The organism is Streptomyces sp. NPDC051963 (genome assembly GCF_044593495.1).
Lineage (GTDB): Bacteria > Actinomycetota > Actinomycetes > Streptomycetales > Streptomycetaceae > Streptomyces.
This window is the reverse complement of sequence record NZ_JBIUCC010000014.1, coordinates 1-56,935: the sequence shown is the minus strand read 5'-3', so window position 1 is coordinate 56,935 and position 56,935 is coordinate 1. Positions and strand designations below refer to the sequence as shown.

Here is a 56,935-nt window from a genome sequence, read left to right as displayed (position 1 = left end):
CGGCATGCCGTGGACCGCGCCCGCGAGCTGGGCGTTCCCTCCGTCGTCGTCACCTTCGACCCGCACCCCAGTGAGGTCGTCCGCCCCGGCAGCCACCCCCCGCTGCTCGCCCCGCACCACCGCCGCGCCGAGCTGATGGGCGAGCTGGGCGTGGACGCGGTGCTGATCCTCCCCTTCACCACGGAGTTCTCGAAGCTGTCGCCCGCCGACTTCGTCGTCAAGGTCCTGGTCGACAAGCTGCACGCCAAGGCGGTCGTCGAGGGCCCCAACTTCCGCTTCGGCCACAAGGCCGCGGGCAACGTGGACTTCCTCGCCCAGCAGGGCAAGGTCTACGACTTCGAGGTCGAGGTCGTGGACCTCTACGTCTCCGGCGAGGCGGGCGGCGGCCAGCCCTTCTCCTCCACCCTCACCCGCCGCCTGGTCGCCGAGGGCGACGTCGAGGGCGCCGCCGAGATCCTCGGCCGCCCGCACCGCGTCGAGGGCGTCGTCGTCCGCGGCGCCCAACGCGGCCGCGAACTCGGCTTCCCCACGGCCAACGTCGAGACCCTGCCCCACACCGCGATCCCGGCCGACGGCGTGTACGCGGGCTGGCTGCACGCACAGGACGAGGCCATGCCCGCCGCGATCTCCGTCGGCACGAACCCGCAGTTCGACGGGACGGAGCGGACGGTCGAGGCGTATGCGATCGACCGGGTCGGACTTGATCTGTACGGGCTGCATGTGGCGGTGGACTTTCTCGCCTATGTGCGCGGGCAGCAGAAGTTCGACTCGCTGGAGGCGCTGCTCGAGGCCATGGCGGGGGATGTGAAGCGCTGCCGTGAACTGATCGGGGCGGCGGAAGGCCCCACCGCCTGATTTCCGGGCCCCACCACCTGATTTCAGGGGGACATGCACGGACGCCGGAGGGCCGGCACCTTCACGGTGCCGGCCCTCCGGCGTTGTCGGTCTCTGCCCCTGCCCCTACTGCTGCGTCCAGCCGGGCGGTACGACGCCCTGCTGCGGCGGAGCCTGGGGCGGCGGCGCCGGATGTTGTTGCTGCTGCTGGCCCTGGTCCGGTCCGGGCTGCTGCGGAGGCTGCTGCCACTCCTGCCCCGGCTGGGGGGCGCCGCCGGGCGGCGCATAGTGCTGCGGGGGCTGCTGCTGGGGCGCGTACCCCTGCAGGGGCTGCTGATACTGCATGTTCGGGTTGCCGAACCCCTGTTGCGTACGCGAGAAGTCCTCGGCGATGAGCGCGGCGAGATCGAAATAGGCCTCGCGGGTCTTGGGCCGCATCATGTCGAGGTCCACCTCGGCGCCTGCCGAGAGATGCTCGTCGAAGGGGATCACGACGACACCGCGGCAACGGGTCTCGAAGTGGGCGACGATGTCGTCCACCTTGATCATCTTGCCCGTCTCGCGCACACCGGAGATCACGGTGACCGACCGCTGGACGAGATCGGCGAACCCGTTCGCCGACAGCCAGTCGAGCGTGGTCGAGGCGCTGCTCGCACCGTCCACCGAGGGGGTCGAGATGATGATCAACTGGTCGGCGAGATCCAGGACTCCGCGCATCGCGCTGTAGAGCAGACCCGTACCGGAGTCCGTGAGGATGATCGGGTACTGCCTGCCCAGGACGTCGAGCGCACTGCGGTAGTCCTGGTCGTTGAACGTGGTGGAGACCGCCGGGTCCACGTCGTTGGCGATGATCTCGAGACCCGAGGGCGCCTGCGAGGTGAAGCGGCGGATGTCCATGTAGCTGTGCAGCTGCGGGATCGCCTGCACCAGGTCGCGGATGGTGGCGCCGGTCTCGCGCCGGACCCGTCGGCCGAGGGTGCCGGCGTCCGGGTTGGCGTCGATCGCCAGGATCTTGTCCTGGCGCTCCGTGGCGAGCGTGGCACCGAGCGACATGGTCGTCGTCGTCTTGCCGACGCCGCCCTTGAGGCTGATCACCGCGATCCGGTAGCAGGACATCACCGGCGTACGGATCAGCCCCAGCTTCCGCTGCCGCTCGGCCTCCTCCTTCTTGGCGCCGAGCTTGAAGCGGGACGGACCCTGGTTGTTCTTGCGGGCCTTGGGCTGGTTGCGCAGCAGCCGGTCGGAGGACAGTTCGACGGCTGCGTTGTAGCCGAGCGGGGTGCCGGGTGCGGCTTGCTGCTGCTGGGGGGCACCGGGACCGGCCTGCGGGCCGGGCGGGGCGGTCCAGCCCTGGTTGCCGTACGCGGCCGGCGGAGCGGGAGGCTGCTGCTGGGGCGCCTGCTGCTGGGCCGGGGGCTGTTGGTACGGCGCGGGCTGTTGCGGCTGCGCGGGCTGTTGGTACGGCGACGGCTGCTGCGGCGGCTGGGCGGGCTGCGGGTAGCCGTAGCCGGGCTGCGGCTGCGGCTGCGGTGGCGGGGTGGGCGTCTGGGGGTAGCCGTATCCGTCCGGCTGGGGCTGCCCGGGCTGCGGTGGTTGCTGGGGGTAACCGTATGCGGCGGGCTGCGGGTGTCCGGGCTGCGGCTGCGGGGGCTGAGGTGCCTGCCGGGGGTCGACCGGGGCCGGCTGTCCGCCCTGCGCCGGGTAGCCGGGATGCGCCGGGTACCCGGGCTGCTGCTGTGGCGGGGCCGGCGGCTGGACCGGGCCGAACGCGCCCTGCGGCGGGGCCTGGTGCGCGGGCTGCTGCGGTTGGGCGGGCGGCTGGGGGTAGCCGTATCCGGCGGCGGCAGCCTGTGCTGCGGCGGCTGCGGCCGCGGGGTCCTGGGCCGGTTGACCTGCCTGCTGCGGTACTCCCCCCTGGGTGGGGTGCGCGGGGGTGTAGCCCGGTGGCAGCGGGGGAATCGCCTGGCCGGCCTGGGGCATGGGGGCCTGGGCGGGGGGTTGTCCCTGAGGCTGAGGCTGCGCCTGCGGTGCCGGCGGGCTCTCGGGAGCGGAGGGCTCCGGTTCGGCCTCCGGCCCGGCTTCTGCCGTCTCGGGATCGGGCTGCGAGGGGGCGCTCGCGTCGGAGTGGACGTCTCCCGATCCGTCACCCTCCGGAGCGTCCGAGTCGGCCGTACCGTCAGCGTCGGACGCCGACTCGGCGGAGCCGTCCGGCTCCGCCTCGTCGCTCCGCTCTGCTTCCGGCTCGTCGTCGGCACCGCCGAACAGCCTCGCCGCCTCGGCGGCGGCCGCGGCATGGTTGAGCTCGGGCATCGACTGCGCGGGGGCAGGCTCTTCGGGGACGTTCGCCGCAGGGGCCGCGGCCGGGGGCGGGTTGCCCTGGTCCTCGGCCACCGGCCGCAGCACGGGGAAGCCGGGCGCGGCCGCCGGCTGCGGCGCCGCCGGCGGCTGAGACGGCCCCTGACCACCCTGGGTGTCCTGGCTCGGCTGAGGCACGCCGGTGCCCGTCTGCTGGGGGTAGCCGTACCCGCCGGGCGTTGCCGCGCCTGAAGGTGAAGGCGCAGGCCCAGGGGGCGTAACCGGCTGCTGCGGGGCCTGAGGCGCCTGCGGGACCTGTGGGGCCTGTGGGGCCTGCGGCGGCTGGGCCTGGGACGGCTGCGGAAATCCGTAGCCGTCCGTGCCGGTGCCACCCGTGCCCTGCGTGGGCTGCGCAGGCTGCTGAGGCGCGCGATGGGGGTACTGCTGTGCCGGTGGGGGAGCGCTCGGTGGGGGAGCCTGCTGTGCGGGGATACCGGGTGGTCCGGCCGAGGGCACGCCGGGTGATCCGACGGGCGCTCCGCTCGGCGGCGGTGGTGCGGAGGCCTGCCCGGCGTTCCGCTGTTCGTCGGCCGCGGAACCGGCCTGCGTGCTTGGGGCGTACCAGGCGGGAGGCGTGTAGACGATTTCGAACTCGCCGGTGAGTTCCGTCTCGTGCTCGTCCCCGTCAGAGGACGGGCCGTCGCCGTTGTACGGATCCCTGTTCACTGCTTGCCTCCTGGTCAGCCACTGCTGCTGAGTTGGTCGTCGTCGCGGCCGGGCGGACCGAGTGGCGAACCCCACGCGGCTGCGATCGTCACCGCATCACCAGAAGCCTAATCACTTGCATCGCGGTACGGAAAAGCGCCCATGGCCATGGCCGGTTCGCACCGCTTCCCCGGAAACGGCGACGCGTTCCCGGGGGAGGGGGACGCGTCAGTCCAGACGGCGGGCCGTGCCGAGCAGACCCGTCTCCGCGTCGGTGGGTTCGGTCATGACGAAGGTGCGGTGCTTGCGAGTGCACCACATGGCGACGCTGTCGTGAAGGTTCGGAAGGTACCCGAGTGGCTCGTCCGGAATGCCCAGGGTGTCCTGTACGACCTCGGTCTCCTGGGGCGAGATGCGCTGGATGCCGACCAGTTGGGCCTGGGCCAGCCAGCGCGGAGCGTGCTCGCTGACAAAGGGCAGCACGGTCACCACGGCCTGCCACGGCAGAGAGGTCACCCGCCCGCGGGGCGGGCGGATGCCGCAGTCCCGGAACAGGACGACCGGACTCGAGACGGAGGGGCCCTGGGCGGGCACCCGGCCCACCGGGTAGACGGTCACGCACTGCTGACCGCCGCCGGCGGTCTGGGCCAGCTGCTGCCAGGCCTGCGGCCGGCCGGTCTCCACGCCCACGCGCGCCCCCGTGGCGGCGGCACGCAACGCCAGTACCTGGGCGAGCCAGAGGCCGCCCACGAGTACGACGTCGAAGGGGGTCGGGCGGGACAGGCCGAGCACGGCCGGCTGCGATGCCCGGTCGGTGCCGATGATCACGCCGTCGTCACCGATCGGCATGCTGATCGCCGGGAGTTCGTCGACGGTGACGACATGGCGGTTCCGGCGCGGCCCGCGCAGTCCGAACCCGGGGCTGAAGACGCGCCGTTGCTGCCGCTGCGCCTGCGGCTGCCGGATGATCGGGATCATGCCGGTGTCGGAGGGCGAGGCCACATGGGCGGGTGTGCGTGCGGGGGTGGCCCGGCCCGGCTGGCCCGGGGGCATGGTCGATGCGGGCTGGGACATCAGTACGTACCTCCGAGCGGCAGAGTGGCGAGGGCTCCGGGGACCTGCTCCCGGTCGAGGCGGACCAGTCCGACCTTCGCGGCACTCGCGGTCCGCTCCAAATCACGTCCCACCTGGGCGAGTTCGCTGTCACCACGGGCGGTGACGCGGATGTGCCCGGCGAGGGAGACGCCCCGGTTGCCGGCCTTGCTCAGAGTCACGCTGAACGTCGTGGCGAGCACCGGGAGAGAGGTGAACCGCGTGATCAGCTCGGGCAGCGCCACACCGCCGACCCCCAACTGCGGCCAGCGGGAGACCCAGTACGTGGTGTGCCACCGGTCGTCGACCCGCCAGGTCCGCACCGCCTCGACCGTACGCCGCTGGGGTGCCCGCCCGTCCTGGGCCTGCTGGGTGCTGACCCGCGGGTTCAGACAACTGGACGTCGCCAGCGCCTGCACCAGTTCGTTCTCGTCCAGGATGGTCGCCTTGAATCCGGCCCCGTCCAGTCGGCTGGCCAGTTGGTCCGCCACGCGCAGCAGCGCGCGTTGCGCCCCGGGAACGCCGTCCCCGCGCGCCTGAACCGCCTCCGGGCACAGTTCCGGGTCGAGTTTGAGGGCGACCCAGGTGAGCCGGAGCGCGGGCGAACCGGCCTGTGCCTGGAGCGGTCCGTACGATCGCGCGGCCATCGACTGCTGGGGCAGGTGCGGCGCGGGAGCCGGCTGGGTGTGCTGGACGACCTGTGCGGAGGCGAGGCGGATCCCGTCGACCTCCAGCGCGTCCTGGATCAGCCGGAGCGGCAGCTGACGTCCGGCGGACTCGGGACGCAACGGCTGGTCCGCGGGCTGCACGAAGAGCACCGCGGTCAGGAAGGTCCCGTCGCCGATCAGGCCGATCGAGCGGTCGTCACGGGAGACGAAGGCGTACGTCCGCAGGGCGGGGTCGCTCTCCACGACCGGGGCCAGCATCGGGTCCGTCCCGGGCGGCACGGGCAACTTTGCCTCGCGCTGACGGCGCCTCAGCGCGCGCGCCGTCTCGTACCACTCGGGCATCGGACGACGGCCGCGGCGCAGAACCGCGAACAGCAGCATCAGGGCCGCCACGGCACCGGCCGGGGCCAGCAGCCAGGACACATCGGTGACCCAGGCGGCCAGCATGACGCCCGCCGCGAGCTCGACCAGGATCAGCTGCTGGAGCCGTACCGGGCCCATACCGCCGGGGTTGGGCAGGGTGCGCGGCGACGCGGCGGCGGGGGCCGGAGTCGGTACGCGTCCGCGGCCCGAACCGTCCGGTTCCTGTTGTGCGCGGCGTCCGCGCCGAGTGCTCGTAGCGCTGGTCATCCCCCGGGACATCCCTTTCGCGAAGTCGTGGCCGTTCGTCGGGCGTCCATCGGCCCGCATCGTCCGTACGAGTGGCTCACGGTACCCGCTGCCGAGCAAAGGCGGCACAGCGGTGCAGGGGACACCGAACCCCGGTCGGCCAGCCTCGCACGGACCGGGCGCGCATGGTGGAGGGCTGTGGTGAAGCTCTGTGAAGATGATCTGTGAAGATGCGGGAACGGCCGTACCCTGATGGACCGCCGTCCCGCGGCGCAGGGCATAGTAGGTGCCTGCTCGGCCGAAGCGGCGGCCTGTCGTCGAGCGCGATCGACCACCACAGCGCGGTATTCAAGACCAGCGCGGTAGGACGCGGTAGGACATCGCCTCACGATTCGGGTCAGACACGATCAGGCATGTTCCGCCGCGGTCGGGCACCATCGGGGACCAGATTTCGGGAGACACGGGGACCATGGCAAAGCAGCGTCGGGATGAGCTCGCCGCCTACACGTTCGCTCGCAAGCGCACCGTCGCGGCGTTTCTGGCGCCGTCCCCGGGGGGCTCCGAAGAAGGCGCACCGCGTCCCATTCGTACGGTGATGCCGAGCCTGGCCGTGGGCCTGGTGCTGGTGATCGGCTTCATCGCCTGGGGCGTGATCAAGCCCTCGGCACCCAAGGGCTGGGACACCCCGGGCGAGTACATCATCGTCGACAGCGACTCCACGACGCGGTACGTGGTCCTCGACCCGGACCCGAAGGACAGCAAGGTGGAGAAGGTCCTCCACCCGGTCCTCAACTACGCCTCCGCGAAGCTTCTGCTCGACAAGGGCAAGGGCAGCGTCCTCGAGGTCCCCGGCAAGGAGATCGACAAGAGCGGTATCCGGCACGGCGCGACGATCGGCATCCCGTACGCCCCCGACCGCTTGCCCTCCAAGGAGGACGCGGAGGAGGCGAAGACCTGGGCGGTGTGCGAACGCCCGGCCCCGGGATCGGAAGGCGCCATCGACCGTGCCGTCTTCGTCTTCGACGCCGCCGACGCCAAGTCGCTCGAGACCGCGGGGAAGGTCGATTCCCGCGAGGCGCTGTACGTCGTAGACACCAAGACCAAGCTGGAATACCTGGTCGACGGCAAGGGCAACCGCTTCCTCATGGGCGGCAAGTCGGGCCTCGAGCCCACCGCCATGGAGCAGATGCGTTCCGCCGTCATCGGCAGCAGCGCCACGGTCGATCCGCAGCCGGTGAGCCAGGAGTGGTTGAGCACCCTCAACGAGGGCACGGACATCACCTTCCCGACGGTGCCGTCCGCCGGTGAGTCGACCTCGGTCCAGGGGCTGCCGGCCGAGGCGGGCACGGTGGGTCAGGTGCTCAGGGCGCGGGACGCTCAGGGCGAGCAGTTCTACGTCGTCCTCAAGAACGAGGTCGCCGCCATCACGCCCTTCGTCGCCAACCTGCTGGCTGCGAGCGACGGGACCGGTGCCATCCAGGTCAACACCCGGGACGTCATCGAGGCCAACGGCGGCTCGGCGGGCAGCTTCTACAAGGACAAGGGCTGGCCCGAGACCGTTCCGCGGCAGGCCAACGCCGCGGCCACGGCGTCCAGCGAGGCGCGTACCACGTCGTGCAGCGTCTACAAGGGCAGCATGGGCGAGGACGGGAAGCCGCAGCTCGCCGCCTGGGCCGGAACGAACTACCCCAAGACGGTCATCACCGATTCACTGAGCGCCTATGTCTCCTCCGGCTCGGGCCTCCTCTTCCAGGAGGTCGCCGGTACGACGGAGGGCGGCGGTGCGACGTACCTGCTGACGGACACGGGCCTGCGGTACTCGTTGCCGCAGAACAACGACAGTGAGGCAGCGGGAGCAGAGGGAAGCGACAGCGGTTCGTCCTCGTCGGAGGGCGGCGCGAGCGAGACGGCCAAGGCGCGAACGCGGCTCGGTTACGAGGATCTCGCCAACCCTGTGTTCGTGCCGCAGACGTGGGCGACATTCATCCCGAAGGGCCCCACCTTGGACACCGGCAGCGCGGCGCAGCCGCAGAGCCAGTGACACTCCAACGAAGTTGTGGGCGTGGGGACTTGACAGCGACCGATCACTTGCGCGACGCGCGGGTGTGTGAATGCTGTAACTGAAAGACCTTGCCTGTGGGTAAGTGACAGGCGGAGGATAGAGTGCTTCCAGCGTTCACGAACGGAACGCAACTCCGGGGGGCCGGTAGAGGTTTCCCGGATCAACAACGACATGGGGGAAGGTTCACATGGCCGGCCAGTTCCGGGTAACAGAGGACGAGCTGACCAAGCTCTCCGGCGACATCAGCACGGCGAACGGTCAGCTTCAGGGCGAGATCCGCCGCCTCAACGGCGTGATCGACCAGATCGCGGGCGGGTGGCAGGGCGGGGCGGCCCAGTCGTACCGCCAGTTGCAGGAGCGCTGGAACGCGGATGCGAAGAAGATGAGCGACATCCTCAACGACATCAAGGAAGCCGTGGACTCCACGCGGAGCAACTACTCCGCGTCGGAAGAGCAGCAGAACTCCGAGATCAGCAAGATCATGTCGGACTTCGGCTGATCAAGCCGTAGGGCTGTCGGCTCTCGACAGTTCTCCCGTCTTTCCACCGGTTCATACCGGTTGCCGGTTCTTTCGGTTTCCGCCGACTTCCTTCGACTCTTCCTGAAAGGGAACGCCGATGTCGATTCTCGTCAATTACGCAACCATCACCAACGCGTCCACGGACGTGAAGACCACCGCTGGTCGCATCAAGCAGCAGCTCGACGACCTCGAGGCCGCGGTCAAGCGCGTCGCCAACTCCTGGGAAGGTGAAGCTCAGGAGGGCTACCAGCGCAAGCAGCGCGAGTGGGACCAGACCGCCGCCGACCTGCACGCGACCCTGCTGAAGATCTCCACTGCGCTGCAGAGCGCGGCCGACAACTACCAGGCCACTGAGAAGAGCAACGCCAACACCTGGGGCTGAGCCCGCCGGTGCCCGAGGGGCGTGTATGCGGAGGATCGGCCCAGCAGGCGCCATGGCGTCGGCTGGGCCGCCCCTTTCTCCGGGGCTGCACACAAGACCCCCGCAAATCTTCACAGTCACCGAAGCATCGTTAACACACCTGAGCCGGCTTGAAGTCACCGAAGCAGGCGAAGTGGACGTAGTGATCGAAGCAAGCATGGAAGCCCTGGGAGCCTGAAGATGAGGGGCCTGGACGTGGAGGGCACGACAGCCCGTTCGCGCAGCCGCAAGAGTGGAACCCGCGCACTGCAGCGGGCCTTTGGCGTGCTCGCAGCCACGGGAATCTGCCTGTCATCGGCTCCACCGGCACTGGCCGACTCCGCCGGCGCCGACAAGCCCGACTTCGGCCTGTTGGCCAGCTCGGAGTGCGTCTTCGGCGGCGACGTCATCAAGTCCACGCCCTGGTCACTCCAGCGAATCCTCCTGGACCAGCTGCGCGAGCAGGCCACGGGCAAGGGCGTCACGGTCGCGGTGATCGACACGGGCGTCGACGACTCCAACCCCCAGCTCCGCGGCGCCGTGGCCTCGGGCGGCAAGACCTTCGTCGACGGCCCCGCCACCGCCGACATCGAGGGCCACGGAACCCGGGTCGCGGGCATCATCGCCGCCCGCCCGATCGCCGGCACGGGGTTCGAGGGCATCGCGCCGGACGCCAAGATCCTCTCTTTCCGTTATACGGGTGGAGAGGAGAAGCAGGGCAACTCGCGGACGATGTCCCAGGCCATCAGCGCCGCGGTCGCCGCGGGCGCCAAGATCATCAACATCTCGTCGGACACCGCGAACAAGGAAGACAACGAGGAACTGAGTGGCGCCGTAGCGGCGGCCGTGAACTCAGGCGCCCTCATCATCGCGGCCGCCGGCAACGACGGCGCCGACGGCAAGTCCGCGGACACCTACCCGGCCTCGTACCCCGGCGTCCTGGCGGTGGCAGCCTCCGACCGCAACGACGAACGCGCCTTCTTCTCACAGTCCGGCGACTTCGTCGACATTGCGGCACCGGGCGTCGGCATGGTCTCCACCGTCCCCAAGGGCGGCCAGTGCACCGCCGACGGCACGAGCTTCGCCGCGCCGTACGTCGCGGGCGTCGCGGCTCTCCTGAAGGAGAAGCACCCGACCTGGAGCGCGGCCCAGATCTCGACCCGCCTCGAAGAATCGGCCCAACGGCCGGGCCGGGGTCCCAACCGGTTCATCGGGTGGGGTGTCGTCGATCCGATCGCCGCTCTTTCGGATGAGTCCACGCCGGGGAGCGCACCGGAGCCGGATCCGTTGGTGGCGGCCGGTGGGGGTGGCGTTGTCCCCATGGCGGTGACCATGGGCGAGAGCGAGGCTGAGCGGGAGCGCCGGGTGGCCATGTACGTGTTGGGCATCGGCGTGGCTCTGGCGCTCGTGGTTGCGGGGAGCGGGGTGGCTGTGCGGGACTGGCGTAGTCGGCGGGGTGGGCAGGCGGGGCGGTCGGGTAGCCGATCTGTGTGATGGCTGGGCAACTTGGGCACCGAGCCGGTGCTGACAACTTGAAGAACAGGGGAGAGGACAACGGGGTATGAGTAACGGTATGCGGGTTGATCTGAGCGCGATGGATGAGGTCATCCGGAAGCTCTGGACGTTGCTGGACGACATGGACAAAGCCGGCCAGACGTCGCGGTACAACACGGAGATCCCGATGGATGCGTTCGGGAACACGTGCCTCTTCTTGGAGGCTGGCGATCTGCACGCGGCCCACAAGACCATGAAGACCGACCTTGAGACCGCGATTAAGAGCCTTCACGGACTGATCGACAAGTTCGGCTCGAGTACCTCCAAGGTCAAGGACAAGTACACCGAGCAGGAGTACGCGAACAAGAACCAAATGGGTGGTGACACGGGGAGCTCGGACGGCTCATTTGCAAAGTAGTCGGATCGGGAATCACCTGTTAGAGGGAGGAGTTCAAAATGGCCGGTGACAAAGACCTGCCCAAGCCAGAGATTGTGAATGACACCTGCGTCGCGGACCCGGGGCGGCCCCAGACCAAGACTCAATTCATCGATTACTCGCTCAAAGAGCTCAAGCAGATGCTTGACCTCACCAACCCGGGGGCGATCGAGGAGGTCGGCCGCCACTGGAGCACAGTCAACGAGCTTCTGTCCGGTGGTGAAGGGGGCGGCATCGCCGGCCTGCTCGACAAGGCCGTCGATAACGTCCTGGAGCACTGGGAGGGGGATGCAGCCGAGAGCTTTGAGAAGAAGGCCCGAGAAATCTCTCAGAGCATCAGGAATGCCGCCTGGCATGCCGATCTCAACAGCTCCCAGATGGCTGACGCTGGTTCGCAGCTACGCAGGTTCAAAGCGCAGCTGGACCAGATCGAAGAGCCCAGTGGCTGGGCCAAGGTCGGTGACGCTCTCAGCGACTGGCAATGGGACAACGGCGAAGCAGTAGCCAGTGATCTCCAGGACCGTAAGTTGACGGCTGCGGAAGTCGCGTCAATCAACGAGGGCAAGATCGGTGCGAGCCGAGAAGCCCAACTCAACGGTGTTTCCGTCATGGAGAACCTTGCGGCCCAGTACATCCGGGTTAAGGGAAATCTGGATAGGAACCGAGTCCTTATCGATGACAAGGGCAACATCAAGGAACCCAACCGTGACGTGGAGTACCCGCCACCTGTGACTCCGGGTGACGTTGGGGCGTCCCGGCCGGGTGTCTCGGGATCAGGTAACAAACCCTGGAGCGCTGGTCCGACCACCAGCGTTAAGCCCGCGCCCGCGGTGCCCCGCGATCAGGGCATCACGGGAGGCACACAACTCCCGACAGCCAAGACGAAGGTGGACAGCATCTCGCCTGGTCTGACGGGCACCGGTCCCAGCACTGGCACCGGGGGCCCCAGCATCGGCGGGGGCGGCACCGGGACCGGCGGGGCTCAAGGCCCGGGTATCTTGGCTCCTGGAGGAGGGGCCGGCGTCGGACGTGGTGCGGCCGGACGCGGCGGCATCGGTGTTCCGGGCGGTGGTCGTGCGGCCGGTACTGGTGCGGCAGCAGGCCGTGGTGCAGGAGGCCGAGCCGGTATGGGCGGCATGGGCGGCGGGGGAGCCGGCGCAGCCGGCCGAGGCGGTGCTGGCGCTGCCGGACGCGGAGCCCTCGCCAAGTCCCGTGGCGGCGTTGTCGGGGCTGCCAAGGGGATCACAGGCAAGGGCGCCGGTGGCGGTGCGGGTCTGCACGGTAGCCGCGGTGGAACTGCTGGCGGTATGGGTGGTCGCAAGGGACGACGGCCCAACGACGAGAATAGCCAGAGCGACCGTCCCGACTACCTGGTCGAGGACGAAGAGACCTGGATCTCGGAAGAGGACCGCAACCGGAACGTACCGCGGACCATCGAGTAGGCACGCGAACGAGCCGCACGTAGAGGACGTGCGGCTCGTTCGCATGAAGACTGGCGGAACCAGTCGTGGTTGAGTGAGGAGCAAAGAAGTGAGTTTCAAGCGAGTCTGGTCTACGGCGGGAGTCGTGACGCTGACAGGAGCTTTGCTCCTCACTACGGCCCCAACCGCATCGGCGGACTACGTCAGAGATCAACAATGGGCCTTGAACGCATTCGCAGTAGAAGACGTATGGGCTGAATCCCAAGGGCAGGGCGTCACCGTTGCGGTGGTCGACTCCGGAGTTGACGCCAGTCACCCTGATCTAACGGGTCAGGTCCTCAAAGGGAAAGACTTCACTGGCGGAGATAACGCGCAGGAGGACCGACTCGGACACGGGACGAGCATGGCCAGCCTTATTGCTGGACACGGCCATGGCGCGGGAAATTCATCCGGCATGATCGGCCTCGCGCCGAAGGCGAAGATCCTGCCACTGCGTACCCTCCAGACGGAGGAGGACGCCAATCATGACGAAACTTGGGCTGCAGCGGTTCGATATGCAGTGGACCAGGGCGCGAAGGTTATCAATCTGTCTATCGGTAACGATGGTGGCAAGACGCTGAGTGACGGTCGTGCAGCAATCGCGTATGCGCAAGATCACGATGTAGTTGTTGTTGCGAGTGCAGGCAATGAGGGCTCTATTGCTGTCGAGGAGCCAGCAGCACTGCCTGGCGTTGTTGCCGTTGGTGCCATAGATGAGAAGGCCAATCGCTGGGAGGGGTCAAACACCGGAAAGGGGCTTGCCTTGATGGCTCCCGGTGTTCAGGTTCTCGCCGCAGACCCAACGAGCTCGCAACAATATAGCTTGACAACCGGTACATCGGATGCCACGGCCTACGTATCCGCTGCTGCGGCCTTGGTCCGCTCAAAGTTCCCCGACCTCTCCGCAGGCCAAGTCATCAACCGCCTGATCAAGTCAGCCACCTTCGCGCACCACAAGGGTCTGAAAGCACCCGACGAGGAATACGGCTACGGGATCGTCCGGCCCTATTCAGCGCTCACGATGGACATCCCGGCCGGCGCCACGACCAACCCCCTCGGCCAGCTCCAGTCGTCCAACTCCATGTCTGGCGAAGCATCCAAGGGAACCGACACCTCGACCGAGGCCGGGAAGAAGAACTCCTCCTCCAGCAACACCCTCGTCCTCGCTGGCGGTATCGCAGCCGTCGTGATCGTCGGCGCGATCGCCTTCGCGGTAATCCGCAGCCGCCGCAACGGAGGTAACGGCGGCCCTGGCTCAGGTGGCGGAACCGCCGCCCATGGCACGGGCTACCCGCCCCAGCCCCCGACGGGCTACCAGCAGTACCCCAACACGCCCCCCAACCAGGGCTATGCCACGCCTCCAGGGCAGTCTCCGCAGCACCCCAACCCCTATGCTCAACAGCCCCCGCACCAAGGGCAGTAGGCAGGCAGTTCTCATCCCCGTCCGTGGCAGCCCAGGACACATCCTGCGCGCTTACGGATGTCCCTGCCTTAGAGCCCCGGCGACAACGGGCTCTGAAAAGCGCCATGGTCACGTTCTCTAGGTACCGAACTGGGCGTGGTGAACGTCGGACCATCAACCCAAGGTGTAGCCGAAGACTTGGCGGAGTTGGCATGACATTTAAGGTCGAACCGAACGAGATGGCCTCGTTCTCCAGGCAAATTGGCCGAGCGGCCGATGACGTGACTGCAGCTAAAGAGTACTTGGGGCGAGAATGCTCAATCGGCACGTTCAGTGCGGGTCCGATTTCGGCACTAGCCAGTATGTTCGGCGGCGGCCATGATGGCGTTATGGAAAACGTCCGATCCGCTTTGGAGCAGATGCACCGCATCTTGGACGCGTCGAAGAACGAGATGTCACGCAGTGCTGACTTCTACAAGCGGACAGACGAAGGCGAAGCGTCCAGGTTGGATTCTCAGTACCCAGAATCTAAGCGCTGAGCACGGGTTCATCTAGGAGACGATGTGGCGTTTGAGGATGTGGCGGATCCGGCAGAGCGCTTGAAGACGCCTGAAGTAGACGGCGACAAAGAAGAACCCAGCACGCCTTACAGGGACCTCACTTCGTACGGCGACGTATTCAGTCCGTCAGCACTCGCCAGTTGGGTATTCGAAAAGTTCCTCGGGGTCAATCCGATGGACGAGGCGAAGAATGCACTGGGAGGCAACTGGGAGGAGTACGCCCAGTGCGCCAAGGCGTGGCACTCACTCGGGTTGTTCTGCGATGACCTTGCGAGGAACCTCGAGTCGGGCAACAAGTCCCTGGACGTCTCTTGGTCAGGGAACGCCGCCGACGCTGCGTACGTCTACATGGGAACTCTCGCCAAAGACATTGCGGCTTTGCAGGGTTCCTTTGAGCAACTCAAGGAGCAGTACGAGACCGTAACTGACGGTGTATGGAATGCCGCGGAAGCATGCGGGGATCTACTCAGCGGAATGCTCGACCTTGCCATCGTCATAGGCCTCACTATGGCTGCAGGTGCAAGCACAAGTTGGACGCTTCTTGGCCCTGTTGTCGCAGCCGGTGCGGTCGCGGGCGAGGTTGTGGCGATGATTAACCTTTGGAGTCGGCTGACCACCGTTATCACAGAAGTTGGAATCGTCGTCAGTGCCGCCACCGCATCGGTCGAACAGATAGGCCACTTGCATCAGGCCAACATGATCAAGTTCCCCCTCCCCGGCAGCGGATACGACCACCCTGGCGTGTGAGCAGGCTCATAGGTAGGCCCGCCAAAGCTAGAGAGTGAAGGAAGAGGATGACTGGACGCGATAGCACTCGGGATGACGAGCCTCGCGTTGATGACGAGGAGTTCATCAGCATCGCGCGTGATCCTGCTACGGCTCGACTGCTCCGCAAGCAGTTGGAGTCTCTCACTGACGGGAGAGCGGGGGCTGTTCTCGCCGAAATGGCCAAAGAGGTTCTCTCCGGACGGATTGGTCTCCGGGACGCTGTACGGGTCGGTGCCTACGAACAGGAACTTCTAGCCGGTGCCGAGAAGTTCGAGCGCAAGTGGGACGAGATGTCAGAAAAGGAGAAGTCGCAGGCGGAAGCAGAAGGCGTGAGGCTGTTGCGGGAACAGCAGGACGAGATCGACGAGGAACGCCGGAATCGGCAACAACATTCAGTGAGGCCCGGGCAGCAGAGCAGACACAGCGCAAACGGTTGGAGCGCGTACTGACGGCGGCGGGGAACAACGACTTCGTAGTCTTCTTGCAGGACGACACCAGCGAGACCAGCAGATTGGAGAAGCCGTGAACTCGGAACTACCCGACCTAAATTCTCAAAACGCTGCCGATGAGATGGCGTTGCGTACCGCGAACTATTTCAACCGCTTCTTGTTCGGGATTGCGGTCATTGCCCCTTGGCTACTCCTGGTCCTGTCAATCATGTCCGGAAAATTTCTGTGGCTGACAGTGCTAGATCTGATCGGTACTCACGTGGGTCTTTTGATCATGCTGCGCGGGTACCGCGACGACAATCGTGCTTGGAAGAGGTGGGGGGCAAGTACTCATGCTGTGACCCTGCTGCTCTGTCTCGTCATCCTCGCGATGTTGCAGTAACCCTCAGCCGATCTGGCGCACCTCATTATCGGCATCCTCGCGGAACCTTGCAGTCGTGCTAATAGCTTGCCAGTGCCCAGCTCAACTTACGACAACCGGGTTGCGTAGGAGTAGCGCGCGCAGGCCGAGTTGATCGCTGCTCGACAACCGTCGAGGCATTGAAGGAACAGCATGAACATGCCAGAACTTCCCGATATGGGAGATCCGATCCCTCGAGAAGGACCCACGCAGACTAAGTACACTTTCCACAGGAATGCGCTGATTTTCTTCGGCGTGATGTCACCGTGGATCTTTATCTACGTTTCGACAAGAAACCCGGGACTTCTCTGGCTATCAGTGCTGAATCTGATCGGTATGTACACCGGATTCTACTTCATCATTCGTGCTTGGCGGCGAAATGAGACTCGTCGCATTTATGTAGCGCTGCTGAGTTCGCTGGCATGCTTGATCGTCTGCACATCTCTCTTCAGCATGCTGAATTAAGGCCAGGAACCCCTGGGTCTCCTCGCGGATTCGCGTGTCCCAGATTCGGGATAATTCGCCGCTCCGAAACCCTCATGATGGATATGAATTCACGATCAGCTGCCGATAAGATGGTGTTGCGTTCGGCGAACCAATTCGACACCATCTTGCTCGGGATCGCAGTCGTTGCCCCTTGGCTGCTCTTCATCATGCAGCGATGAGAATCGCGCTGTGAAAAGGTGGGGAGCTGGGGCTCACGCCATAACCTTGCTGTTCTGTCTCGTCGTACTCGCGATTCTGTAGTGACCTAGCTACCAAGAAAGAGAAGGGACTCTCCCGAATGGGTGCCATCGTCCTCATTGTTGGTGTCATAGGCATCGGAGCCGTGATTGGCGCCGTCGTTGTCTTCGCCGTCATCCGTAGTCGCCGCAAGTCGGGGAACAGCTCCGTCAGCGGAGCTCACCCGCAGAACATGGGCTATCCGCCCCAGCAAGCGATGTACCCGACAGCCCAGCAGCCGTACGCCTCCGCGCCTTCCAACCAGGCATACGGGTACCCGGCCCCTCCTGCGCAGCCGCCCAACCCCTATGGACAGCAGCCTCCTTACCAGGGGTAGCAAGTGAGGGCGCAACAGGTGCGCATAGGCGAGACACGTCAGAGTGCGCACCACTCTCGGCCTAGTCCTGATCCCGTAGTCGTTCGCGCTGCCCGCAGTTGGGATTCCGGGCTCCTCTATGACGGTGTTCCCATCCCCGTGGGGTTCGTCATCCTGCTGCCCGATGCGCAGCGATCTTGAAATGAGGACGGAGAACTGACGACAAACTCAACGGCGACACCCGTTGCGGAGAAGGCTCGCGGCGTCCTGTCGTGTGCGACAAGCAGCTGCGCACCTGCCCCCGAACACCGCACGCGAGTAGGCGAGCAGGGACCCCTGATGGGCGCCCCTGAGGAGATCGTATGAATAGCGACAGCCCTCAATCTTCTCTGAATGGGCACGGAGCACCGGTTCCGTTGGAAGAGTTCAGACTTCCGGCACCCATGTACAAGCGTGCCTTCGATCATCCAGAGACCCGGGCCGCCTGGGAGAGGACTCACCGGAAGCTGCGGAGGCGGCGGACGGTTTGGTGGGTCTTGTGTCTTCCTTCGTTTATTGCTGTCAGCTTCCTAATGAGTCCTGATGCCGGTGAGGCGGCGAACAAGATCGGGGGCCCTGTCCTGATTGTTTGGGTCCTCAGCTATCCCGCCCTCCTCTATATCTGCACCAAGTCGTTGGGCTGTCTGAAGCGCATGCGCCGCGTCCTGGAGGCGCATCCGTGGAGACTGATCCCGCAGGTCCACAGGCCCTCAGGCGTCAGAGACGTGTATTCCGCCGCCGTGCAGCTCCAGTACGCCGAGGATGAGAGGCTGACCGGCCTGGTGTCCGTCTGGAATCCAGTCAGGACGTATCGGCGCTGGCCCAAGAACATGGAGTACGGGGCCTGGTACGCGGGCGACACCTTTAACGCCCGGACGTCGGCCAGCCAGGGGCGGGGTGTCCTGACGCTCCCCGGCGTCAGCGACCTGTTCTCAGTGAGGCATCGCTCTGGGGATCACTGAGCCATGCCGCCGGCGTCGGCAGTCCTCAGGCTGCATGAGAAGGAATGCTCCGGTGCTCGTCACATAGCCGACCGATCCGAGGGCAAGATCGCCCGCGACGTGCAGGCCATTCTCGATGCCCTCGGCCAGGGAGTGCGCCAGCGGCTGCGCTGGGGAGCCGGAACGATAGGCATCAGCGGAGACTCCGGGCCGTCGGCGGTGGGCCAGCTTGAGCGTCACCTTCTTGGAGCGGCCCTCATGCGCGTTGCATGGCCCCACGTCGGGAGCCACGTCGTCCGGCTGCTGTGGTGGTGGCCCGGAAACCGCGCCATTGATTCGAGCGGTTGAAGCAGCGTTCGACCTGCGTTGTGCCGCCTCTAGAGTTGTTTTCGAACCCTGGCGGGCAGCGGCCGCGGCTACTGCCCCGGAACCTTCGTACCCACCGCGATGTTGGCGTGCTCATCATTCGCCAGGTTCAACTTTGCGAGAACGCCGAAGACCTGCCTGACCGCGCGACTACGCGACAACGAGCTCGCACCACACGTACTTGCCCCGGTTGCCGTTCCTGGCCAGCGGCTGCCAGCCCCATACGTCGGCACAGGCCCGAACCAGTGCGAGACCGCGGCCTTCCTCCGCGTCTACCAAGTCGCCCATCCTTGATGGAGGTTCGGGCGGCTGGGGGGCAGCGTCCCAGGCACCGATACGCAGCACACCGCCCCGCCACCGCAGACGCAAGGCGGCGGGCCCCTTGGTGTGGCGTACGGCGTTGGAGACCAGCTCCGTCGCAACGAGTTCGGCTGTATCGACGAGACGGATCAAGCCGTGCATCGTGAGGATCAGGCGGACGGTACGGCGGCAGACGGTGACGGCCCGTGGGTCGTTCGGGATGTAGAGGGAGTACTCCCACGGTTCGTTTTCAGGCATGACGGAACTCCTGTCGAGAGAAGGGGAAGTGGCGATTTCCGCTGGAGGGCGGGCGGTGGCAGTGCCGCAGCCGTCATGGCAGGACGGAGTGGTGCGCTTCCGAGACCCAGGGGTTACGCAGTGCGTTCTTCGCGACACCGACAGTAGGGTCCAATGTTGGAACATCGCAAGCCGTTGCCGTAATCTCGCATCCGAACGGGGCACCGTTCCAGGGTTGTTGGGCCAAGGAGGCACTCATGCCGCGAAGGCGGGAGCCCACCGCGCGGCAGGCGCGACTGGGAACCGAACTGCTGAAACTGCGCGAGGCGGCGGGACTCAAGGGGCGGGAGGCCGCCGCGTTGCTCGGAACCGACGCGGCCCGGCTGAGCCAGATCGAGTCCGGCGTCGGGGGCGTGAGTGAAGACACGGTGCGGCGCCTTGCTGCCAACTATTCGTGCGCCGATGCCGAGTTGATTGATGCTCTTGTGGTCATGGCGACCGATCGGTCCCGGGGCTGGTGGGAGGAGTATCGAGGCAAGCTCCCCAACGCGTTCCTGGACCTTGCCGAGTTGGAACACTGCTGTACGTATCGGCTGGATGTGGAGTTCTTGCACGTCCCCGGTCTTTTCCAGACGGAGGACTACTCCCGCGCCGTCTTCGCGTACCGAGTCCCCGAACTGCCCGAGGACGACCTCGAGCGGAGGGTTCGCCACCGGATGGCACGCAAGGTGATCATCGAAGACCCGGCCCCTGTCCCGTATGAAGCGGTGATTCACGAAGCGGCGCTACGCATCAGGGTCGGTGACCGCACCGCAACACGGGCTCAACTTGCCCGCATCCTCGAACTGTCCGAAGCGGACCACATCGCGGTGCGGGTCATCCCTTTCGATCTGGACGGCTTCGCCGGGGCCACAAACTCAATGATGTACGTGGGCGGTGTCGTGCCGAAGCTGGATACGGCGGTACGCGACGCGCCTCAGGGCGCCGGCTTCATCGACTCCGAAGCCCAGCTCGGCGCTTTTCGAACGCTCTTCCGTAAAGTGGAGGCTGTGTCGCTCGACCCCGAGCGGTCTCGTGACTTCATCCACAGGCTGGCGGAGGAACTGTGAGGCACGCTGTGACCACCCCCGACATCTGGCGGAAGTCGTCCTACTCAGGCAGCGGCGACGGCAACAACTGCGTGGAGATAGCGAACCTCCACGCCCAAGTCGCGATACGCGACTCGAAGGATCCAGCCCAGGGGGCGCTCTCCATCCCGGCCGGAGCCTTTACTGCGTTCATCAGCAACCTCAAAGCCGACACCGGCTATGGCATCGAAGGCCCGTAGCGTATCGATGGCCAGGTTCCTTGGCGTCGGTATGTTCGTCGGCCCGTACCTGGCGCGGATTTTCGACGTGTCCTCGGCGAACGTCGCATCCCGCCCACGTGGTGCTCAGCCACGGCCCAGAGCTCTTAGCCGCCCACCTGTGCGGCGAACGACTCGGCATGTGTCGGCACCGACGCCACCAACGCGATCCACGAGCCATCCGCGAAGTCGAGTTCGAAGCGGCCTCGCTGGAAAACGCCCTTAGGGTTCGCGCGGACATCGAGCACAGCAGACCGCGGAGCCTCCCACTGCAGTTCGAACGCCCGATTGGTCTGCCAGAGTTTCGCGCGGTCCGCGAGCACGAGCACCCGGCGGTCGGTGAACGCGACCGCCAGCGTCGTGGCGGGCAGACGGGCGGCAGCGTAGTGCGTCACCAGGAATTGACCGGCCTGACTCTCCCAACCGCCGTGCATGCCCTTGCCGTGGGCCGCCCGGGTGAGGGCATTATCGGTCGCCTGTTCAGCGCCTTCCATCGACCGCTCGAACCGGGTGACGGGCTTCGCTTCGCTCGGCCGCAGGAACCTCTGCACTGCCCCGGGGAGGCGGGACTTGAGCCGGCGCTCCAGCTCCGACTCCTGGGGTGGCTGCCGCAACCAGACCGGCCGCTCTGGTACCCCAGGAGCCGTTTCGCACTCGCACACAGCGAGTAGCTGCTCTCCGGGCTGGAGGTGCGGTTGGACCTGGTCACGGCACGCCTTGTTCATCCTGTGATTCTCTCTGATCTGACGAGTGGTCAGCCGAAGGGGTTGTTCCAGTACCGAGGTTCCACCGTCTGCTGATCGTTGTTTGACGGATTGGCGATGCCCAGCTCCTCACGAGCGGACGTACTAGGGTTGCGGTTTCCCGCCAATCTGTCATCGACTTCCTCGGCGCCGACGCTCGCGGCTCCTTCCAGGCCCTCCTGAGCAGTCTCCCCAACAGGGTCACCGGTGAGGCCGGCCGCGCCAAGTACCGCTTTTCCGGTGGTTTTCACGACCCGATGGGCGGCGAAGGCGGCCAGCCCGTCGGCGGTCTTCAAGTCGCCGACATGCTTCCAGGTCCACGGCTTGGCTGTGCTGAACCTGTTCGTCTTGGCGAGTGCCTTGAGCGCTTTCATGGCATCCGCAATCTTCCTCAGCGTACTGGCGAGCCGCGCCACCAGGCTCGCGATCCGAGTGGCGGCCAAGGAGCCCTCGGCGGCGGCCGCAGCAGCCCCGGCGGCTGCGGATATTACCTGCTGTCAGCGCGGCGAAGGCTGCAGAGGCAGCGAGGGTGATCAGGGCCCACTCGATAAGCTCGCGGATGATCGTCTCGAACATCTCCTGGATCACACGGCACTCTTCGGCCGCTTCACGAAGCAGCTCGGCCGTAGCCTCTATGTCCGCGGCCTCGGCCTCGAATTCCGCCTCCAGGTCGACCAGTTCGTTCATGAACGCGTCGGTCGCGCCGTCGGACCACTCGTGGGCGAGATCCGCGCGGTCACGGCGCTGGTCGGCTAGGCCTCACACGCTGCTGATTGCAACGTTGCCATGGGAAACCTCGCCATAGCGGGGGCGACGTTTCCCCGGCCGGTGTCCGCGGCCCGATCGTGGAACCCGCAGGGATGGCTCTCCGGCCTCAGTCGTGATGTGTATCAGTTGTGGAGCCGCGTGGTGTGTTTGCCGCCCTATGGCATGATCGGCCCATCCAACTGTTGTCGTCGTTTGCCGCTGCGACCGGCGACACGCGAACGGGGAGATCTACGTGGGGGACCACTTCAAAACGGACATTGATCAGCTCGCCACTTTCACCAAGGACCTCCAGGGAGCCCATGACTCGCTGGAGCAGGTCCGGACAGCCCTTCAGCATGTGCGGGCCGACCAGATCGGGACGCCGGAGCTGGACGAGGCGTGCGATGCGTTCCAGGAGCGCTGGAAGTACGGGAACGAGCAGATCAAGGAACGCATCGGCAAGCTCACTGAGGGCTTGCAGAAGAATACGGACAACTATCGCGAAGTGGAGACCTCCCTGGAGGAGAGCTTCAAGCGCGCTGCGGCTGCGGGGAAGTGATTGCGGTGGCACAGAATCCGTATGTGCACCTCGGATGGAATCCCGTGCCGGGACAGCCGGGTGAGGTCGAGAAGCTGCGCACCCAGCTGAACAACTCGGCGAGCGCGCTGCAGACCGCGTATCAGAAGATCGACAAGCTGCTCGGCGAGTCCAGCTTCTGGGAGGGCGACGCCGCGGTGGGCTTTCGCGAGGCCCTCGACGGCGACCTGCCGAAGTACATGAAGGACGCCCACAAATCCCTGACTCTGGCTGCCGGTCACCTTGGCGCCTGGCACGGCGGGTTGACCGGCCGACGGGAGCTGGCGACCAAGTACGACGTCGAGGCGGCCGACCACAAGGGCGACCTGAAGACCGCCAACTCCCGGCACGAGACGGCCAAGCAGGACCCCGACCTCAAGCTCGCAGGGCAGACCTTCGAGGAGGGCCCTGAGCTGGAGTCTGCCCAGGCCCGCCTGAACGCCGCCAACGCCCGGCTCAGTGACGCCGTCACCGCTGTGAACAACGCGCAGGGTGCCCTCGACGACGTACTACGCAAGGCGCGCGAACTGGAGGGGACGCACGAGGCGGAGGCGCGGGACCTCGCGAAGAAGCTGAAGGATTCCACGAACGATCTGGCGCCCGAGGAGCCGGGGTGGCTGAGCAAGGCGCTCAGCTGGATCGGGGATAACCTCACCAACATCCTCAGTGTGCTGGCGGCGGTGGCGGGGTTGCTCGCGCTGCTGTGCACGGGGCCGTTCGGGATTGCGTTCCTGCTCGCCGCAGGCGCGCTCAGCCTGGCCACGATGGCGTCCCGGCTCTCCAACCCCCAGGTGCGCGCCTCACTGTGGGACGGCATCACCAAGGGCGAGCTCGACTCCGACTTCTGGGAGAACTCCGTCGGGCTCGTCGGCGACGCGCTGGGTGCGGTGCCGGCTGTGGGCGCCGTGACGCGTGGCCTCAACGGTGCGATCCAGTCGACCCGCTTCGCGAGCGAGTCGGTGAGCGTGGGCCAGTTCCTCGGCCGGTTCGGCGATGACACGGTCACGGCCGCCGGGCGGCTCATGCCCTCCGCGACCGACGCCGGACCCCTCGGAAACCTGATCGTCCGCGGGGTGGGCGGCGGCGAAGGCCTCACCAAGGCGCTGGCCCACGCCTCTCCTGTCGCCGGTGTGGCCACGGCCGGGTTCGGGCTCGCCGCCGACCAGATTGACGCGCTCAAGCCCGGCAAGGACGGGGCCACCGGGATCGACGGCGGCCGCGCGGGCGTCTTCGACATCCCAGGGGCGGTCGGCCCGATCCAGGCCACGCTGCGAGCGGTGCTGCGATGACGGAGAAGATGCCGGAGAACACGACAGAGAAGCCGCTGCGCCTGGTGATCGACGACTCGGCCCGGGACACGAGCGCCAAGCTCTGGTACGCACTGCCCGACGGCTACCTAGACGTACCGCTCGAAGCGCTCGACCCGGCACCGGGCACGGAGCACGAAGAGCAATTCATGAACGTCATGGCCCTGATCCTGGGCGCTGTGCCCGAGGAGCAGCGGGACCGCTACGTGGGCGAGTTGCGGGACATGCAGTTCATGGTTGCGCAGATGCGCAGCGAAGGCGTCATCGGCTGCTCGCTCGGCATGCACTTCACGGACGACGGCTCCTCGGCCCTGTCCGTGGTCACGGCCGCCCTGCGGGACATCGAGTGGGCGCCCCCGAAGCTCACGGCGGTACGAGCGGTCTCCCTGCGGGAGAGCCCGGCGAACGTGAAGCTCCTGACGCTGCCAGGCGGTCGGCCCGGTTCGATCAGTGACACCTTGGTGACCGCGCCGGCCGTGGCGGGGATGCCCGCACAGGACCTTTACCAGTGCGACGTGTACATCCCCGCGCCATCTGGCGCGCAGCTGGCGGTCCTCAACCTGAGCACCACCGCCGTGTCCGCACGCGCGCACTACCGCGACTGGATGGAGGCCATCGCGCACGCCGTGGCCTTCCACGACCCACTGCCGGAAATCGAGCGGACCGTGCGCGGTGACGGGCCGGACGCGGGCTCCGACCGTGTAAAGGACAGCATCACTGCCGACTTCGGCTGACCGAGGTGAGTAACGAGTGAGTATGAATCTGAGCAACAAGGGCGGCTTCGACGGCCCGGTGGCCTGGGACGGTCCCGGCACCGCCAGTGCCCTGTCCCGCTGGGCAGCAGGACAGCTGGCCAGGTTCCTCGGCTGGGTAGCGCTGTGGTGGGGTGCGGTGTTCGTCACAGTCGGGCTGCTGCCAGTGGGGGCAGTAGTGCCCATGACGCTCGTGCTGGCCGTGCTCATGTACAACGCCGTCATGTCGCTCATCAAGTTGTGCAGAGTCGGGCGGATGCGCCGGATCCTGACGGTCTACCCCTGGCGTCAGCAGCCCGATGGCGTTCGGTACGACGCACGGGGGCGCAAGGCTTCCTTCGTCCTGCCCGACCCCGACCGGCCGGAGAAGACGGTGTCGCCGAAAATCTCCGGATTCTTCTTCCGGCCCTGGGATCGCATCGCACGCAAGGGCTTCGACGGTGACCTGTGGTACGCGGGCGATCCCCGCTTCGCTTGCGTTATCGCCAAACCCGGCCTGAAGACGTTGACTTACGCTGCCCAGCGCACCGCCTACGACACCCGCACCGACCCCCGCCGCAAGGGTCTCAGCCCCGAAGCCCGCCGCCGCGCCCGGGCGATCGGTGCGCGCGTCGCCGAGTGACGCAGCCCGATAGCCCGGGTGATGGGGATTCTTGGAGAGCGCTACGACGGTCCCCGCACGCGTGACTCGCCTACGCCGCCTGGCTGTGGCTGCTCGGCGCCGATATCGCCGGCGATCTCGGCCGCCAACTTGCCCTGTTGCGTACCTTCCTCGACGTGTACGGGCTCGCGGACGAGCACCGTCGGGGCTTCGGCGGGCGCATCGTTGCCAGGGTCGAGGCCGAGCGCGACATGCATGATGGTGCCGGACGTGTCACCAGCCCCGGGTCTTGGCTGCACCTTGAGATCGCCTGGTTGAGAGGGCATGCCGATGCCATTGACCGGGGCTTGAGAAGCGGCAGCTGACGGAATGATCAACGCGGCGGGGTGGTGATGTCGACGGCCAACACCGCGATCTAGGCGGCGGACGATGGTTTCCCTCAGGTGGGCACGTCGTAACGCGATCGGCTCGCCTGCCGCGTCCTCCTGACAGGCATCGCTCGATGAGTTCGAGCGCCCCGACTCACGCCACGCTGCGAATTACCACCAGCACCACGGTGCTCCCCAACGCACACGCCAAGGCAAGCGCCAGCAGCTTGGGGCTGCGGCTGCGGTAGCTGCGCGCGGCCGCCCAAACTCCGGTGGCGCCGACGACGGCCAGAACTCCGGTCACCGCGCGCATGGCGGCGTCGGTGCCCGGCAGGACGGTCGCTGCGATGCCGCCCAGGGTCACCATCGCGCTGAGGATGCCGGCGAACATCGCCGCGTTCCACCAGGTGCGGGATGACAGTCGCTCCCGGCTGCCGTCGCCCATGTCATTCATCAGCATGTGTGGCAGGCTACGCGATCGGCCGGATGGGCGTGGCCGGCGGGAGGCTCTCGCATCCGGTGCCCCTGCGGTGTGCGGCTGTCACGTTGTTCACCGGTCAGAGCTTCCAGTCGTGGCCGCTGTGACGAGCCTGGCGCTGGGCCGAGCCTGAGCGCTCCGCTGCCTCTTGGCGTTCCTGTTCGATCTCGGCGCGCTGGGCTTCCAGGTAGCGCTCGGCCTCGGCGCGCTGCTGTTCACGCTCTTCCGGGGACTGCTGCTCGTACTCCTGGCGGGCGTGTGCAATGCGCTCGCCGAGGGCATCGGAGTACGCGCCCACGCGCAGGGCTTCGCGGAGGCCGACCCGACCGGAGAGGACTTCCTTGGCCATCTCCTGGAGCGCACCGTTGCCGGACGGATTGTCGGCGAGGCGCTGCAGCGACTTTCGTAGCGCACGGGCCCGTGTCTCGTCCCGCGTGATGTCCATCAGGTCTTCGTCGCCGATCTGGCGCTCTTCAGGCATGGCGTGCGTCCCTCCTTACGACCGGTTACTACTGGAATTGGCGAGCGATCGGGCGACAGCGTCAGGCGACCGCAGGGTTGTCGTAATTTCCGCCCACGGACGGGAAGTTCTGGAAGTGCCCGTAGATCTCGGCTCCCAGTGCTTCCAGGACTCCGACTCCGCCGTTGACGATGGTCTGAGCCTGGGCGAGCATCTTGGTTGCGTCGCCCCACATCTTGAGCAGCCGTGTGATCTCGAGGGCGGCCAGTCCATATCCAACGACGGCCCCGACCCCTGTCCAGGACAGCGCTGTACCCGCGGCCATTTCGATACCGACGATGATCAGGCCGTCGATGATTCCGCCGAGTACGCCCTTGATGGCTTCCGCCGTTGAATAGGCGGCGTGGGCCAGGCGCTCGTATGTGGAATGCAGGGAATCGAAGGTCTCGCGGCAGCCGGTAAGTTTCTTCGCCAGCTCGTCGAAGTAGTTATAGGCCGCATCGGCGGCATTGCCGTCCCATGTCGAATCGAGGGAGGCATTCCCCGACTTCAGGTTCTGCGCCACACCGTCGCACGCCTTGCCGATGTTCTGCCATACGGAGGCGCACTCGGCGAACGACTCCCAGTCGCCGGCGAACCACTGGATGGCTTCATCCAGCGGGTTGAACCCGAAGACGGCGTTGTACGCCTCCATGATCCAATACGACGGGCTGACGAGGTCGCTCGCGTCGTTGAAGACATCCAACAGCAGTCCCTGCGAGAACTCCTCAGGCTTCTTGGGAGCGGTCAGGTGGCTCGTGGGCTCGGATGTGTCGGTAAACCCGGACATGCAGGGGCCTCTCGGGGGCTGGCTGGGTCAGCGCTTGCTGGGCGGGAAGGTGGCGTCCATGGACCGAGCCGTTGATTCGTCGGTCGTCTTGTAGTAGTTGGCGCTCTTCGTCATTTCCGTCCCTGCGGCGCGGAGCACCGACTCTGCCTGTGTCAGGGCCGCGCTGACCTCTTCGACCACCGACCGATGGGCGCCGATGATCAATTCGATCAGCCCCTGGTCGGAGACGCCTACGTCCGTATTGTCCTGTTCGTATTTCCTGGCCTGCTGAATGTCGTCAGCCGCTCTGCCTATTTGGGCGGCATAGCTTTCCAGGTCGGCACCCTGAACCTTGAACCCCATCTGCTCCCCTTTGTTCATTGGTCACGGCCGTTGCGACACGCTACCGCAAGCCGCACGGACGGATGTCGGCGGACCGCGTCATGGGCCCGCGTTGCGGCTTCCGGCGAGCTGCCGACTATGGCCGTGCTGATTGCCGTAGGCGTTCGAACTTTGGTCCATTCCTGGGCCGTTGAAAGGCGATCCCTCGATTGTCGCCGGATCGCTGGTGAGGGAGCGATGTGGCGAGGTCCGAGGTTGTCGGCGCATGGTTGCAGATTGTCGGCCCAGAGCCGCGTGGGCGAGAAAGCGATATTTGGCGGAGATCCGGTGAACATCTCCGTGGTCCCAACTGACCCGGCGTCGACCGCTAGGCTGCCCTGCCATGACAGCGCATGGCGGTGAGGCGGCGAACGGGCCGGAAGGGACGGGCGAGCAGTCGCTGTCCCCCGAGGTGAGCGCGGACGAACTGCGGGTGCAGTTCGAGGCTCAGGGCCGACCGGGACTCGCGGAGAGTCGGCGGCGCGACGCGCGGCAGGCGCGTGGGTTGTACGCGGCGTTCGCCGGGTTGGTGGCCGTCGTCTGCCTCGTCCTGATGGCCGTACGCCTCGGTGGGGGTGACGCGTTGGGTGTCTGGGTTGCCACGTATGCCGTCGGGGCGGCCTTCAGCGGTTGGGGTTTTGTGCTGGCCCGAATCGGCCACACGCGCTGGGCCATGATGGTCACTTGTGTCGGGGCGGCGTTGGCGGGTCTCGGCGACAGCCCCGCTTTCCGCTGAGTTGCACCTGACGGCGCGTCCTGCCGATGAGATGGGCGAGGCCCCGCGCGGCGGATGCGGTGAGCAGGAGGCCGAGCGGCGAGAACCAGTCACTCAGTCGCCGAAGCAAGCCGAAGAAGGCACCGAACGCGGCACAGCCGGCGGAGCGCTCAGCGGATGCGGAGGGCCTTCGCTCCGCGCTCGGTCGCTACGAGGAGGATGCCGTCGGGGGAGAGGTCGACGGCGGTGAAGGGTGTGTCGGACAGCAGCGTGGCCACGACTTCCTCGCTCACCCGGTTCCGGACGCGCAGGTAGTCGGCGCCGCGGCTCAGTCCCAGTGGGGCGGCGGCCCGCTCGGCCTCGGAAGGACGCAGGACCTGACTCAGGTCGGGCGCAGTGGCGGTGTCGCCTACGAGGCTGTGGACGAGCACCGCGGACCGGTCCCCCTCGCCGGACTCGCTGTCCGGGCGCGCTCCGGGCGTGCCAGCGCGAACGGCGAGAACGGCGACGGGCGTTGCCGGCCCCTCCGGACGGGGCAGGTTGCCGACGGTCACGGCGGTGATGCCGGGGACGGGCAGGCTCCACAGGGTCTGCCAGGGCAGGTTGAGGCCGAGCCGGTGTATCGCGTCGGCGTAGTCGGGCAGGCCGTCCTCGACGAACGCGGTCTCCAGCAGGGCGGCGCGTAGCACAGCGGGCGCCTGGGTGCGGGTCAGCAAGGGGGCCGTACGCAGGTACGTACGGGCCGGTGCGCCGAGCTCGTCGGTCGGGACGGCTTCTACGGCGGCGCGCAGCGGAACCGGGTCGGCGTGTACGAACAGCCCCGGGTCCGTGAGAAGTTGGGGCAGCAGGCCCGCTTCCAGAGTGTGGCCCGCGATGTGGTCGCGTACATAGGGGTCGGCCTTGCCCCAGTCCTGCTCCGGCACGGCCTCGAGCAACGCCATCGCGATCTGGGTCTGAGCGGCGCGGACGTTCGGCAGGCCGGCACGGACTTCGTCACCGATGGCCGGGTGCAGCAGCTGGAGCAGCGTACGGGTGTCGTCGTCCCCGTCCGTCTGGAGCGACTGGACGAACGGCCCGGTCAGCGCGCTGCTGCCCGCGATGACCGCGCTCATGTCCTTGCCCGCAACGGCGTTGACGAGCCGCTCCCAGATGTCGACGGGCAGACCGTCGCCCTCCGCGAGGGCCAGGGGCGCCAGGAGATCACGCAGTGTCCGGGGGTCGGCGCCGAGGCGGCGGGCGTGCAGGTCGAGAGCCTCGCCGATGGACGACGGGAGCAGGGCCTCGTCGTGCGGGGCAAAGGCGTAGGGACTCATCAGGAGGCTCTGCACGGCGAGTTGCACGGTGAGCGGATCGGTCCCGGTTCGGCGTCCGATCGCCTCGGCGAGGGACCGTCTCGTCGGAGGATCGGTGGTGAACGACATGTCCGGCGCACCGAGTCGGGGGTTGAGCAGAGCCTCGGCCTGCAACACCAGGCCCTGAGGGTCTGCCCATTGCGGTGCGTCGAGATCGATCACCTGCACGGTGCCGACGGGGAGGCCGGCTGCGAACTCGTCCGCGAGCGGGCGCGGCAGCTCCGTCAGCAGGCGGACCGTCTCGATGGCGGCGAGAGGCTTGAGCACCTCTCGCGTGAGTCGCGCCGGTTCTTCCGCCGCCCGTACCGGTCCCGCCCGATCGATGTCCGGTACGACCACGGTCACGGGGTCCGCGAGACTGGCCAGCTCGGTGAACACGTCCGATGGGGCGTCGGCCGCCAGGCCGAAATGATCGGCGAGAAGCCGGACGACCTGGCCCGCGGTCATCCCGGCCGCACCGGGTACGGCGGGCGCGGGCAGTTCGGGCGGCACGGTCGACGGGTCCAGGTCGTTCAGGGGGAGCCGCTTGCGGTACTCCGGATCGCAGAGCATCAGGAAGCCGGCGATCAGATGCGATCGACCACTGCCGGGGTTTCCCGTCAGCACCAGGACGCGCGGCGTGCCCGGCCGCTCCGTCCGCCAGGCGGCGAGGGTACGCAGTACTGCCGCGCGGCCGCCTATGTAGGGATGCGGAGCGTATCCATCGGGTGCGCCGGCCATAGGTATCAGTCCTGGGTGGGGCGTTGGAGTGGTCGAGGGGAGCGGTACGGCCGGGCTTGCACGGGTGGGCCTGCCCGACCGTCACACGTTGCGCGTGCGGTTCTTCCGGTACAGCGCGATGGCCTGCTCGGTCGGGTAGTTGGGGACGGTGACGGTCTCACCGGTCTCCTTCGACACCACGATCTTGGCTCCGCCGGGTGGGGCGGGTTGCGGGCGGCCGGACGCGTCAGTACGAGGCGGGAAGACCGTGTACACGAGGTAGCCGATGTCGAACTCGTGGACCTGCAGCTGGGCGGGGGTGCCGTCGGGGAGTTTGGGCTGGGCGTAGCGGGCGCGGACGATGGCAATGGCCTGGTCCGGGGTGGTCGGCGGGCCTTGCGGGGCGGCGGGAGGGATGTCCGGGGGCATATTGAGGGCACTCCTTGTTGCGCTGGGGACTACGTGGGGAATTCGTTGATCCACGCGCCGGCGATGAGGTGCTTGGGGAGGTATTCGGATTCGACGGTGATGGTGAAGCCGGCCTGAGTGGCGAGGCAGGTGACGGCCAGCGGGCCTAGGGCGATGAGGCCTTCGGTGTCCAAGGCGCGGTCCTCGTCGCGAGTCCAGTAGTCCTTGTGCCATTCCAGGGATTTGGCCAGTTCGGTATTGAACTTGTCCTGGTCGCCGCGGGCCAGCTGGGTGAGGAGGTTCATCGGGGGATACATGATCTGGAGGACGCCGTCGCGCGGTGCGTGCCGCAAGTTGGCGGGGTCGGTCCCGTCCACCGCGGCCACGAGCTTGTCGCCGAATTCGGGGCGCTTGAGCCAGTAGGCCTGTAGCGCCTCCACCCAGTTGTAGATGTATTCGTCGAGGACTCCGTCGGCGTTCCGCATCTGTGAGGCTGGGAATTGGCAGAGTTCGGTCATGCGCTTCTTCTCGCGGCAGACGCAGGCGAGCCAGAAGGCGTTGAGCCAGTTTCCGGCGTGGGCGCGAGGCAGTGCGCCGGCGCGGATGGGATGCATCTTGTGACCGATGCGGTACTCGATGCTGTCGGTCGTGGCCTGGGCCGATGCGAAAAGGGCGGAGCCGACCTGCATGGCGGTGACGCAGGCTTCCCACGTCTCCAACTTGTCGGCCTCTGGGTCCACGACACAGTGTCGAGCCAGGAGCTCGATGGCGTCGGCCAGAACGTTTGAGAACCACGACGGTTGGTCCCGCAGGTCTGCAACGTCGTCCCAGAAGTCCTTGGTGTGGGTTTCAAGGATCCTTAGGATGTTTCGCGTTGGGAATTCATGTCGCGGAATTTGCATCGCGTTCCTTTTCTTCTTCCGTTCTGATGTCGAACTGATACATCTCGTAGCCCCGGTGCTCGCCTTCGTCGGAGTTTCCCTTGACAAGTATGTACTTGACCCGCGACGGGTTCGCCTCGAGGGCCTTCCTGAGGGCGCGTGCCAGTTTGCGCTCTGCCTCGCCGGCCGCCAGCTCGGCGTCGGTCTCGGCATTGTCCTGGGTCCGTCGTGCGCGCTTCTCCATCTCATGCAGGATCGTCTCAAAGTACGGGCGCGTCCCCTGCCGGACCTTCGGCACGCCAGGGCTCGGGTTGTCCTGGCCCGCCTCATCCTCGTTCTGCCCACCGTCGCCCTGCGCCTGGCTGGGATCGCCCGATGAGACGGCCTGGTCCGAGCCATGCTCCGGCGGTATGCCTCGTCGTTGGCCGAGCTCGGCGGTCGTGGAGCCCTTTGCCTCCACGACGACGAACTCGGGTGGGCTCTTGCTTGGATCCATCCAGATCTGGTCGAACCGGTTGTTGCCCATGGCTCGATCGTCGACGCGGTTGTAGTCCTCGAAGTGCTGGGGCATCACGTGGAACTCGGCGACGGCCTCGCCGTAGTCCTCACTTGCCCGCGTCATCTTTCCGTGGAGAGGGCTGTGTTTCGCGTCGGCGTCCTGGAAAGTCTTCAGGTTCTCGGGGGTTTTGTTCGCCTCGTAGGCTTCCTTGGCCGCTTGCCGGTCGAGGTGCGGCTGTCGGTCCGCGTCGATAGCGTTCTGGCGGGCCTTCGCGTACTTGTCGAGCTGCTCCAGGTTCGCCTCGGAGATCTCCTCGTCGCGCTTACCCTTGTGCTCGCCCTCGTCGATGTACGACTCCGGATCGGCGTCCGGTGTGTCGTTGGCCAGCATCCAGCGAGCGTTGGGATCGTTCGTGGGGTGCAGCTGGGGGACGGGACGGCCGTCCTCGGCGGGGGCTGTCACGCTGCGTCGGTAGCCACTGTTCGGGTGGTAGTACTTCTCGAACCAGGCCTTGTCCTTGGGGTCATCCGAATTGGCGCGCGCGAGCATGTCCAGATCACGCTGCCGACGGCTTTCCTGGTCGTTGGCGTCGGGGGTACCGGCCGCGGGCTCCGCAGGACCGGCCGTGCGCTCCGGGCTCGCCGACTGGGCATTCTGCGCCGGGTGCTCGGCCGCGATGTCGCCGTACAGCGGCTTCTTCCCGTTGACGGAGTCCTTGACGTAATTCGCCGCGTCCGCGTTCTTGCCGTCCGGCAGGCTCTCGCGGGTGGGGACCGAGGAGTCCTTGGTCATGTCGCTCGGGCGGTCGCGATGGTCGTCAGCCGGCGACTGATTCGGGTCGGCGGGACGGGTCTGGTCCGGGGTGTCGGACCGTTCCTTGTCCGGCGTTCCCGACTGCGGATCACCATCGACATGATCGGGGCGCGTCTGATTCGGTCGCTGACCGTCTGGGCGGTCGTCGGTCTCCGGTTTCGTCTGCGTGGGGGTATCCCGATGCGGGTCCGAAGTGCGGGGATCGGAGGTACGTGGATCCGCAGTGCGCGGGTCGGTGGCCCGGGGGTCCGTGCTCTGCTGGTGCGGAATCGACGTACGCGGATCCGAGGGCGTGGTGGTCTGCTGAGGCGTTTCCCGGTTGGTCGCGTCCTTGTCCGGCGTGCCGTTGTCGGTGTTGGCGGTGTTGGCGGTGTTGTCGGGTGTCGTGTGGGCGGGCCGCTGTCCGTCTTCCGAAGGGGAGTCGGGCCGGGTCGGGCTCTCCGTCGTCGCGGTCGGCTGCTCGGACTCCTTGTCGGGGGTGCGGCCCTGCTCGTCGGGGTGAGTCGCCTCGTCCGGGCGTGACTGGGGCTGCCGCTGCGGATCAGCGTTGCTGTCGCGGGCTTCCGGGGTGTCCTGGGAGGGTTCGCGGCCATCCGGCGTGCTCGGGTCCGGCGACATGCTCGGGTCGGCCGTCGACGGCTGCGCGGGGTCGGTGTTGTTCGATGCCTCTGGGGTCGCTTGGTCCGCCGGCTGAGGGGAGTCAGCTTCCGAGACGTCGTTCTGCGAGTTCTGGCCGTTCTCCGGCTGGCCGTTGTCCTCGGAGGCCTCCGGCTGGGACTGCTCGTCCTGATGGTTCTGCGACTCGTCGTTCTGGCTCTCGGAGTCGGCGGCGTCCGGCTGGGTGAGGTCAATGGGGTTCCGGTTGGCGTCCAGCGGGATGTGCCAGACGTGTTCCGCGTTGTCGATGTGGAGCGGCTGGTCGCTGACCTCACCGCTCTGGGTGTCGATCCAGACGATGTTGCCGTCGTGGTTCACGACGTTGAACGCGTGGCCGCCTCCACCGGGCCAGTCGACCTGGACGATGGCCGCTGAGCCGGGTCCGGCTTGCTGGAGGGTGGAGGCGATGTTGTTGGCGGTGTCGGGGTCGCCGCCGGGGCCGGCGTAGGTGTGTGCGGCGCCCGTCCAACGGATCTGGTTCTCGTTGGCGTTGTCCTCGGGGGACCAGGGGTCGAGGTTGCCGTGTTCGTCGGTGTCGAGGGTACGGGGGGCGGAGACCTGGGGGTTGCCGTACCAGGTCTCCAGGAAGGAACGGGAGCAGTCGGCGCAGTTGTTGCTGCGGCCGGGGACCTCGTTGCCGCCGTCGTTCTGGAGTTGGGTCCAGGGGCCGAAGGGGTCGGGGAACCGTTCCGGGGTGCCGTCCTCGTTGTGCGGGACCGCGTCGGCCAGTGCCTGCTGGTCGTCGGGATCCGGTTCCGACAGGCCTCCCGGGTCGTGGTCCAGGTCGGCCCGGATGTCCTCCAGGCTGTCCCGCTGGGGGTGTTGCTGGTTCTGGGGTGTCCCGGAGTCGGTCTGGGGCGACCCCGGCGCCTGCGGTGTGTCGGGGGTTGCGTGTGACGGTGTCGTCGTGGCGCCCGGGGTGGTGATGACGGTGTGGATCGGGACCGCCGTCACCTGCTGTTGCTGTTGCTGTTGATGCTGTGGGTTGGGCGGCGTGTTCTGCGGCGGTGTGTTGGGCTGAGCGGCCGGCTGCTGCGGGGCGTTGGGAGTGTTGGGGGTATTGGGCGTGCTGCCCGCGGGCTGGTGTGGCGGCCTGGTGGGCGTGGAGCCGGTGCCCGGCTGGTTCTGGGTGCCGCCTGTTCCGGGTGCGCCGGGGGTGCTCGTGCTGGTGGCGGGGCCGGACTGTGTCGACGAGCTCGGTGTGCCGCTGCTCGGCGTCGAGGCGCGCTCCGGTCCGGCGCCGGACGATGGAGAAGGCGTCGTCGTCGGGGTGCTCGTGGACGGCGATGCGGTCCTGGAGGGCGTGGACTGGCTCGGGTTCTGGCCCGGATTCTGGCCCGGATTCCGGCTCGGGCTGGGCGTGCTCGGATTCTGGCCCGGGGTGTGGGTACGCGTGCCGCCGGTCGGGTCCGGCGTGCTACGGGGCGAGGTGCTGTCGCCCGGCCTCGTGCCGGGATTGTTGCGGGGCGAAGTGCCGTCGCCCGGCGTCGTACCCGGAGTCCGCTGCGCCGGTGTCCGGCCGTCGGGTGTGCCCGCAGTACGACCGTCAGCCGCACCAGGCGTACGGCCATCGGGTGTGCCCGGCGTACGGCCATCCGGCGTGCCCGGCGTACGACCGACCGGCGTGCCCGGCGCACCAGGACTACGACCGTCCGCCGTACCGGGAACACGACCGTCCGGCGTCGGCGTCGGCGTACTCCGCGGCGTCGTCGCAGACGTGGGGCTCGGCGTGGAGGCGGGTCCGGTCCCCGTAGTTGAGGGCGTACCGGCGGAAGGGTTCCTCGCCGCGCCCGAGTTGGGAGTCGGGCCGGTCGGGCTCGTGGCGGAGGACGTGCCGCCGGGCGTAGTACCCCCGGTGTGCTGCGAGCCTGCCGTAGTGCCCCCGGTGGAGGGCGACACGGGCGACGTCGGTATGGCCGAACCGCCGTCCGCGCGGCCGCCGGTGGCCGCGGGGGAGGGGTCGCTCGGCGTCGGCGTGGGAGCCGCGTTGGACTGGGTGGGGACGCTGGCGGCGAGGCTGTCGATCGAGGTGCCGATCGTGCCGCTCCCCGGCGAGGACGACGTGGCGCCGGATGATGTGGGCGTGGGCGCGGACTGGGCCGTCGGTGAGGAGAGGCCGGAGACGGACGAGCCGCTGTGGGTGCCTGATGGGCCGGACGTGCTGGGACTGCCGGAGGAGCTACTGGTGTCCGGAGTACTGGGCGAGGTTCCGCCGGGTGAGGGGTCGTCGAAGTCCGACAGGGACGGCGCCGACAGTGACGGCGTCGGCCTCGAGTACGGCGTGTCCGAGGAAGACGGACTCTGCCCGGAATCGGAACCCGAGTCGGAGTTGGGGCCGACCCCTACGTCCGGTGTGCCGATGCCCGGGCCGCCGGAGTCGGCGGAAATCCCGCCGCCGATGTTCGCACCCGGACCGGTGCCGTTGCTCGTACGCGTGGAGGAGTCCGATCCCGACGAGTTGGAGTCCGAACTCCTTGAGTTCGAGTCCGAGTTCGAGTCGCCGCTGTCACGGCTCCCGCTGTCACGGCCCTCGCTGTCACGGCCCCCGCCGTCACGGCTCCCACTGCCCCCGTCTCCGCCGTCGCCGTTGCTGCCCGACGTCCCCGACGACCCGTCGTACCCGTCGATGCGGCTGTCGATCGCGTGGTGGGCGCGGTCGCCCGCCTTCTTGCCGAGGCCGTCCCGCACCCCCTCCGCCAGCGTCTGCGGGGTCTGCTTGATGGCCTCCCAGCCGCCCTTGGCGCCGGCCTTGGCGGTCTCCGAGAGGTCGTAGCCCTGCTGGGCGCCGAAGCCGACGTTCACCGTCTGCCGGACGAGATCGCTGATGATCGCCTCGATCGCCGAGATCGCGGGCTCCTTCATCGCCTCGACGATCGCTTCCATCAAAGCCTGTTTGAGCTCGTCGAGGAGGCGACGCACGATCAGCCGGGCGGCCTGGGTTGCGCCGAGCGCGCCGACCTCGGACAGACCGAAGGTGAAGGGCGCGGCGGCCTGGGCGGCGATGATCTGGATGGCCAGGGCGATCAGTTGGGCGATCACCGCCCACTTGGCGAACTCGACGAGGTACGCGCAGGCCTCCATCACGTTCGCGATGATGTGGGCGGCCTGGGCGGCGTCCGCGAGGTAGCCGTCGGAGCCGCCTCCGCCGTCGAACTTGGCGTACGTCTTGGTGAACGCGTCGATCGACTCGCCGGCGTTGTGAGCGGTCACCGTGCGGGCGCTGGTGTTCGCCGAGGTGTGCAGCCCGGTGACGTCGTCGCCGAACTTCCGCCACAGGGCGGCCGAGTCTCTGAGCTTGTCCTCGTCCGCTGTCGGCCAGTTGTAGCCGAGCATCTGGAGAACCCATTCGAGCTCGTCCGGCAGCATCATCGACACAGCAGAAAGCACCCCCGTCAGACCATACGGCCGTACAACTCCCTCACTCATCAAGGGAAACCACATAGCTGTACAGCCGTGCGCACAGCTTACGGACTCACCCGCAGGCAACTTGAGAGGGTTGCTGTCACAAATCTGTTGCAGGTCCCCGCTGTTGCCGGGAGCGCCGGCCCGCGGCACGGTCGCCGATGCGGCTGCCGATGCGGCTGCCGATACGGATACCGACGCGGTTGCGCTACGACGTACGGCCCCGCGTGCGCTGCCGGTGTCCCTTCACGTCGGGACGGCCGAGGTGGCCCGCCGCGCGCTCGGACTCGCCGAGCCAGATGTGCGGGACGTGGCTCTGGACCGCCGTGACCACCTGTTGCTGGTAGGGGGCGGGGAAGGGGAGGCGGTAGCGCAGGCGGGGAAGGTCGGGGTGCAGCGGCTCCTCGTCGCGGACCAGGGTCCACAGGACCGGGTCGTCCCGGTCGATGGGACCGGTGGGGAACAGCTCCAGAGAGCAGATCTTCTGGCTGCGGCCGAGCTTGCTCCAGTGGAGGCCGACTCCGGCGAGGCTCTGCCAGGGGATGACGTTCTGATGGTTTCCGTTTGCGACCCACAGGCCGGTCCGGTCCACGAGGAGCCTGGTGCGGCGGTTCGCCCAGTTGGCGATGAACAGGAAGACACCTAGAACGCCGAGCGCCAACATGAAGACGATGCCCGCGTACCCGGCGCCACTGGACTCGCCCTTCTCGTTTCCGGTGGCAATCACGAAAGCACCGAACACGCCGACGGCGCCCAGCACGATCAGCAGCACGGAACAAGGCAGTCCCACCGTGGCGCTGCGGCGGCCGGTACGTATGACCATGGCATCAGGAGCTGGGGAGGGTGTGTGCGATGGCAACATGGTGCGTGAGCTTAGCGAGTTGCTTCAGGCGAGTTGCTTCAGGTGAGTTGCTTCAGGTGAGTTGCTTCAGGCGCGTTGCTTCAGTGTCCGGCGCCCGCCTGGCCCCCACCAGGTCAGACGAAGTAACTGCCCAGGAACGACACCCCGGCTCCCACGATCCCCACCCCGATCATCCCGATCACGGCCGACCGCGTCACGCCCCGCCCCGCCGCCTCCCACGCCGCGTCGAACGAGATACGGCTCTGCCCGAACGGAGCGAATCCGGTGAGCAGGCAGAAGGCGCCGAGGCCCGTGAAGACCCAGCCGCCGAAGAAGGCGCCGAACCAGCGCCAGGCCCGATCCGTACCGCTCTGGACGTAGTCGGCATCCGTGGCGGTGTCCGTCGTGGGCGGGTCCGTCTGCTGGACCGACAATTCGGTGCCCTGCGCGAAGCGTTGCCTGACCTGCACCGCGGCGTTGGCGTCGGTGCTCTTGCCGTCGTCGGAGGCGAAGGTGCCCTCGCAGCGGATGGGGCGGCGGTTCTTGCGGCTGCTGCGGGAAGCGTTGTTCGGGTAGCTCACATCGCAGCGGTCCACCGTCAGGGTGCCGTGCGTGCCCGCCCAACCCGCCGCGTACGCCCCCTCGTACGCGCCGAATCCGCTCAGGGCGAGACCCGCGAGAAGGAAGACCAGTCCGCCCGCACGCCCGAGACGGCCGAAGGCCCGGCTGACGAGGCCGACGAGGGAACGGTCGGTTCCGGTGCCCTTTCCTGTGCCTTGCGTTCGAGCCATGGCAATGCGGTCCTTCTCCTCATCGACAGTGGGGGTCAGCATGGCAGCTGTGCGTGACAGGAGATACTGCGGGTGCTGAGAGGTAACGAGCAGCGAGGAGAAGCGAGATGGCCAGGCAACCCGAGAACTCACCCGATCCGCAGGGCTCTTCGCAGGAGCGCGGTGTGCTGGACGAGGCACTCGAACCGGAGCAGATCCGTTCTCTGAACTCCGCCCTGCGCAAGTTGTCCGAGACCGACGGCGTCGGCAAGGACATGCAGGAGGCGGCGAAGAAGCTGCTCTCCGGCCGCCTTGCCCTGCGCGACGCCCTGGACGACCCGGCGGTGGCGCGTGCCATGGGTGGAGGCATGGAGTCTCTGCGGAGCAGTTGGGAGTCGCTGTCCGAGGAGGAGCGCGACCGGATCAGGCATGGGGAGACGCCTGCGAGCGGTGGTCCCTCCTCGGGGTCGACCGAGCCGGGGAGTTCGGTGGGGCAGAGCTCGCAGGCGGCGAAGAAGAGCCAAGGGCGACACAGCGGCGGCTTCTCGCTGTACTGACCTCGGAGCAACGGCGTACGGACACCTTCGCGTACGGGCGCCATGGCGTACGGACACCTTCGCGTACGGGCACCATGGCGTACGGACACCTTCGCGTACGGGCACCATGGCGTACGGACACCTTCGCGTACGACGCCGGCGGCCGAGCCGGTCCGGTACTAGTCGGCCGACACGCCACCGTTGTGGGGCGCGGGCTCCAGGTCGAACTCCCCGTCCCGCGCCCCGAGTACGAACGCCCGCCACTCCGCTTCGGTGTACCGCAGCACGGTGCCGGGATCGAGGGACGAGCGCATGGCCACCGCGCCCTGAGGCAAGTACGCGATCTCGACTCGCTCCTCGTGCGCCTCGGTACCGGGCGCGGAGTGCCACTCGACCCCCGAGATGTCCAGGGAGTACAGCTCGTCCCGCTCCCGTTCCTTGCGCGCCTTGGTGTCCTCGACCTGAGTCTCGACCTCGTTGTCCCGTGCCTCGGTCATGCCGCTGAGCCTCTTCCTGACGTGCGAACGAAGGGTGTGCCTCACCCTACTGGCGAGGGTGGTGCTCACGCTGCGGAAGCGACGGGTCACTCATAGCCCACCGGCTCAGGTCACCCACACCCCGCAGGCTCAGAGTTCCCCATCCTGCCGACGACGCTCATGGTGTACGCCCGTCACCATCTCCACCTGGCCGTCGTACTTGGTCGTCAGGTCCCGCCAGGCGGCGTCCTCGTTGCCCTCGTTGCGCTCGTGCCGCACGCCCATCTCCGTGAAGGCCAGCCCGATCCCCGCAAGCCGCTCCGCCAGGCTGCCCATCGACTGGTACATGCCGTCGCGCAGGCCCTCGTAGACGACCCCGAACTTCTCGCCGATGTCGTCGTCGCCCCAGGGCGGAGTGGAACCGCTGCCGCCCTCGAGCGCGGTCAGGCCGGTCTGAAGGGCCTGCACCGCCTTGCCGAAGTCCTGGCCCACCGTGAACATGTTGAAGCCCTCGTCCTTGAGGACCTTGGGATCGGAGTCCATGAAGTCCGACGGCACAACTGCCCCCCGTGGCTCGTCCGTTCTGTCGTAACGCCACACGCCACTTTAGCGGTGGCGCCCTTGGGAACCCCACCCCGCACGGGCAACGGAGAGGGGCGGCACCCACCCGGGTGCCGCCCCTCTCGGCGCTCAGTTACGCGGACATCAGTGACGGGCCGCCATCCACCCCGTCTGGATGAGCTGCCCACCCCGTCGCCGGGTGTGGAAGTGCCCCCGCCCGGGCGGCAGTTGCGACGCCGTGATGTTGCCCAGCAGGGCACCCTCGGTCCGGTCGCCGGAGAGCACGATGCCCTGGGCGCCGAGCTCGCGCAGACGCTGCATCACCGGCTCGTACAGCGACCGGCTGGCACCGCCCGAGGCGCGCGCGATGATGACGCGCAGGCCGACGTCACGGGCGAAGGGCAGGTACTCGAGAAGCGGGGCCAGCGGGTTCATGCCCGTCGCCACCAGGTCGTAGTCGTCGATGATGACGAACGCGTCCGGGCTGCTGTACCAGCTGCGGTTGCGCAGCTGCTCGGGCGTCACGTCCGGGCCCGGCATCCGCCGGCCCAGCGAACCGGCCAGGCCCTCCAGCGTCTCCGTCAGAGCGGGCGCCGACGCGCAGTACCGCGACAGGTGCGACTCGGGCACGCCCTCCAGGTGGGCGCGACGGTAGTCACCCATGACGATCTTCGCCTGCTGCGGCGTGTAGCGCTCGGTGATCTGCTTGATGAGCAGCCTCAGCACCGCGGACTTACCGGACTCGCTCTCACCGAACACGATGAAGTGCGGGTCCGTCTCGAAGTCGACGAAGACCGGCGCGAGCGAGGACTCGTCGATGCCGATGGCGACACCGCGCTCCGGGTGCTCGAAGCCCTTGGGCAGCCGGTCCCAGGGCAGCATCGTCGGCAGCAGCCGTACGGACGGAGCGGGGCTGCCCTGCCAGTTCTCGTTGATGCCCCGGATGAGGATCCCCGTCGCCTCCGACAGGTCCTCCGTCTCCGAGGAGCCGTCGACCCGGGGCAGGGCGGTCATGAAGTGCAGCCGGTCCGTCGTCAGACCCCGGCCCGGTACGGTGGCGGGCACGTTCTGCGCGACCTTGCGGTCGATCTCCGACTCGGTCGGGTCACCGAGCCGCAGCTCGATGCGGTTCTGGAGCATGTCCTTGAGCGCCGGCCGCACTTCGGTGTAGCGGCTTGCGGTGAGGATCACGTGCACACCGAAGCCGAGGCCACGCGTGGCGATCTCGGTGACGGTGGACTCGAGCAGCTCGTAGTCCGTCTTGAAGGTCGCCCAGCCGTCGATGACGAGGAAGACGTCGCCCCAGGGCTGGTCGGGCAGCTGGCCCGCGTTCCGGCGCTGACGATAGGTCTGGATCGAGTCGACGTTGTTCGCGCGGAAGTACTCCTCGCGTGCGTTGAGGATCCCCTCGACCTCGCTGACCGTACGGCGCACCTTCTCGGCGTCGAGCCGGTTGGCGACCCCGCCGACGTGCGCCAGGTCCTCCATCGAGATCAGCGAGCCGCCACCGAAGTCCAGGCAGTAGAACTGCACTTCGGAGGGCGTGTGGGTGAGGGCGAACGACGAGATCAGCGTGCGCAGCAGCGTCGACTTGCCGGACTGCGGACCACCGATGAACAGACCGTGGCCCGCACCACCGGAGAAGTCCCGGTACAGCACGTCGCGCCGCTGCTCGAACGGCTTGTCGACCAGGCCGACGGGCACGTTGAGCCGCCCGAGTGCCGTGTACTCGGGCGCGGTGAGACCGCGCTCCGGTGAGACGGCGAGCTGGGGGAGCAACTGCTCCAGCGAGGGCGCCTCTTCGAGCGGGGGCAGCCACACCTGGTGGGCGGGCGGCCCCTGGTTGACCATCCTGCCGACGAGGACGTCCAGGACGGTGTCGGCGAGCGCGTCGTCGACCCTGTTGTCGGCCTCCGGCTCGTCGATCACCGGCTGCGGAGGCAGTGCCACCTGCTGTGCGGTGAAGAGCGCGGGCCGCAGCTGGGTCGAGCGGTGCACCCGGGACGGGCCCTCGCCGTGGTACGGCCCCGACACATACGCGGCCTTGAAGCGGACCATGGTGTCGGTGTCGTACCGCAGATAGCCGGAGCCGGGGATCGACGGCAGGTGGTAGGCGTCCGGCACGCCGATCGCCGTACGGGACTCGGCGGCGGAGAAGGTCCGCAGACCGATCCGGTACGACAGATAGGTGTCCAGGCCGCGGAGCTTGCCCTCCTCCAGGCGCTGCGACGCCAGCAGCAGGTGGATACCCAGCGAACGGCCGATACGGCCGATCTGGATGAACATGTCGATGAAGTCGGGCTTGGCGGTGAGGAGTTCGGAGAACTCGTCGAGCACGATCACCAGCGAGGCCATCGGCTCCAGCGCGGCGCCCGCGGCCCGGGCCTTCTCGTAGTCGTGCAGGTTGGCGTAGTTGCCGGCCGTGCGCAGCAGCTCCTGGCGGCGCTGTGTCTCACCCATGATCGAGTCACGCATGCGGTCGACCAGCGTGAGGTCGTCGGCGAGGTTGGTGATCACGGCCGCGGTGTGCGGCATGTCCGCCATACCGGCGAAGGTCGCACCGCCCTTGAAGTCCGCGAGGATGAAGTTCAGCGTCTCCGAGGAGTGCGTCACCGCGAGACCGAGTACCAGCGTGCGCAGTACCTCGGACTTGCCGGAGCCGGTCGCGCCGACGCACAGGCCGTGCGGGCCCATGCCCTCCTGCGAAGCCTCCTTGAGGTCCAGCATCACCGGCTCGCCGGCCTCGCCGACACCGATCGGCACCCGCAGCCGCTCGTGCAGGGTGCGCGGACGCCAGGTGCGGGAGACGTCGACGGCACCCGCGTCGCCGATGCCCATGAGGTCCGTGAAGTCCAGGTTGGACAGGAGGGGTTCGCCCTCCTCCGCGGAGCCGACCCGGAAGGGGGCCAGCTGCCGGGCCAGGGACTCGGCCTGCGCCGCGCTCAGCACGTCGGCCCTGCCGGTGTACGCGGACTCGTGGCCGACGAACAGCCGCATCCGGTCCGGCTTGGCGTAGATAGTGAGGCCGGCGCGCAGCTCGTCCTCCAGCTCGCCGGGGGCGATCTCGAGGAAGGTGACGCCCTGGAGGCCTTCGGCGCTGGCGAGTTCGGAGTCCGGCGGGACGGTGCCGCCGTCGAGCACCACGATCAGGTGCGGCTGGTCGTAGACCGGGTTGGCCTCACGGTTCCAGCGCGGCCGGTCGTCCAGCTGGTCCGCCAGCGCCTCTTCCAGCTCTCCGAGGTCGTCGAAGAGGAGCCGGGTCGAGCCCGCTCCGTCCTTGACCTTCGGGTGCTGGCTGTGCGGCAGCCACTTGATCCAGTCCCAGTCCGATGCCGCGGAGGGATGCGCCACCACGGCGACCATCAGGTCCTCGGGCGAATGCAGCGTCGCCAACTGGCACAGGGCCGCACGGGCGTTGGCGTACACCGTGTCGGTCTCGCCGCACAGCGTCACGTGGTAGAAGGCGCGCAGCGAGACGGAGACGGGCAGGTCGGACAGACTGCCGTGCGCGTCGAGGAAGGCCTTCATGGCGGCCGCGGTCAGCGGCTCCAGCTCGTCCTTGGGCGCCGTCTCCGGGGCGACGAGCGGAGTGTTCAGCTGCTGGATACCGCGACCGATCCGTACGGAGGCGAAGTCCGCGTCCGTCGGGCGTCGCTCCCACAGCCGTTTGCCGTCGGCCGCCACCGCCCACAGCTGCTCCGGGTCGGGGTGCTGGAAAAGCTGGCTCCGCCGCTGAAGCTCCGCTGTCTTGTGCACGTCCTTGCGGACCTGCTCGAGATAGCGGAAGTAGTCACGCCGGTCCTGTGCCATCCCCGCACCGCCGCCCTGCCGGGACTTGGCGAACTGGGCGATGGCCATGGCCAGGGTCGATGCCAGCATCAGTCCGCCGACCACCCGCATATAAGAGGGCAGGCCCGGCATGAAGAAGAAGCCGACGGAACCCAGCATGCCGAACATCGGCAGCAGGTTCATCAGCATGCCGTCGTCGCCCTCACGTGGGATCTCGGGCGGCGTCTCCAGTTTGACCTCGCCGTCCGGGACAACCGGGGGCACTATCCGCGGTGGCCGTTTGATGATGACGACGCTCACCGATGCACTCATCCTTCGCGATTTGATACGTCTGTTACGTCCTGGCGTCGACGCCCCCGTGTGCTGCGACGTGTTCTCGTTCGCTTAGGCGTCATCCGTGTGTGAGCGTCGATCCTACTGATGCGCCGAGTGCGTCAGCGAGTCAGGAGGATGGAGATGCGGAGGGGGCACGGGGAGGAAACCGGGGAGGTGGGCGGCGCGCCCCCCGTTGCAATGGATAAGGTGGCGCTCCGCGTCGTACGAACGGCGCGAGGAAGCGTTGTCCAGCAGGGGGAAGTACCAGGTGAGCACGGGGACATCGACGGGTTTCTGCCGAATCACGATCGCAGCGCCGGACAGTCGGGTCGATGTGGCGCTGCCGGAGGATCTGCCGATCCAGGACCTCTTTCCTGAGATCGTCAGGCTCTCGGGCCTGGTCCAGCCGGACACCGATCCCGCGGGCTACCACCTCGTACGCCGCGAGGGCCAGGTCCTCGACGCGAGCCGTTCGTTGCTCGAGCACCGGGTCAGGGACGGCGAGGTGCTGCTGCTGCGCACCTTCGCCGATTCACTGCCGCCGGCCGTCCACGACGACGTGGTGGACGCGATCGCCGCCGCGGTCAAGCAGGACCTCCGCAGCTGGAACGACAACCTGATGCGGATGGCCGGTCTCGTCTCCGGCGCGCTTCTGCTGATCATGCTCGGCTTCGTCTTCTGGTTCGCGGATCCGGTACGGCACGACATGCACGGCTTGCAGGGCATCCTCGCCGGCGTGGTCGCACTGGCCCTGACGACCCTCTCCGGTGTACGAGCCCGGGTCTACGACGACCGCGGCTCCGCCGTCGCGCTCGGCATCTCCGCCCTGCCGCACGCGCTCATCGCGGGCTCCGGCGTCATTCCCCAGGACGCGGGCGAAGGCCCGGGCCGGATCCAGTTCCTGGTCGGCTGTGTCGCCGTACTCCTGGTCTCCGTCGTGCTGATCATGCTGCTGCCGCAGGGGGACGCCCCGTTCGTGGCCGCCGCGCTGGCCGCCGCGATCGGCACGCTCGCCGTGTTCTGCGGCGTGCTCACCGAAGCCAAGCCGAGTGAGATCGCCGCCGGCACCTCGGTCGTCGCCCTGGCGGTCGTCGGCTTCCTGCCCGGCTGGTCGGCCCGCTTCGCCAAGCTGCCCATCGGCTTCCGCAACCCGGAGGACCTGGCGAGGGCCCGCCGCGAGGGCCAGGAGGGCGACCTCGAAGCGGTCGACGTCCAGCGCATCGTCGCCCGGACCAGCCGGGGCCACGAACTGCTGCTCGGACTGGTCGGCGGCTGTGCCGTCGTCATCATCGGCGCGGGCGGCGCGGTGCTCGGCTTCAGCGACGGGAGCTGGGCCCAGCTGCTGGCCCTGTGCACCGGCCTCGCCGCGATGCTGCGGGCGCGTCTCTTCCGGTACACCGCCCAGGTCACCTGCCTGTTCGTCGCCGGTGTCGTCACGCTGGGCCTGCTGATCCTCGGCCTCGCGCTCTCACCGCCGTCCGACGTCATCGTCGAACTGCTCCAGGGCAACAGCGGGCCGGTCGACGTACGGACCCTGTGGCTCGCCGCCTCGGTCGGGGGCGGAGTCCTGGTCCTGATCGCGATCGCTCTGATCGTGCCGCAGAAGGGGCTCTCACCTTTCTGGGGCCGCATGCTGGACCTCGCGGACTCGCTGGTGCTGCTCTCCCTGATCCCGATCTGCCTGGCCGTCCTCGACGTCTACGGCAAGGTCCGCGGCGGCGTCTGACCGGCGCAAGGACGCCTGTCAAGAGCGTGCTCGTGGGCTGGTACCCTGTGTGACGACCGCTTGTATACGCACCCCCGGAGCCCAGGCCCCGAAGGTCGCGCCCAGCGGATCCCGCCTCCCGAGTTACGGAAGCTCCCCCGAGAAGTGGACCGGGGGCACTCGGTGGCCCTTTACAGACTACGAGGAGTACGCGTGTCGCTCGACGCCGCTACGAAGAAGCAGATCATCACCGAGTTCGGTCAGAAGGAAGGCGACACCGGCTCCCCCGAGGTCCAGGTCGCGATGCTCTCGCGCCGTATCTCGGACCTGACCGAGCACCTCAAGACCCACAAGCACGACCACCACTCCCGTCGTGGTCTGCTGATCCTGGTCGGTCAGCGCCGCCGGCTGCTTCAGTACCTGGCCAAGAAGGACATCCAGCGCTTCCGTGCGCTGGTCGACCGCCTCGGCATCCGCCGCGGTGCGGCGGGCGCCAAGTAAGACGCCGTGAAGGGAGCGGTTCCCGAGACGATCGGGGGCCGCTCCCTTTGCCGTACGTGCGGAAACGTGCGGAGTGTCACACACGCTTTGTAGTGTGGTAGCACAACGCAATACGCACGACACAGCACGACAGGAAATGAGGAGAAGCGCGCCTCGCCGCCGCCGGTCCTCGGTAGTGGCGCCCGGGGGAAGCAAGCCCGGGTGCTTCGATCGAAGACCGGCCCGCACCAGACGGAGCGCTTCTCCGTAACCGTCCCCCCGCCACACGGGCGAGTCGGGACGAAAGACGACAAGTAACGGAGAAAACGCTAGTGGAGAACGAGACCCACTACGCCGAGGCCGTCATCGACAACGGCTCCTTCGGCACCCGCACCATCCGCTTCGAGACGGGCCGCCTGGCCAAGCAGGCCGCCGGCTCCGCCGTGGCGTACCTGGACGACGACACCATGGTGCTGTCGGCCACCACCGCCTCCAAGAACCCCAAGGACCAGCTCGACTTCTTCCCGCTGACGGTGGACGTCGAGGAGCGGATGTACGCGGCCGGGAAGATCCCCGGTTCCTTCTTCCGCCGTGAGGGCCGGCCGTCCGAGGACGCCATCCTCACCTGCCGCCTCATCGACCGCCCGCTGCGCCCGTCCTTCAAGAAGGGCCTGCGCAACGAAATCCAGGTCGTCGCCACGATCATGGCGCTCAACCCCGACCACCTGTACGACGTCGTGGCGATCAACGCCGCCTCCGCGTCCACGCAGCTGGCCGGTCTGCCCTTCTCCGGCCCGATCGGCGGCGTCCGCGTCGCGCTGATCAACGGCCAGTGGGTCGCGTTCCCGACGCACACCGAGCTTGAGGACGCGGTCTTCGACATGGTGGTCGCGGGCCGCACCCTGGAGGACGGCGACGTCGCGATCATGATGGTCGAGGCCGAGGCCACCGAGAACACCATCCAGCTGGTCAAGGGCGGCGTCGAGGCGCCGACCGAGGAAGTCGTGGCCGCCGGCCTGGAGGCCGCGAAGCCCTTCATCAAGGTCCTGTGCAAGGCCCAGGCCGACCTCGCCGCGAAGGCCGCCAAGCCGACCGGCGAGTTCCCGATCTTCCTGGACTACCAGGACGACGTCCTGGAGGCGCTCACCGGCGCCGTCAAGCCGGAGCTCGCCGCGGCGCTCACGATCGTCGGCAAGCAGGAGCGCGAGGCCGAGCTGGACCGCGTGAAGACGCTCGCCGCCGAGAAGCTCCTGCCGGAGTTCGAGGGCCGCGAGAAGGAGATCTCCGCCGCGTACCGCTCGCTGACCAAGTCCCTGGTCCGTGAGCGCGTCATCAAGGAGAAGAAGCGCATCGACGGACGCGGCGTCACGGACATCCGTACGCTCGCCGCCGAGGTCGAGGCCATCCCGCGGGTGCACGGTTCGGCCGTGTTCGAGCGTGGCGAGACCCAGATCCTGGGCGTCACCACCCTCAACATGCTCCGTATGGAGCAGCAGCTGGACACCCTTTCGCCGGTGACCCGCAAGCGCTACATGCACAACTACAACTTCCCGCCGTACTCCACCGGCGAGACCGGCCGCGTCGGCTCCCCGAAGCGCCGCGAGATCGGCCACGGCGCCCTCGCCGAGCGTGCCCTGGTCCCGGTCCTGCCGACGCGTGAGGAGTTCCCCTACGCGATCCGCCAGGTCTCCGAGGCGCTCAGCTCGAACGGCTCGACGTCCATGGGCTCGGTCTGCGCCTCCACCATGTCGCTGCTGAACGCCGGTGTGCCGCTGAAGGCCCCGGTCGCCGGTATCGCCATGGGTCTGATCTCCCAGGAGATCGAGGGCGAGACGCACTACGTCACCCTCACCGACATCCTCGGTGCGGAGGACGCCTTCGGTGACATGGACTTCAAGGTCGCCGGCACCAAGGAGTTCGTGACCGCCCTCCAGCTCGACACCAAGCTGGACGGCATCCCGGCCTCCGTCCTGGCCGCGGCCCTGAAGCAGGCCCGTGACGCCCGCCTCCACATCCTCGACGTGATGATGGAAGCGATCGACACGCCGGACGAGATGTCCCCGAACGCCCCGCGGATCATCACCGTCAAGATCCCCGTGGACAAGATCGGCGAGGTCATCGGCCCCAAGGGCAAGATGATCAACCAGATCCAGGAGGACACCGGCGCCGAGATCACGATCGAGGACGACGGCACCATCTACATCGGTGCCGCCGACGGCCCGGCCGCCGAGGCCGCCCGCGCCACGATCAACGGCATCGCCAACCCGACCATGCCGGAGGTCGGCGAGCGCTACCTGGGTACGGTCGTCAAGACCACGACCTTCGGCGCGTTCGTCTCCCTGCTCCCGGGCAAGGACGGCCTGCTGCACATCTCGCAGATCCGCAAGCTGGCCGGCGGCAAGCGCGTGGAGAACGTCGAGGACGTCCTCGGCGTGGGCGCCAAGGTCCAGGTCGAGATCGCCGAGATCGACTCCCGCGGCAAGCTCTCCCTCATCCCGGTCATCGAGGGTGAAGAGGGCGACGACAAGGCCGACACGAAGGACGCCGCGTCCGACAGCGGCTCCGCTGCGGGCGACCAGTGACGTCAAGCTCCTCCACGGCGACGGCCCGCACCTCTTCGGAGGCGCGGGCCGTCGCCCGTACCCAAACCCTGATCAAGGGCGTCAACGGCATCGGTACGGTCCGTAAGACCACCCTCCCCGGAGGGCTCCGGATCGTCACCGAGACCCTCCCGTCCGTGCGCTCCGCCACCTTCGGCATCTGGGCGCACGTCGGCTCCCGCGACGAGACACCGTCTCTGAACGGCGCCACGCACTACCTGGAGCACCTCCTCTTCAAGGGCACGACCCGCAGGTCCGCGCTGGACATCTCCTCCGCCATCGACGCGGTCGGCGGTGAGATGAACGCGTTCACCGCCAAGGAGTACACGTGCTACTACGCGCGCGTGCTCGACGCCGACCTGCCGCTCGCCATCGACGTCGTCTGCGACATGCTCACGGGCTCCCTCATCCTCGAAGAGGACGTCAACGTCGAGCGGGGCGCCATCCTCGAAGAGATCGCGATGACCGAGGACGACCCGGGCGACTGCGTGCACGATCTGTTCGCGCACACGATGTTCGGCGACAACCCCCTCGGCCGCCCCGTCCTCGGCACGGTCGACACGGTCAACGCCCTCACCGCCGACCGCATCCGCCGCTTCTACAAGAAGCACTACGACCCGACCCACCTCGTGGTCGCGGCCGCGGGCAACATCGACCACAACAAGGTCGTACGACAGGTCCGGGCGGCCTTCGAGAAGTCGGGCGCCCTGAAGAACGTCGACGCCACGCCCTTCGCGCCGCGCGACGGCCGCCGGGCTCTGCGCACCGCCGGGCGCGTCGAGCTGATCGGCCGCAAGACGGAGCAGGCCCATGTCGTCCTCGGTATGCCGGGCCTCGCCCGCACGGACGAACGCCGGTGGGCGCTCGGCGTGCTGAACACCGCGCTCGGCGGCGGTATGTCGTCCCGCCTCTTCCAGGAGGTCCGCGAAAAGCGCGGCCTGGCCTACAGCGTGTACTCGTACACGTCCGGGTTCGCCGACTGCGGCCTCTTCGGGGTGTACGCGGGCTGCCGCCCGTCCCAGGTGCACGACGTGCTGAAGATCTGCCGCGACGAACTCGACCAGGTCGCCGAACACGGCCTGCCCGAGGACGAGATCGACCGCGCCATCGGCCAGCTCCGCGGTTCCACCGTCCTCGGCCTGGAGGACACGGGCGCGCTGATGAACCGTATCGGCAAGAGCGAACTGTGCTGGGGCGAGCAGATGTCCGTCGACGACATGCTGACCCGGATAGCCTCGGTCACCCCGGACGACGTCCGCGCGGTCGCCCGCGACATCCTGGGACAGCGGCCCTCGCTGTCGGTCATCGGCCCGCTGAAGGACAAACAGGCGTCCCGTCTCCACGAAGCGGTCGCGTAAGTCCCCTCCTGTAGTCCAGAAGGAATCAAGAACATGAGCAAGCTGCGTGTGGCGGTCCTCGGTGCCAAGGGCCGGATCGGATCCGAGGCGGTACGGGCGGTCGAGGCCGCCGAGGACCTGGAGCTGGTCGCCGCCCTCAGCCGGGGCGACAAGCTGGAGACGCTGGCCGAGACCGGAGCCCAGGTCGCCGTCGAACTGACCACGCCGGCTTCGGTGATGGGCAACCTCGACTTCTGTGTACGGCACGGCATCCACGCCGTCGTCGGCACGACCGGCTGGACCGAGGAGCGCCTCGCGCAGCTCAAGGGCTGGCTGGCCCAGTCCCCGGAGACGGGCGTGCTCATCGCGCCGAACTTCTCCATCGGGGCCGTCCTGACGATGAAGTTCGCGCAGATCGCCGCGCCCTACTTCGAGTCGGTCGAGGTCGTCGAGCTGCACCACCCGAACAAGGTGGACGCCCCCAGTGGCACCGCCACCCGCACGGCGCAGCTCATCGCCGAGGCGCGCGCCAACGCGGGCTCCGCCCCGACGCCGGACGCCACGGTCACCGCCCTGGACGGCGCCCGCGGCGCGAACGTCGACGGCGTCCCGGTCCACGCCATCCGCCTGCGCGGCCTGCTCGCCCACCAGGAGGTGCTGCTGGGCGGCGAGGGCGAGACGCTGACCGTTCGCCACGACTCGCTCCACCACAGCAGCTTCATGCCGGGCATCCTGCTCGGCGCCCGCCGCGTGGTGACCACTCCGGGCCTCACCTTCGGCCTGGAACACTTCCTGGACATCGGCTGACCGTCATGGGCGCGAAGATCACATACGCCGTCACCGCTGCCGTCCTGGTCGTCTACTTCGTCCTCGTCGGCAGCCGCGGCGTCATGCTCATACAGGCCGGCACGGTCCTGACCGTCACCTTCGGTGTCGCGGTGCTGATCCTGCCGGTGATCGGCCTGTGGTTCCTCTGGAAGAACACCGAGTTCGTCCGCAAGGCCAACCGGCTGGCCGCCGAACTCGACGCCGAGGGCGGCCTGCCCGTCGACGAGCTGAAGCGCACCCCCGGCGGCCGCATCGACCGCGACTCGGCCGACGAGGTCTTCGCCAAGCGCAAGGCCGAAACAGAGGCCGCCCCCGACGACTGGCGCAGCTGGTTCCGTCTTGCCGTCGCCTACCACGACGCGCGCGACACTCCCCGCGCCCGCAAGGCGATGCAGCGGGCGATCCTCCTGCGTGAGACCTCTCGCTGAGGCTGCCTCACCACGACGTCGGGTGCCCGGTCCACGCACGCGGACCGGCGCCTCAGTGCTGCCTGCTCTCCGCGGCCCACGCCTCGATGGTGTCCGCCGCCCGCTCGAACGCCTCCGGCCGAGCCAGGAAGTCGGCGTTGTGCGTCGTCAGCAGCGGCTGCTCGTCCTCCGGAGCGCGCCCCTGGCGTACGACGGTCAGGGCCTGCCCCTGCACCGTGCGCGGCAGTCCGAGCCAGCGCACCGGCTGCTGCACCGTCCGTACGGCGACGAGCCGGTCCCAGGTGATCGTGCGCGTGCCGATGAAGCCCACTCGACGCAGCCCGTGCGCGCTCACCCACACGCCGATGCGGAGCATCCGCAGGGCGGCGGCGATCACGGCCAGCGCGATACCGAAGACCACCCCGGACTCGGTGAGCGTGCCGGTGAACGCGATGATGACCGCCGCGAACAGCACGAACGAGGCGAGCAGCAGCAGAATCGCCGCCACACCCACCCGCCAGGGCCCGGGACGGTAGGGGCGCCGCCAGCGCTCGCGGTCGTCGAACGGCAGCGCGACATCGTCCGCCGCCTCGTGTGCGTGGTCGGCCGTCAGGAAGGGCAGGGGCACGGCTGGTCCTCACTCAATCCATGCATGGGCTGTGCCCGGTGAGGCTATCGAGCGGTGCCCCGGCTCACCACCCTTGGGGTCCGGATGGAGTCAGTGCCCGTCGGACGCCTGGGACTGCTCGGTCTGCGTCGGCGACTGGTCCTTGGACAGCGCCGGCATCCCGAGGACCAGGGAACCGACCAGTCCGGCCACGATGGTGAAGCCCAGCAGCCAGCGCCCGGCTATCTGTCCCGCGGACGCCCGCTCGCGCGGTGGGGGAGTGACATTGCCGCGATACCTGTCGGCCTCGGCGACGAATGCAAACGGGACGGGTTCGCGCCGACGAAACATCAGAGGTACCTCTCCTCTCAGGGACCCTGGCCTCTTCGGGGCTCTCAGGGATCGAACGAATCGCTGTCACCAAGACAGACGAGCGATCGCCCCAAAAGGTGCCCGATTTCCCAGACTTCGCAGAAGTTCGCCGAAGTTCGGCAGCGTTCGCGCCTGAATGTCGTGGCCCGGCACCGAACGCCCCGTTGTCAGTGCCGGGCCGTAGAGTGGACGCCGCCCGAGAGACGTGATGGAAGGACCCTCCGAGCCGTGACCGACACCCCAGCCGACGACCTCAAGCCCAGCTTCCACGGTGACGTCACCGTGGAGTTGGTGAAGCACACCGCGTCCGACGCCGACGTGCTGTTCGCCGCCCGCGTTTCGACCATCGGCGAGCAGTCCCTGGACGAGCTGGGCAAGGACCCCGAGCGCTCCAAGGGCCTGATCAACTACCTGATGCGGGACCGGCACGGCAGCCCCTTCGAGCACAACTCGATGACGTTCTTCATCAGCGCACCGATCTTCGTCTTCCGCGAGTTCATGCGGCACCGCGTGGGCTGGTCGTACAACGAGGAGTCGGGCCGGTACCGCGAGCTCCAGCCCGCCTTCTACGTCCCTGACGAGTCCCGCAAGCTGGTCCAGGAGGGCCGCCCCGGCAAGTACGTCTTCGTCGAGGGCACCCAGGCCCAGCAGGAGCTGGTCGGCCGTGTGATGGAGGACTCGTACCGGCAGGCGTACGAGGCGTACCAGGAGATGCTCGCCGCCGGCGTGGCCCGCGAGGTGGCCCGCGCGGTCCTCCCCGTCGGCCTCTTCTCCTCCATGTACGCCACTTGCAACGCCCGCTCGCTGATGCACTTCCTCGGCCTGCGCACCCAGCACGAACTGGCGAAGGTCCCGTCCTTCCCACAGCGTGAGATCGAGATGGTCGGCGAGAAGATGGAGGCGGAGTGGGCCAAGCTCATGCCGCTCACATACGCCGCCTTCAATGCCAACGGCCGTGTCGCGCCGTAACGCCCGCCGGCTTCCCCGTCGGGCACAGATGTACGGGGCTGCCGGGCGAAGTGTCCGTATTGCGGCATTTGGAGAAGTTCATCTAGCCTGATCAAACGGACCCGGCACTGCTTGAACCCCCGAGCAGGCAGTGCCGGGCTCCACCTTTGTCACGACTTGTCGCCTGCCCCGAGGGCAGACCCCGCATTGAGCAGCGAGTAGCGTGTTCCCCATGGCTCCGACCTCCACTCCGCAGACCCCCTTCGGGCGGGTCCTCACCGCCATGGTCACGCCCTTCACGGCGGACGGCGCACTCGACCTCGACGGCGCGCAGCGGCTCGCTTCCCATCTGGTGGACGCAGGCAACGACGGCCTGATCATCAACGGCACCACCGGCGAGTCGCCCACCACCAGCAATGCGGAGAAAAAGGATCTCGTACGAGCCGTCCTCGAGGCGGTCGGAGACCGGGCCCACGTCGTCGCCGGCGTCGGCACCAACGACACCCACCACAGCCTCGAGCTCGCCCGCGCGGCCGAGGAGACGGGTGCGTACGGCCTCCTGATCGTGACGCCGTACTACAACAAGCCCCCGCAGGAAGGCCTCTACCGGCACTTCACGGCCATCGCCGACGCCACCGGGCTGCCGGTCATGCTCTACGACATCCCCGGCCGCAGCGGCGTCCCGATCAACACCGAGACACTGGTCCGTCTCGCCGAGCACCCGCGCATCGTCGCCAACAAGGACGCCAAGGGCGACCTCGGCCGCGCCAGCTGGGCCATCGCCCGCTCCGGCCTCGCCTGGTACTCCGGCGACGACATGCTGAACCTGCCGCTGCTCTCCGTGGGCGCCGTCGGCTTCGTCTCCGTCGTCGGCCATGTGGTCACGCCGGAGCTGCGCGCCCTCGTCGACGCGTACACCGCGGGCGACGTCCAGAAGGCGACCGAGATCCACCAGAAGCTGCTCCCGGTCTACACGGGTATGTTCCGCACCCAGGGCGTCATGACCACCAAGGCCGCGCTCACCTTGCAGGGCCTGCCCGCCGGACCGCTGCGCGCACCAATGGTCGAGCTCGCTCCAGAGGAGATCGAGCAGCTCAAGATCGATCTTGCCGCCGGCGGGGTACAGCTCTAGCACCAGACTTCGCGCGACGCTTCGCGCACCCAGACTTCACAACTGAATAAGCAGGCCACCGGTGCCTGCGCCCCACAACGACAACTGCTACTGCACGAACGTCACGCGCGCCACGTGCCCCACCGGTACGTGGCGCGTGTGGTGAGGAGAGTCTTTTGAGTCATCCGCATCCTGAACTCGGTACGCCCCAGCCGCTTCCCGAAGGCGGTCTACGGGTCACCCCGCTAGGCGGCCTCGGCGAGATCGGCCGGAACATGACGGTCTTCGAGTACGGCGGCCGTCTGCTGATCGTCGACTGCGGGGTGCTCTTCCCCGAGGAGGAGCAGCCCGGAATCGACCTGATCCTGCCCGACTTCTCATCCATCAGGGACCGCCTCGACGACATCGACGGCATCGTCCTCACCCACGGCCACGAGGACCACATCGGGGGTGTGCCCTTCCTGCTCCGCGAGAAGGCCGACATCCCGCTGATCGGCTCCAAGCTGACCCTCGCGCTCATCGAGGCCAAGCTCCAGGAGCACCGCATCCGCCCGTACACCCTGGAAGTGGCGGAGGGACACCGGGAACGCATCGGCCCCTTCGACTGCGAGTTCATCGCGGTCAACCACTCCATCCCGGACGCCCTGGCCGTGGCCATCCGCACCCCGGCAGGCATGGCGGTCCACACCGGCGACTTCAAGATGGACCAGCTCCCGCTGGACGGTCGCCTCACGGACCTGCACGCGTTCGCACGTCTGAGCGATGAGGGGATCGACCTTCTCCTCTCGGACTCGACGAACGCCGAGGTCCCTGGATTCGTTCCGCCCGAGCGCGACATCTCGAACGTGCTGCGCCAGGTCTTCGGAACCGCCCGCAAGCGGATCATCGTGGCGAGCTTCGCCAGCCACGTCCACCGCATCCAGCAGATTCTCGACGCGGCCCACGAATACGGCCGCCGGGTCGCCTTCGTCGGCCGCTCGATGGTCCGCAACATGGGCATCGCACGGGATCTGGGCTACCTCAAGGTTCCGCCGGGCCTGGTCGTCGACGTCAAGACGCTCGATGACCTCCCTGACCACGAGATCGTGCTGGTCTGCACGGGCTCACAGGGCGAGCCCATGGCCGCCCTGTCGAGGATGGCGAACAGGGATCACCAGATCCGCATCGTCGAGGGCGACACGGTGATCCTGGCGTCGTCCCTGATCCCCGGCAACGAGAACGCGGTCTACCGCGTGATCAACGGCCTGACCCGCTGGGGCGCCAACGTCATCCACAAGGGCAACGCCAAGGTGCACGTCTCGGGCCACGCGTCCGCGGGCGAGCTCCTGTACTTCTACAACATCTGCCGCCCGCGGAACCTGATGCCGGTGCACGGCGAATGGCGCCACCTGCGCGCCAACGCCGAACTGGGCGCCCTCACCGGCGTCCCCCACGACCGCATCGTCATCGCCGAGGACGGCGTCGCCGTCGACCTCATCGAGGGCAAGGCCAAGATCTCCGGAAAGGTCCAGGCGGGCTACGTCTACGTCGACGGCCTCTCCGTCGGCGACGTGGGCGAGCCGGCCCTCAAGGACCGCAAGATCCTCGGTGACGAGGGCATCATCTCGGTCTTCGTCGTCATCGACTCGTCGACCGGCAAGATCACGGCAGGACCGCACGTCCAGGCCCGTGGCTCCGGCATCGAGGACTCGGCGTTCGCCGACGTCCTCCCGAAGGTCACGGAAGTCCTGGAGCGCTCCGCCCAGGACGGCGTCGTGGAGCCCCACCAGCTCCAGCAACTCATCCGACGCACGCTGGGCAAGTGGGTCTCGGACACATACCGCCGCAGGCCGATGATCCTCCCGGTCGTGGTGGAGGTCTGACCCGCGTACGACGCCTCGTACGCGTGAACGTGGAGCGGGGCGCCTCGATTTGCATCGAGGCGCCCCGCTCCAGTACGTTTACGGCTCCGCCCGAACGGGAACCCGGACGCTTCGTGCGCCGGAACCAGTCCCCGAACGGGGTGGGAATTCCGACTCAGAATCTCTGATAAAGTCGGAGCCGCCGGAAAGGGAAACGTGAAAGCGGGAACCTGGAAAGCACCGAGGAAATCGGATCGAGAAAAGGATCTGATAGAGTCGGAAACGCAAGACCGAAGGGAAGCGCCCGGAGGAAAGCCGCGAGAGAGTCTCTCGGGTGAGTAC

At 67.7% G+C, this 56,935-nt stretch carries 53 protein-coding genes (1 of these 53 cut by a window edge); 31 read left to right on the top strand and 22 right to left on the bottom strand.

Annotation, left to right across the window (positions count from 1 at the left end; genetic code table 11):
* Positions 1 to 855, top strand: the 3' portion of a protein-coding gene (locus ACIHFB_RS42130; RefSeq protein WP_365285549.1) for a bifunctional riboflavin kinase/FAD synthetase. 105 nt of this gene lie to the left of the window's left edge; the window shows 855 of its 960 coding nt (coding positions 106–960); its start codon lies beyond the left edge, outside the window; its stop codon occupies positions 853 to 855.
* A 105-nt stretch (positions 856 to 960) separates the two neighbouring features.
* Here the strand turns inward: ACIHFB_RS42130 and ACIHFB_RS42125 are convergent, their stop codons facing one another.
* The 3 genes from ACIHFB_RS42125 to eccE form a co-directional block, all read right to left on the bottom strand.
* Positions 961 to 3,855, bottom strand: a complete 2,895-nt coding sequence (locus tag ACIHFB_RS42125; RefSeq protein ID WP_400129635.1) for an SCO5717 family growth-regulating ATPase — start codon at positions 3,853 to 3,855, stop codon at positions 961 to 963.
* 207 nt (positions 3,856 to 4,062) lie between these two features.
* Positions 4,063 to 4,908: a hypothetical protein gene (locus ACIHFB_RS42120; RefSeq protein ID WP_365285545.1), complete on the bottom strand. Its 846-nt coding sequence runs from the start codon at positions 4,906 to 4,908 to the stop codon at positions 4,063 to 4,065.
* Positions 4,908 to 6,224, bottom strand: coding sequence for a type VII secretion protein EccE (eccE, locus tag ACIHFB_RS42115; RefSeq protein WP_365285543.1), 1,317 nt, complete (start codon positions 6,222 to 6,224; stop codon positions 4,908 to 4,910). Before eccE ends, ACIHFB_RS42120 begins: the two co-directional genes overlap by 1 nt.
* 448 nt (positions 6,225 to 6,672) lie before the next feature.
* On the opposite strand from eccE, the gene eccB reads away from it, so the two are divergent.
* The 12 genes from eccB to ACIHFB_RS42055 all read left to right on the top strand — a co-directional run bounded on the left by eccB (position 6,673) and on the right by ACIHFB_RS42055 (position 18,194).
* Complete coding sequence (gene eccB, locus ACIHFB_RS42110) at positions 6,673 to 8,244, top strand: type VII secretion protein EccB (protein WP_365285541.1); 1,572 nt, start codon at positions 6,673 to 6,675, stop codon at positions 8,242 to 8,244.
* A 208-nt stretch (positions 8,245 to 8,452) separates the two neighbouring features.
* Entirely contained in the window at positions 8,453 to 8,764 is a 312-nt protein-coding gene (locus ACIHFB_RS42105) for a WXG100 family type VII secretion target (protein WP_365285540.1), read from the top strand.
* A gap of 118 nt (positions 8,765 to 8,882) precedes the next feature.
* Entirely contained in the window at positions 8,883 to 9,167 is a 285-nt protein-coding gene (locus tag ACIHFB_RS42100; RefSeq protein ID WP_362074657.1) for a WXG100 family type VII secretion target, read from the top strand.
* A gap of 303 nt (positions 9,168 to 9,470) precedes the next feature.
* Positions 9,471 to 10,679 carry a type VII secretion-associated serine protease mycosin gene (gene mycP / locus ACIHFB_RS42095; protein WP_400129634.1) on the top strand — a complete coding sequence of 403 codons (1,209 nt, stop codon included), beginning with the start codon at positions 9,471 to 9,473 and terminating at the stop codon, positions 10,677 to 10,679.
* 67 nt (positions 10,680 to 10,746) lie between these two features.
* Positions 10,747 to 11,097 (top strand): hypothetical protein, encoded by a 351-nt coding sequence (locus ACIHFB_RS42090; protein ID WP_400129633.1) that lies wholly within the window; start codon positions 10,747 to 10,749, stop codon positions 11,095 to 11,097.
* Between the two features lie 38 nt (positions 11,098 to 11,135).
* Entirely contained in the window at positions 11,136 to 12,557 is a 1,422-nt protein-coding gene (locus tag ACIHFB_RS42085; protein WP_400129632.1) for a hypothetical protein, read from the top strand.
* 202 nt (positions 12,558 to 12,759) lie between these two features.
* Positions 12,760 to 13,998, top strand: coding sequence for a type VII secretion-associated serine protease mycosin (gene mycP, locus ACIHFB_RS42080; protein WP_400129631.1), 1,239 nt, complete (start codon positions 12,760 to 12,762; stop codon positions 13,996 to 13,998).
* A gap of 191 nt (positions 13,999 to 14,189) precedes the next feature.
* Positions 14,190 to 14,516, top strand: coding sequence for a type VII secretion target (locus tag ACIHFB_RS42075; RefSeq protein ID WP_365285529.1), 327 nt, complete (start codon positions 14,190 to 14,192; stop codon positions 14,514 to 14,516).
* A gap of 24 nt (positions 14,517 to 14,540) precedes the next feature.
* On the top strand, positions 14,541 to 15,284 hold the full coding sequence (locus tag ACIHFB_RS42070; protein WP_365285527.1) for a hypothetical protein: 744 nt from the start codon (positions 14,541 to 14,543) through the stop codon (positions 15,282 to 15,284).
* 47 nt (positions 15,285 to 15,331) lie between these two features.
* Positions 15,332 to 15,754: a hypothetical protein gene (locus tag ACIHFB_RS42065; protein WP_365285525.1), complete on the top strand. Its 423-nt coding sequence runs from the start codon at positions 15,332 to 15,334 to the stop codon at positions 15,752 to 15,754.
* 73 nt (positions 15,755 to 15,827) lie between these two features.
* Positions 15,828 to 16,136, top strand: coding sequence for a hypothetical protein (locus ACIHFB_RS42060; protein ID WP_365285523.1), 309 nt, complete (start codon positions 15,828 to 15,830; stop codon positions 16,134 to 16,136).
* A gap of 1,500 nt (positions 16,137 to 17,636) precedes the next feature.
* Positions 17,637 to 18,194: a hypothetical protein gene (locus tag ACIHFB_RS42055; RefSeq protein ID WP_365285521.1), complete on the top strand. Its 558-nt coding sequence runs from the start codon at positions 17,637 to 17,639 to the stop codon at positions 18,192 to 18,194.
* Between the two features lie 495 nt (positions 18,195 to 18,689).
* Here the strand turns inward: ACIHFB_RS42055 and ACIHFB_RS42050 are convergent, their stop codons facing one another.
* On the bottom strand, positions 18,690 to 19,097 hold the full coding sequence (locus ACIHFB_RS42050; protein ID WP_365285519.1) for an ATP-binding protein: 408 nt from the start codon (positions 19,095 to 19,097) through the stop codon (positions 18,690 to 18,692).
* Between the two features lie 236 nt (positions 19,098 to 19,333).
* Between ACIHFB_RS42050 and ACIHFB_RS42045 the strand changes: the two genes are divergently transcribed.
* Positions 19,334 to 20,185 carry a helix-turn-helix transcriptional regulator gene (locus ACIHFB_RS42045; protein ID WP_365285517.1) on the top strand — a complete coding sequence of 284 codons (852 nt, stop codon included), beginning with the start codon at positions 19,334 to 19,336 and terminating at the stop codon, positions 20,183 to 20,185.
* Positions 20,182 to 20,403, top strand: a complete 222-nt coding sequence (locus tag ACIHFB_RS42040; RefSeq protein WP_400129630.1) for a DUF397 domain-containing protein — start codon at positions 20,182 to 20,184, stop codon at positions 20,401 to 20,403. The genes ACIHFB_RS42045 and ACIHFB_RS42040 overlap by 4 nt, the downstream gene beginning before the upstream one ends.
* A gap of 125 nt (positions 20,404 to 20,528) precedes the next feature.
* Here the strand turns inward: ACIHFB_RS42040 and ACIHFB_RS42035 are convergent, their stop codons facing one another.
* Positions 20,529 to 20,972: a hypothetical protein gene (locus tag ACIHFB_RS42035; protein ID WP_365285515.1), complete on the bottom strand. Its 444-nt coding sequence runs from the start codon at positions 20,970 to 20,972 to the stop codon at positions 20,529 to 20,531.
* 203 nt (positions 20,973 to 21,175) lie between these two features.
* Positions 21,176 to 21,538: a hypothetical protein gene (locus tag ACIHFB_RS42030; protein ID WP_365285513.1), complete on the bottom strand. Its 363-nt coding sequence runs from the start codon at positions 21,536 to 21,538 to the stop codon at positions 21,176 to 21,178.
* Between ACIHFB_RS42030 and ACIHFB_RS42025 the strand changes: the two genes are divergently transcribed.
* From ACIHFB_RS42025 to ACIHFB_RS42005, 5 genes are all read left to right on the top strand, one after another.
* Positions 21,537 to 21,920, top strand: coding sequence for a hypothetical protein (locus tag ACIHFB_RS42025; RefSeq protein WP_365285511.1), 384 nt, complete (start codon positions 21,537 to 21,539; stop codon positions 21,918 to 21,920). The genes ACIHFB_RS42030 and ACIHFB_RS42025 overlap by 2 nt on opposite strands.
* 244 nt (positions 21,921 to 22,164) lie before the next feature.
* Entirely contained in the window at positions 22,165 to 22,470 is a 306-nt protein-coding gene (locus tag ACIHFB_RS42020) for a hypothetical protein (protein WP_365285509.1), read from the top strand.
* A 23-nt stretch (positions 22,471 to 22,493) separates the two neighbouring features.
* Complete coding sequence (locus ACIHFB_RS42015) at positions 22,494 to 23,777, top strand: hypothetical protein (RefSeq protein WP_400129629.1); 1,284 nt, start codon at positions 22,494 to 22,496, stop codon at positions 23,775 to 23,777.
* A complete protein-coding gene (locus tag ACIHFB_RS42010; RefSeq protein ID WP_365285505.1) occupies positions 23,774 to 24,529 on the top strand; it encodes a hypothetical protein in 756 nt (251 codons plus the stop codon). Before ACIHFB_RS42015 ends, ACIHFB_RS42010 begins: the two co-directional genes overlap by 4 nt.
* Before the next feature lie 16 nt (positions 24,530 to 24,545).
* Positions 24,546 to 25,169 carry a hypothetical protein gene (locus tag ACIHFB_RS42005; protein WP_400129628.1) on the top strand — a complete coding sequence of 208 codons (624 nt, stop codon included), beginning with the start codon at positions 24,546 to 24,548 and terminating at the stop codon, positions 25,167 to 25,169.
* Between the two features lie 41 nt (positions 25,170 to 25,210).
* Here ACIHFB_RS42005 and ACIHFB_RS42000 read toward each other — a convergent pair whose 3' ends face one another.
* The 5 genes from ACIHFB_RS42000 to ACIHFB_RS41980 all read right to left on the bottom strand — a co-directional run bounded on the left by ACIHFB_RS42000 (position 25,211) and on the right by ACIHFB_RS41980 (position 27,625).
* Complete coding sequence (locus tag ACIHFB_RS42000; protein ID WP_365285501.1) at positions 25,211 to 25,525, bottom strand: hypothetical protein; 315 nt, start codon at positions 25,523 to 25,525, stop codon at positions 25,211 to 25,213.
* A 145-nt stretch (positions 25,526 to 25,670) separates the two neighbouring features.
* Positions 25,671 to 25,976, bottom strand: a complete 306-nt coding sequence (locus ACIHFB_RS41995; RefSeq protein ID WP_400129627.1) for a hypothetical protein — start codon at positions 25,974 to 25,976, stop codon at positions 25,671 to 25,673.
* Positions 25,977 to 26,073: 97 nt separating this feature from the next.
* On the bottom strand, positions 26,074 to 26,475 hold the full coding sequence (locus ACIHFB_RS41990) for a hypothetical protein (RefSeq protein ID WP_365285497.1): 402 nt from the start codon (positions 26,473 to 26,475) through the stop codon (positions 26,074 to 26,076).
* Between the two features lie 61 nt (positions 26,476 to 26,536).
* Positions 26,537 to 27,283: a hypothetical protein gene (locus tag ACIHFB_RS41985; RefSeq protein WP_365285495.1), complete on the bottom strand. Its 747-nt coding sequence runs from the start codon at positions 27,281 to 27,283 to the stop codon at positions 26,537 to 26,539.
* 27 nt (positions 27,284 to 27,310) lie between these two features.
* Positions 27,311 to 27,625 (bottom strand): type VII secretion target, encoded by a 315-nt coding sequence (locus tag ACIHFB_RS41980; RefSeq protein ID WP_365285493.1) that lies wholly within the window; start codon positions 27,623 to 27,625, stop codon positions 27,311 to 27,313.
* A gap of 361 nt (positions 27,626 to 27,986) precedes the next feature.
* On the opposite strand from ACIHFB_RS41980, the gene ACIHFB_RS41975 reads away from it, so the two are divergent.
* Entirely contained in the window at positions 27,987 to 28,379 is a 393-nt protein-coding gene (locus ACIHFB_RS41975; protein ID WP_365285491.1) for a hypothetical protein, read from the top strand.
* A gap of 149 nt (positions 28,380 to 28,528) precedes the next feature.
* On the opposite strand, the gene ACIHFB_RS41970 is transcribed toward ACIHFB_RS41975, so the two are convergent.
* The 6 genes from ACIHFB_RS41970 to ACIHFB_RS41945 all read right to left on the bottom strand — a co-directional run bounded on the left by ACIHFB_RS41970 (position 28,529) and on the right by ACIHFB_RS41945 (position 38,701).
* Entirely contained in the window at positions 28,529 to 30,430 is a 1,902-nt protein-coding gene (locus tag ACIHFB_RS41970) for an ATP-binding protein (RefSeq protein ID WP_400129626.1), read from the bottom strand.
* 81 nt (positions 30,431 to 30,511) lie between these two features.
* Entirely contained in the window at positions 30,512 to 30,838 is a 327-nt protein-coding gene (locus ACIHFB_RS41965; protein ID WP_365285487.1) for a hypothetical protein, read from the bottom strand.
* Positions 30,839 to 30,867: 29 nt separating this feature from the next.
* On the bottom strand, positions 30,868 to 31,719 hold the full coding sequence (locus tag ACIHFB_RS41960; protein ID WP_400129625.1) for an immunity 49 family protein: 852 nt from the start codon (positions 31,717 to 31,719) through the stop codon (positions 30,868 to 30,870).
* Positions 31,700 to 37,054: a toxin glutamine deamidase domain-containing protein gene (locus ACIHFB_RS41955; RefSeq protein WP_400129624.1), complete on the bottom strand. Its 5,355-nt coding sequence runs from the start codon at positions 37,052 to 37,054 to the stop codon at positions 31,700 to 31,702. Before ACIHFB_RS41955 ends, ACIHFB_RS41960 begins: the two co-directional genes overlap by 20 nt.
* A 223-nt stretch (positions 37,055 to 37,277) precedes the next feature.
* Complete coding sequence (locus ACIHFB_RS41950; RefSeq protein ID WP_365285479.1) at positions 37,278 to 37,892, bottom strand: hypothetical protein; 615 nt, start codon at positions 37,890 to 37,892, stop codon at positions 37,278 to 37,280.
* A 152-nt stretch (positions 37,893 to 38,044) separates the two neighbouring features.
* Positions 38,045 to 38,701, bottom strand: coding sequence for a hypothetical protein (locus ACIHFB_RS41945; protein WP_365285477.1), 657 nt, complete (start codon positions 38,699 to 38,701; stop codon positions 38,045 to 38,047).
* Positions 38,702 to 38,808: 107 nt separating this feature from the next.
* Between ACIHFB_RS41945 and ACIHFB_RS41940 the strand changes: the two genes are divergently transcribed.
* Complete coding sequence (locus tag ACIHFB_RS41940) at positions 38,809 to 39,237, top strand: hypothetical protein (RefSeq protein WP_365285475.1); 429 nt, start codon at positions 38,809 to 38,811, stop codon at positions 39,235 to 39,237.
* 158 nt (positions 39,238 to 39,395) lie between these two features.
* Here the strand turns inward: ACIHFB_RS41940 and ACIHFB_RS41935 are convergent, their stop codons facing one another.
* The 3 genes from ACIHFB_RS41935 to eccCa form a co-directional block, all read right to left on the bottom strand.
* Positions 39,396 to 39,713: a DUF397 domain-containing protein gene (locus ACIHFB_RS41935; RefSeq protein WP_365285473.1), complete on the bottom strand. Its 318-nt coding sequence runs from the start codon at positions 39,711 to 39,713 to the stop codon at positions 39,396 to 39,398.
* Positions 39,714 to 39,842: 129 nt separating this feature from the next.
* Positions 39,843 to 40,235: a hypothetical protein gene (locus tag ACIHFB_RS41930; RefSeq protein ID WP_365285471.1), complete on the bottom strand. Its 393-nt coding sequence runs from the start codon at positions 40,233 to 40,235 to the stop codon at positions 39,843 to 39,845.
* 162 nt (positions 40,236 to 40,397) lie between these two features.
* Positions 40,398 to 44,342 (bottom strand): type VII secretion protein EccCa, encoded by a 3,945-nt coding sequence (gene eccCa / locus ACIHFB_RS41925; protein WP_400129623.1) that lies wholly within the window; start codon positions 44,340 to 44,342, stop codon positions 40,398 to 40,400.
* Between the two features lie 283 nt (positions 44,343 to 44,625).
* On the opposite strand from eccCa, the gene eccD reads away from it, so the two are divergent.
* The 6 genes from eccD to ACIHFB_RS41895 all read left to right on the top strand — a co-directional run bounded on the left by eccD (position 44,626) and on the right by ACIHFB_RS41895 (position 51,735).
* Complete coding sequence (eccD, locus tag ACIHFB_RS41920; protein WP_365285468.1) at positions 44,626 to 46,083, top strand: type VII secretion integral membrane protein EccD; 1,458 nt, start codon at positions 44,626 to 44,628, stop codon at positions 46,081 to 46,083.
* A gap of 192 nt (positions 46,084 to 46,275) precedes the next feature.
* Positions 46,276 to 46,563, top strand: a complete 288-nt coding sequence (rpsO, locus tag ACIHFB_RS41915; RefSeq protein ID WP_030945091.1) for a 30S ribosomal protein S15 — start codon at positions 46,276 to 46,278, stop codon at positions 46,561 to 46,563.
* A gap of 311 nt (positions 46,564 to 46,874) precedes the next feature.
* Positions 46,875 to 49,124: a polyribonucleotide nucleotidyltransferase gene (locus ACIHFB_RS41910; RefSeq protein ID WP_365285466.1), complete on the top strand. Its 2,250-nt coding sequence runs from the start codon at positions 46,875 to 46,877 to the stop codon at positions 49,122 to 49,124.
* A complete protein-coding gene (locus ACIHFB_RS41905) occupies positions 49,121 to 50,500 on the top strand; it encodes a pitrilysin family protein (protein WP_365285464.1) in 1,380 nt (459 codons plus the stop codon). The genes ACIHFB_RS41910 and ACIHFB_RS41905 overlap by 4 nt, the downstream gene beginning before the upstream one ends.
* Positions 50,501 to 50,533: 33 nt before the next feature.
* Positions 50,534 to 51,286: a 4-hydroxy-tetrahydrodipicolinate reductase gene (gene dapB, locus ACIHFB_RS41900; protein ID WP_365285462.1), complete on the top strand. Its 753-nt coding sequence runs from the start codon at positions 50,534 to 50,536 to the stop codon at positions 51,284 to 51,286.
* A gap of 5 nt (positions 51,287 to 51,291) precedes the next feature.
* Positions 51,292 to 51,735: a hypothetical protein gene (locus ACIHFB_RS41895; protein ID WP_365285460.1), complete on the top strand. Its 444-nt coding sequence runs from the start codon at positions 51,292 to 51,294 to the stop codon at positions 51,733 to 51,735.
* A 52-nt stretch (positions 51,736 to 51,787) separates the two neighbouring features.
* Here ACIHFB_RS41895 and ACIHFB_RS41890 read toward each other — a convergent pair whose 3' ends face one another.
* Positions 51,788 to 52,342, bottom strand: coding sequence for a hypothetical protein (locus ACIHFB_RS41890; protein ID WP_365285458.1), 555 nt, complete (start codon positions 52,340 to 52,342; stop codon positions 51,788 to 51,790).
* 90 nt (positions 52,343 to 52,432) lie between these two features.
* The gene (locus ACIHFB_RS41885) at positions 52,433 to 52,672 is read right to left on the bottom strand and encodes a hypothetical protein (protein WP_365285456.1); all 240 of its coding nucleotides are present in this window, start codon (positions 52,670 to 52,672) and stop codon (positions 52,433 to 52,435) included.
* 249 nt (positions 52,673 to 52,921) lie between these two features.
* Between ACIHFB_RS41885 and thyX the strand changes: the two genes are divergently transcribed.
* The 3 genes from thyX (at position 52,922) to ACIHFB_RS41870 (ending at position 56,614) form a co-directional block, all read left to right on the top strand.
* Positions 52,922 to 53,662: an FAD-dependent thymidylate synthase gene (gene thyX / locus ACIHFB_RS41880; RefSeq protein ID WP_365285454.1), complete on the top strand. Its 741-nt coding sequence runs from the start codon at positions 52,922 to 52,924 to the stop codon at positions 53,660 to 53,662.
* 211 nt (positions 53,663 to 53,873) lie between these two features.
* Entirely contained in the window at positions 53,874 to 54,773 is a 900-nt protein-coding gene (dapA, locus tag ACIHFB_RS41875; protein ID WP_365285452.1) for a 4-hydroxy-tetrahydrodipicolinate synthase, read from the top strand.
* 155 nt (positions 54,774 to 54,928) lie between these two features.
* A complete protein-coding gene (locus tag ACIHFB_RS41870) occupies positions 54,929 to 56,614 on the top strand; it encodes a ribonuclease J (RefSeq protein WP_365285450.1) in 1,686 nt (561 codons plus the stop codon).
* Positions 56,615 to 56,935 lie beyond the last annotated feature (321 nt).

Bases quoted from the DNA above. Each gene is read 5' to 3' on its own strand.
- ACIHFB_RS42120 (WP_365285545.1), bottom strand. From the start codon at position 4,908: ATGTCCCAGCCCGCATCGACCATGCCCCCGGGCCAGCCGGGCCGGGCC.
- eccE (WP_365285543.1), bottom strand. From the start codon at position 6,224: ATGACCAGCGCTACGAGCACTCGGCGCGGACGCCGCGCACAACAGGAA.
- eccB (WP_365285541.1), top strand. From the start codon at position 6,673: ATGGCAAAGCAGCGTCGGGATGAGCTCGCCGCCTACACGTTCGCTCGC.
- ACIHFB_RS42105 (WP_365285540.1), top strand. From the start codon at position 8,453: ATGGCCGGCCAGTTCCGGGTAACAGAGGACGAGCTGACCAAGCTCTCC.
- ACIHFB_RS42100 (WP_362074657.1), top strand. From the start codon at position 8,883: ATGTCGATTCTCGTCAATTACGCAACCATCACCAACGCGTCCACGGAC.
- ACIHFB_RS42090 (WP_400129633.1), top strand. From the start codon at position 10,747: ATGAGTAACGGTATGCGGGTTGATCTGAGCGCGATGGATGAGGTCATC.
- ACIHFB_RS42085 (WP_400129632.1), top strand. From the start codon at position 11,136: ATGGCCGGTGACAAAGACCTGCCCAAGCCAGAGATTGTGAATGACACC.
- ACIHFB_RS42075 (WP_365285529.1), top strand. From the start codon at position 14,190: ATGACATTTAAGGTCGAACCGAACGAGATGGCCTCGTTCTCCAGGCAA.
- ACIHFB_RS42065 (WP_365285525.1), top strand. From the start codon at position 15,332: ATGACTGGACGCGATAGCACTCGGGATGACGAGCCTCGCGTTGATGAC.
- ACIHFB_RS42055 (WP_365285521.1), top strand. From the start codon at position 17,637: ATGTACAAGCGTGCCTTCGATCATCCAGAGACCCGGGCCGCCTGGGAG.
- ACIHFB_RS42050 (WP_365285519.1), bottom strand. From the start codon at position 19,097: ATGCCTGAAAACGAACCGTGGGAGTACTCCCTCTACATCCCGAACGAC.
- ACIHFB_RS42045 (WP_365285517.1), top strand. From the start codon at position 19,334: ATGCCGCGAAGGCGGGAGCCCACCGCGCGGCAGGCGCGACTGGGAACC.
- ACIHFB_RS42025 (WP_365285511.1), top strand. From the start codon at position 21,537: ATGGCATCCGCAATCTTCCTCAGCGTACTGGCGAGCCGCGCCACCAGG.
- ACIHFB_RS42030 (WP_365285513.1), bottom strand. From the start codon at position 21,538: ATGAAAGCGCTCAAGGCACTCGCCAAGACGAACAGGTTCAGCACAGCC.
- ACIHFB_RS42010 (WP_365285505.1), top strand. From the start codon at position 23,774: ATGACGGAGAAGATGCCGGAGAACACGACAGAGAAGCCGCTGCGCCTG.
- ACIHFB_RS41995 (WP_400129627.1), bottom strand. From the start codon at position 25,976: ATGCTGATGAATGACATGGGCGACGGCAGCCGGGAGCGACTGTCATCC.
- ACIHFB_RS41990 (WP_365285497.1), bottom strand. From the start codon at position 26,475: ATGCCTGAAGAGCGCCAGATCGGCGACGAAGACCTGATGGACATCACG.
- ACIHFB_RS41985 (WP_365285495.1), bottom strand. From the start codon at position 27,283: ATGTCCGGGTTTACCGACACATCCGAGCCCACGAGCCACCTGACCGCT.
- ACIHFB_RS41980 (WP_365285493.1), bottom strand. From the start codon at position 27,625: ATGGGGTTCAAGGTTCAGGGTGCCGACCTGGAAAGCTATGCCGCCCAA.
- ACIHFB_RS41975 (WP_365285491.1), top strand. From the start codon at position 27,987: ATGACAGCGCATGGCGGTGAGGCGGCGAACGGGCCGGAAGGGACGGGC.
- ACIHFB_RS41970 (WP_400129626.1), bottom strand. From the start codon at position 30,430: ATGGCCGGCGCACCCGATGGATACGCTCCGCATCCCTACATAGGCGGC.
- ACIHFB_RS41965 (WP_365285487.1), bottom strand. From the start codon at position 30,838: ATGCCCCCGGACATCCCTCCCGCCGCCCCGCAAGGCCCGCCGACCACC.
- ACIHFB_RS41960 (WP_400129625.1), bottom strand. From the start codon at position 31,719: ATGCAAATTCCGCGACATGAATTCCCAACGCGAAACATCCTAAGGATC.
- ACIHFB_RS41950 (WP_365285479.1), bottom strand. From the start codon at position 37,892: ATGGTCATACGTACCGGCCGCCGCAGCGCCACGGTGGGACTGCCTTGT.
- ACIHFB_RS41945 (WP_365285477.1), bottom strand. From the start codon at position 38,701: ATGGCTCGAACGCAAGGCACAGGAAAGGGCACCGGAACCGACCGTTCC.
- ACIHFB_RS41940 (WP_365285475.1), top strand. From the start codon at position 38,809: ATGGCCAGGCAACCCGAGAACTCACCCGATCCGCAGGGCTCTTCGCAG.
- ACIHFB_RS41935 (WP_365285473.1), bottom strand. From the start codon at position 39,713: ATGACCGAGGCACGGGACAACGAGGTCGAGACTCAGGTCGAGGACACC.
- ACIHFB_RS41930 (WP_365285471.1), bottom strand. From the start codon at position 40,235: ATGGACTCCGATCCCAAGGTCCTCAAGGACGAGGGCTTCAACATGTTC.
- dapB (WP_365285462.1), top strand. From the start codon at position 50,534: ATGAGCAAGCTGCGTGTGGCGGTCCTCGGTGCCAAGGGCCGGATCGGA.
- ACIHFB_RS41895 (WP_365285460.1), top strand. From the start codon at position 51,292: ATGGGCGCGAAGATCACATACGCCGTCACCGCTGCCGTCCTGGTCGTC.
- ACIHFB_RS41885 (WP_365285456.1), bottom strand. From the start codon at position 52,672: ATGTTTCGTCGGCGCGAACCCGTCCCGTTTGCATTCGTCGCCGAGGCC.
- dapA (WP_365285452.1), top strand. From the start codon at position 53,874: ATGGCTCCGACCTCCACTCCGCAGACCCCCTTCGGGCGGGTCCTCACC.